A 55,899-nucleotide genomic window follows, 5' to 3' on the forward strand; every position below is an offset into this window, starting at 1 on the left:
CCGAGGCCCGCGTCCAGGGCGCGACGTGTCGCGCCGCCCGAGGCCCGCGCCCGGGCGGGACGACGTGTCGCGCCGCCCGAGGCCCGCGTCCAGGGGCGCGACGTGTCGCGCCGCCCGAGGGTGGCCGGCCGACCCTGGTCCGCGCGTGGGTGGGACGTCTAGCGGCGCGCCGGGCGAGCGGCGCGTGAGGTGAGCGGCGCTCAAGGCGAACGCGTGCAAGGCGAGCGGCACGCCAGGCGAGCGGCGCTCGAGGCCGGCGTGGGCTGCCTCGGCGGCACATTTGCTTGGGTCTGCTCGCTTGGGCTGAGCGAACGCGTGCAAGGCGAGCGGCGCGTGAGGTGAGCGGCGCTCAAGGCGAACGCTTGCAAGGCGAGCGGCGCGTGAGGCGAGCGGCGCGTGAGGTGAGCGGCGCGTGAGGTGAGCGGCGCTCAAGGCGAACGCGTGCAGGACGAGCGGCGCGCCAGGCGAGCGGCGCGCCAGGCGAGCGGCCGACCCTGGTCCGCGTCGATGATCTCGTGCTCGCGCTCGGTCAGCGCGCCGCCCCGCATCCGCGCGGAGACGTCTCGCACCGCTCTGAGCGGGCGGCCGACCCAAGTCCGCGCCCGGGCGGGACTCCTCGCGTCACCCAAAGTGGTCGCGGCCCCACCAGCGCGGCGTGCGCGTCCGGGCGAGAGGCCTCGCGCTGCCCAAGGCGGGCGGCCGGCCCTACTCCGCGTCGATGACCTTGTGCTCGCGCTCGGTCAGCGCGTGGTCCGGGTCCGGGTGGGACGTCGGCTTGCGGCGCTTGAAGCGGTTCCGGAGCCGGTTCTCGGGCCGCACCGGCGCGTCGTTGGCCAGCAGTACCGCGATCATCGGCAGGAGGACCGCGCCGGCGATGCAGAGCGACAGCCACAGCCACAGCAGCGGCGGGCGGGTCGCCACCAGGATGGCGGCGACCACCACGCACGCGGCGCGCAGGAGCATCATGGACACATAGCGCACCTCACGGGCGTGAAGCTCCTGCTCGGGGCTCCGCGCCGCGTCGGTGATCAGCTGTGGGCGATCCCTACGGGCCATTGGTTCGAGTCTGCCACGCGCACGGGGTGCGTGGTGGGTCACGTGTCCGTGGGCCTGATCGGCCCGCCCGGGTTCGTGCCGCCGGCCGGGCCCCGGTCGCGGTCGGTGGTGCCGGTGGACAGCAGGTCACGGATCTCGGTGAGCAGCCGGATCTCGTCGCTGGGCGCGGCCGGCTCGGGCTCCAGGCCCCGCTTGCGGCGCTCGGCGAGCTTGTTCATGGGCAGCACGACGAGGAAGTACACGGTGGCGGCGGTCAGCAGGAACGTGATGAGCGCGTTCGCGAAGCTGGGCCACGCGAGCACCTGCTTGCCGATGTGGAGGCCCTGCTTGTCGTCGACCCCGATGCCACCGGTCAGGCTGATCAGCGGCTTGAGGAAGCCATCGGTGAACGCGTTGACGACGTTGGTGAAGGCGGCGCCGATGACGACCGCGACGGCGAGCTCGATGACGTTGCCACGGGAGATGAAATCCCGGAATCCCTTCAGCACGCATGCACCTTACGGCCGGTTGGCCCCATCCGCATCCGTTGCCGCGCCACTTGTCGGCGTGCCACAGTCTGGCGTGGACGGGTTACCGGAGGCGGTGGCGGCGCGGCACGGGGTGCCGCCCGAGAAGGTACAGGCCGGACCCGAGGGCGGGGCGAACCACGTTCACCTGCTCGGGGACGACCTGGTCCTGCGCGTCCCGCGCACCCGCCCCGACGCCGCGCGGCTGTTCACCGAGGCGGCGATCATCCCCGCGGCGCGCCGCGGCGGGGTGCTCACGCCGGCCGTGGTCGAGTTCGACGCCACGGTGCCCTACCTGCTCACCGAGCGGGTTCGCGGGGCGGATGCGGAGGCTCAGCGGGTACCGACGCCGAAGCTTTTCGAGCAGGTGGGCCGGGAACTGGCGAAGCTGCACCGCGTCGCGCCCCCGCCCGGGCTGCCCGTCGCCGCGCCGTCCCCGGACCCGTGGGCGCTGGTGTCGGATCTGCGTGCCGAGGGCCGCCTCGACCAGGAGGGCGCGGAGTGGCTCGCCGGCTGGTTCGACCGGCTCGCCCCGCGGATACCGATCGCGCCGCTGCCCGTGCCCGTGCACGGCGACGTCGCCCCGCAGAACATCATGACCGCGGGCGGCACCCTGACCGGGCTGATCGACTGGGGCGACGCGACGCTGGCCGACCCGGCCACCGAGTTCGCGAAGCTGCCGCTGACCGTCGTGCCGTGGGCGCTGCGCGGGTACGGCGGCATCAACATGGAGCCGCGGGTCCTCTGGCACCACCTGGTCTGGGCCCTGGCCCGCCTGCGCGACCCCACCCCGTCGCACGCGCGCCACTGGACCGCGCCTCCGGCGAGCCGGCTGCTGGGCCTGGTGCGCTTCTTCGCCACGTCCGAGCAGTGGCGCCACCTCGCTTAGCCCTTCGCGGCCGCCTTCATCTGCTTCTTGTACTCCCGCACCTTCGCCAGCGACGGCCCGTCCACGATGTCGGCGACCGAGCGGTGCGAGCCCTCCTCGCCGTACCCGCCCGCGGCCGCGCGCCACCCGTCGGGCTGCACGCCGTACTGCTTGCCGAGCAGCGCCACGAAGATCTGCGCCTTCTGCTTGCCGAAGCCGGGCAGCCCCTGCACCCGGCGCAGCAGCTCGCCGCCGTCGGCCACCCCGTCCCACAGGCCGGCCGGGTCGCCGTCGTACCGCTCGGTCAGCACCCGGCAGACCTCCTGCACCCGCCCGGCCATGGCCTTCGGGAAGCGGTGCAGCGCCGGCGGGGTCGCGAAGATCGCGATCAGCGCCTCGGGGTCGAACTCGGCCAGCTCGGGCGCGGCCGGCTCGTGCCCGAGGCGCTGCGCCAGCACGTACGGGGAGGAGAACGCCTTCTCGAGCGGAATCTGCTGGTCGAGCGTCATCCCGATGAGCAGCGCCAGGGGGCTGCGGGTGAGGTACTCGTTCGCCACATCATCGATCGGCAGCGTGATGGCCATGCCGACCATCCTGCCTCACCGCGGGGTCGGCGGGCGCGTGAAGCGGGCCCGGGCCCACAGGTATCCGCCCAGGGCCATCGCCACCGACCACCCCACGGCCCACCACAGGTGCGCACCGATCGGGGTCCCGTTCAGCGCGCCCCTCAGAGTCTCGATGATCGGGGTGTACGGCTGGTGCTCGGTGAACGCCCGCACGCCCGGCGACATGCGGCCCGTGGGCGAGAACGCGCTGCTCAGAATCGGCAGCAGGGTCACCGGCAGGGCCGCGTAGCTCGCGGCCACGACCGTGCGCACGGACAGGCCCATCGCCGTGGTCAGCCAGGCCGCGGCGAACGCGGCGAGGGCCACGATCCCGGTCACGACGAGCCAGCCGGTCACGCCGGCGTGGGGGCGGTACCCCATGAGCACGGTCAGGCCCAGGATGATCGCCACGCACAGCAGCGTGCGCAGGACGGTGCCGAGCACGCGGCCCGTCAGCACCGCCGCGCGGGAGATGCCCATGGTGCGGAACCGGTTGATGATGCCCTCGTTCATGTCCGTCGCCACGGCCACGGCGGTCTGCCCGACGCTGTAGCCGATGCAAAGCACCAGGATGCCCGGCACCACGTAGCCGAGGTAGTCCTCGCCGAGGTCCGTGGCGGCCCCGAAGATGTAGACGAACATGAGCAGCATCAGCACCGGGGCGATCAGGGCGCCGAACATCGTCGACGGGTTGCGGCGGTTGTGCCGAAGGTCGCGCCGCAGCATGGTCAGGGCGTCGCTCATCGCACGGTCTCCGTTTCGGAAGAGGCGGCGGCGGAGGCGACGGCGTGCCCGGTCAGGGCGAAGAACACGTCGTCCAGGTCGGGTGTGTGCACGGTCAGGGTGTCGGGCTCGACCTCGCCGGTCTGCAGGCGGTCGAGCAATTCCCGCAGATCCGCGGCGGTACCGTCGCCCGGCACCCGCAGCTCGAACGCCCCCTCGCCGAGGATCACGGTCGCGGCGGGCAGGAGCGCGGCCGCGGCGTTGAGCGCCTCCGGGCCGGCGAACCCGAGCCGGACGTGCGCGCCGGGAACGCGGCGCTTGAGCTCGCCGGGGCGGCCCTCGGCGACGATCCGGCCGCGGTCGAGCACGGCGACGCGCCCGGCGAGCTGGTCGGCCTCGTCGAGGTACTGCGTGGTCAGGAAGATCGTCACCCCGTCCGCGGCGAGTCCCCGGACGATCTCCCACACGGTGCGGCGGCTGCGCGGGTCGAGGCCGGTCGTCGGCTCGTCCAGGAAGATCACGCGCGGGTCGCCGACCAGGGTCATGGCCAGGTCGAGGCGGCGTCGCAGGCCGCCGGAGTACGTCGCCGGGGTCCGCCGGGCCGCGTCGGTGAGCTCGAAGCGCTCCAGCAGCTCGGCCGCGCGGCGCCGGCCCGCGCGCCGGGGCAGGTGCAGGAGGTCGGCGATGAGCAGCAGGTTCTCCTCGCCGGTGAGGAGGTTGTCCACGGCCGAGAACTGGCCGGTGACGCCAATGGCGCCACGGACCTTCCCGGCCTCGGTGGCCAGGTCGTGCCCGGCCACTGTGGCGCCACCCGCGTCCGGCGGGATCAGCGTGGCCAGGATGTGCACCATCGTGGTCTTGCCGGCGCCGTTGGGGCCGAGCAGCGCGAAGATGGTCCCGGCCGGGACGTCGAGATCGATGCCGTCGAGGACGACCTGGTTGCCGTACGACTTGCGCAGCCCGGTGACCGTGATGCCCGAGTCAGTCATGACATCACTATGGCGCCATCATGGCGCCAAATCAAGCCAGCGTGGCGTGGTACGCCTCCATCCACTCCCGCTGGCGCCGGACGAGCTCGCTCTCCTCCTGCAGGACGTGCGCGAACATGTCCCCGAGCACCGGGTCCGGCAGGGCCAGGCAGGCGGCGCGGGTCTCGGCGGCGACGGTGCCGGACTCGGCGGCCAGGGCCGCGAACCAGTCGTCGTCGGCCCAGCCGCGCTCCCGCACGAGCCGCTCGAGGCGGGCGATCGGGTCGCGCTGGCGCCACGCCTCCACCTCGGCGTCGGAGCGGTACCGGCGCGGGTCGTCCGAGGTGCTGTGGCCCGCCATGCGGTACGTCATCGCCTCGATCAGCACCGGCGGCCCGCCGCTGCGCACCGACGCCGCGGCCCGGGCCGTGACCGCGTGCACGGCGAGCGCGTCGTTGCCGTCGACGTGGTACGACTCCAGCCCGAAGCCGACGGCGCGCCGATGCAGCGGCGCGGCCATCTGCCGGCTGGTCGAGGTGGAGATCGCCCACTGGTTGTTCTGGCAGAAGAACACGATCGGGGCACCGGCGACCGCGGCCCAGTTGAGCGCCTCGTTCACGTCGCCCTGGCTGCTCGCGCCATCGCCGAAGTACGTGAGCACCACCTCGTCGGAGCCGTCCAGGCGTACCCCGACCGCGTACCCGGTCGCGTGCAGCGCTTGCGTGCCGAGCACGAGGCTGTAGATGTGGAACTGGTACCGCCGCGGGTCCCAGCCCGAGTGGGTGATCCCGCGCCACTGGGCCAGCAGCTCGGCCGGGGTGATGCCGCGGCAGCGGGCGGCGGCCTGCTCGCGGTAGCTGGGGAACACGTAGTCGCCGGGCTCGAGCGCCCGCATCGAGCCGACCTGGGCCGCCTCCTGCCCGAGCGCCATCAGCCACAGGCCGAGCTCGCCCTGGCGCTGCAGGGCGTGCGCCTCCTCGTCGAACCGGCGCGCGAGCACCATGTCGCGCAGCAGGTCACGGCACAGCTGAGGGGTCACCTCGAGCGGTGCGTCCGCGTCCGACCGCAGGGTCCCGTCGGGTGCGAGCAACTGGATCATCGAGCATCTCCCCGTGTGTCGCCTGGGTGCATCACCCATCCTGCCGTGCGCGGACCCGTCCATGGCGCCGGTGGCGCCATGGAATTCGCCATAGTTGCGCGATACTGGCGGCATGGACCTGACCCGCTACGTCGACGGCCTGCGCGCCGAGCTGCTCGCGGCCGCGGGTCCCGAGGAGACCGCGCTGGCCGAGCGCCTCGCCGCGGCGGTGGCCTCGGCGACCCGGCTGGCCATGTTCGACGTGCTGTCGGACGCGGCCGACGAGATCACCCGCGACCTGGCGCCCGGCTCCGTCGAGGTCCGCGTGCGCGACCGCAACCCGTACTTCGTCGTCACCACCGCCGACGGCGAGCCCACGGCGGCGCCGTCGCCCGTGAGCGCGCCCGAGCCGTCGCCCGAGGGCCCCGTGGGCCGCATCAACTTCCGCCCGCCCGAGCAGCTCAAGCAGCGCATCGAGGAGGCGGCCGCGCGCGAGGGCCTGTCGGTGAACGCGTGGCTGACCCGCACCCTGTCCGCCGTGGTCGCGAGCGAGACGTCCCCGGCCCCGGCGCCCCGCGCCGCCAAGGGCGCGTTCGTGGGCTGGATCGGCTAGCCGGGCGGTCAGGTCGTCCGGAACATGACGTCGGTCTCGAGGACCGTCTTCAGGCCGCTCGCCACCCGGGCCCACGCCTCGTCGCGCTCGGGGTCGGGCCGCGCGTCGAGGTCGTCGCAGCTCAGCGCGACGCGGGTCAGGCCCGGCTCGACCGCCGCGACGTCCCAGGTGAGCCAGCACTGCGCCGCGTGCAGGCTGTGTATCAGCTCCTCCCCGGGTATCACGTGGAGGATCTCGCCGTAGAGGGCCTCGGCGACCGGGCCCCGATCGGTGCGGAACACGATCGGGGCGCCGGGCCGCCAGGTGGAGTCGACGGCGAGGCCGAGGTAGTACCGCCGGGTGAGCTCCGGCTCGGTGAGCGCCCGCCAGACCAGCTCGGGCGTGGCGGCGATGTACAGCGTGAAGGTCCGTGTCCTCATGCTGCAGAATTCTGCGGGCCGGACTTGCCGGTGACTTGAGAGCGGCTTGGGAGCATGTGGTGATGGACGATCTGATCAAGGAGCTGGAGGCCCAGGAGGCCCGGCTGCTGTTCGACCGGTTCGACAACGACGACGCCTGGGCGCTCGGCTGCCTGCTGGTGGAGACGGCCCAGGAGCGCTCCCTCGCCATCACGGTCGACATCCGCCGGGGCGGCCAGCAGCTCTTCCACGCCGCCCGGCCCGGCACCGCCCCCGACAACGACCGCTGGATCGAGCGCAAGATCCGGGTGGTGGAGCGGCTGCACGCCTCCTCCTACCTCGTGGGCCGGCGGCTGGCGGCCCGGGACAAGGTCTTCGACGCCGCGTACGGGGTCGACCCCGCGGAGTACGCCACCCACGGCGGCGCCTTCCCCATCCGTGTCCGCGATGTGGGCGTCGTCGGGGTCGTGACGGTGTCGGGTCTGCCCCAGGCGGACGATCACGCGCTGGTCGTCGAGGTGCTGGAGCGCTTCCTCGCCCGGGTGTCGTGAAGCCGACTCGACCGCGGGGCGGCCAGGCCCCACCATGCCGCGTGTGAAGATTCGATTCGCTCTTGCGGGTTTGTCGCTCGCCGCGGCGGCGCTGGCCGGCTGCTCCGATGACCCCGCGGCTCCCGCCGCCTCGAACGCCGCGGCGCCGCCGCCGGCCACCAGTGCCGCGGCGGCGGCGCCCAGCAGCCCGGCGGCCCCAAGCCCGGTGACGGCCCCGAGCAGCTGCCCGGTCACCGCCGCCACGCTGGAGAAGGCGTTCAAGGCCAACGCCCAGATCGCCGACGCCATCGTGCTCGGCAAGGGCTTCAAGGACGTCAGCTGCTACGCGGGCTGGGCCACCGCCTCCGCGCAGCCGACCAACCTCGAGGCGGCGGTCGTGCTGTTCAAGTACGACGCCGCGAAGAAGACCTGGGCCGCGGTCTCCGGCGGCACCGACGGCGTCTGCCGGGACAAGGTGCCGGCGGACATCGCGACACACCTCAAGGGTTGCCAGAACTAACCCGATCGAGTGTCGTAAATTGCCGGGGTGAGATACACACTCCTCGCTGTCTTCGCTGGGGCGGCCGCCACCCTCGCGGCCTGCTCCGGCGGGACACCCCAGGCCCAGTCCACCCCCAACCTCCCCACGCCGGACCAGACCTCCCTGCTGCCGCAGACCGGCCCCGCGCCGCTCAAGCCCGGCGTAAGCGCGGCGAGCGGCTGCCCGGTCGACGCGCCCGCGCTGGAGAAGGCGCTCGTCACCGATCCCCAGCTCGCCGCGGCCGTGCAGCTCGGCAAGGGCCTCACCGACGTCAGCTGCGTGCTGCAGTACGCCACCGCCCGCACCGAGGGCGACCGCGCGACCGTGCTGTTCCATTTCGACGACGCCAAGGCCATGTGGGTCGCGGTCGGCACGGGCTCGTGCGACAAGGCCCCCGCCGACGTGCGCAAGCAGCTCAAGAACTGCAGTTAGGAACCTGGTCAAATCCCGTGCTTTGTGGTCATATTGCTCATGGAGCGTGAAGCACTGCTCCGGCTCCTCGCCGAGGAGCCGGGGGCGGCTTTCCAGGCGTGCCGCGCCGCGATCCGCGCGGGCGCGGAATACGTGGTCTGGGACCACACCCTGCCCGCCGACCAGCTCGCGCGCAGCTACACCCGCCGGGCCCAGCACATGGAACGCATCGGCAACCCGATGCTCGGCAGCGCCGAGGCGATCGACGTGCTGGCGACCTCGGGCGACCGGCCGCTGCGCGTCGGCGAGGCGAAGATCGAGAACCCGCCCACCCACTTCCAGCTGTTCCTCACCGCCGACGCGTCCCGGGTCGTGGCCTGCATAGGCATCGACCAACGCTGACGTACCAGGATGGCAGGGTGGACGCACTGCTGGACAACACCGCCCTGGCTCAGCTGCGCGAGGCGCTCGGCTCGGCCGGGTACACCTCCGAAGGTATCCGGAAACATCTCGGCGAGGACGCCGCGGCCGCGGCCGCGCGCAACGACTTCCGCGCCGCGCTGCGCATCACCGAGGCCGGGGGCCGGCTCGACACGCTGATCCGGCTGTTCATCTGCGGCCAGACCGAGCCGCTCGACCGGGTCGCGGCCGCGCTCGCCCCGCTGCCCCTCGAGTCGGCGACCCCGCTGCTGGAGGCCGCCGCGGAGGGTGTCCGCGCGGCGCTGGAGCTGGAGCCGTACGGCGACTGGTGGGTCGTCGCCGACCTCTCCGCCGGCATGCGCCCGGGCCGCCCGCTGCCCGGCGACCACGTCCTGGGCATCGGCGGCGCGTCGAGCACCCTCGCCGCCGCCACCCTGCGCCGCCCGGTCGGCACCGCGCTCGACCTCGGCACCGGCTGCGGCGTGCAGGCCCTGCACCTGTCCACCCACGCGCAGCGGGTGACCGCCACCGACGTACTGCCGCGGGCCCTGCGCTTCGCCGCCACCACCGCCGCGCTCAACGGCCTCGACTGGGAGCTGCTCGAGGGCGACCTCACGAGCCCGGTCGCGGGCCGCCGCTTCGACCTCGTGGTCAGCAACCCGCCGTTCGTCGCCGGCCCCGGCAGCACCGCGCACACGTACCGCGACTCCGGCCGCCCCGGCGACGCCGTCTGCGCCGAGCTCGTCGCGGCCGCGCCCGGCCTGCTCGCCGCCGGCGGGCACATGCAGTTCCTGGCCAACTGGCTGCACGTGGCGGGCGAGGACTGGACCGAGCGGGTAAACGACTGGCTCGCCGGCACCGGGCTCGACGCGTGGGTGATCCAGCGCGAGGTGTCGGACCCGCTCGCGTACGTCAACCTGTGGCTCGCCGACGCCTCCGAGGACCCGTCCCGCCAGCCGGCCCTGGCCGCGGCCTGGCTCGACTGGTTCGACGCGCAGCGCGTCGAGGCGGTCGGCTTCGGCCTCATCACCCTGCGCGCCGGCGGCCACGACGACCCGACGGTGCGCATCGAGGACCTCCGGCAGACCGTCGGCGGCGACCTCGGCCCGCTCATCGGCGACTGGTTCGACCGCCAGGACTTCCTGCGCCACGCCGACCTGCTGCACAGCCGCCTCGTCGCCGCGCCGGGCCTGACGCTGCGCCAGGAGGCCGCGCTCGGCGCCGAGGGCTGGGAGGTCGGGCAGCAGCTGCTCGTCCTGCCCGACGGGCTGCGGTGGGTCGAGGAGGTGGACCCGGTCGCGCTGACGCTCGTGGGAGCGTGCGACGGGTCGGTGACCCTGCAGGATCAGGTCGACGTGCTGGCGGCCGCCCATGGTGTACCGCCGGAGGTTCTCGCCGACGTCGCGGTCCCCCTCGTGTCCCATCTGGTCGAGCGGGGCGTGCTCCTGTGCGCGCCCTAGTCCAGACCGTTTCGCGCGCGCACGTGACCGTGGACGGCGTCGTCGTCGGATCGATCACCGACGGGCTGCTCGTTTTGGTGGGGGTCACGCATTCCGACAATGCGGATACTTCCGAAGCACTCGCCCGCAAGGTGCACGAACTACGGATCCTCGACGACGAGAAATCCGCCGCCGACACCGGCGCGCCACTCCTCGTTGTCTCGCAGTTCACCTTGTACGGCGACGCGCGCAAGGGCCGGCGCCCGACGTGGATCGCCGCCGCCCGCCCCGAGGCCGCCGAGCCGCTCATCGAGCAGTTCTGCACCGCCCTGCGAGACCGGGGCGCAATCGTAGAAACCGGTCGATTCCGCACCCACATGCTCGTCGAAAGCGTGAACGTGGGACCGCGGACCGTACTACTCGAGGTCTGAGACTCACGGTTTCGTGCCACGGCTACGCCGCCTCACCGCCACTTCACGCCCGCTCAGCGAAGCTACTTCTCGCAGGAGTGATCGCGCCACTTGTCAATCCACACGGGAGGCGAGCGAAGTGGCCCAGCCGCTGAGTGAGACCACGGATTTCAACGCCGTCGACGTTGAGGCCGACGAACAGCACGAGCAGGAGCACGCGCTCGACAACACGGGCGTCTCAGCGGATCTGGTTCGCGCGTACCTCAACACGATCGGCCGCACCAAGCTGCTCACCGCCGAGCAGGAGGTCGACCTCTCCAAGAAGATCGAGGCCGGCCTGTACGCCGAGGAGAAGCTCGCCACCGGCATGGTGCACCCGGCCTGGATGAAGACCTACGACGTCGTGGTCCGCGAGGGGCGCGCCGCCAAGGCCCACCTCCTCGAGGCCAACCTGCGCCTCGTGGTCAGCATCGCCAAGCGGTACACCGGACGTGGCATGGCCTTCCTCGACCTCATCCAGGAAGGCAACCTCGGCCTCATCCGCGCCGTCGAGAAGTTCGACTACACCAAGGGCTACAAGTTCTCCACCTACGCCACCTGGTGGATCCGCCAGGCCATCACCCGCGCCATGGCCGACCAGGCCCGCACCATCCGCATCCCGGTGCACATGGTCGAGCAGGTCAACCGCATGGTCCGCGTCCGCCGCGACCTCGCCGCGAGCCTCGGCCGCGAGCCCGTGGTCGCCGAGATCGCCGCGGCCCTGGGCGTCGAGGAGTACCAGGTCATCGAGCTGATCTCCTACGACCGCGAGCCGGTCAGCCTGGACCAGGCCGTGGGCGAGGACGGCGAGAGCGCCCTGGGCGACTTCGTGGCCCGCATCGACCCGCGCGAGGAGCCGGCCGACAGCGTGTCGCAGGGCATGCTCCGCTCCGAGGTCGAGATCGTCCTGTCGACGCTGTCGCAGCGCGAGCAGGCGGTCATCCGGCTGCGCTTCGGCCTGGACGACGGCCGCCAGCGCACCCTGGACGAGGTGGGCCGCGAGTTCGGCCTGTCGCGGGAGCGCATCCGCCAGATCGAGAAGGTAACCCTGCTGAAGCTGCGCCACCCCTCCCGGGCGAAGCGCCTCGAGGCCTACGCGTCCTGAACTTCCCTGGGGCCCGAGCCCCAGACCCCACGATCGATGGCTGGGCTCCGCGGTGGTGATCCGCCGCGGAGCCGCCTCGATGCGTATCACCGCTTCGCGAAGGGCCGCCCCTCCCGGGGGCGGCCCTTCTGCACTTTTCTCGGGGCCCGAGCGCCAGGCTCGTTCAACTTGGTTCATCGGGGCCGGCAGATTCCGCGCCGTCCACGGCAGTTCGCAGCTCTTCGGGTCCGGCGCGTTGTCGAGGTCGCGCACCATGGCCGGTCACAGGCGTCGGGGGCCGCTGTCCGGTCTTGGTAGGTGCGGGGCGAACTCGGCGCTCGCGTGCAGTACCGTCAGGCCCGACGGGCGGGCCAGGACCGGGTTCAGGGTCAGCGACGACAGCGTCGTCTGCTCGTCCACCAGGCGCCCCACGCGCAGCAGCAGGTCGGCCAGGGCGTCGAGGTCCACCGGGTCGGCGCCGCGGTACCCGGTCAGCAGCGGCGCCGCCCGCGGGGCCAGGACGAGCGCCGCGGCGTCGCGGTCGGTCAGCGGGACCGGGCGCCACGCGCGGTCGCCCAGCAGGTCGGCCGCCTCGCCGCCGAGGCCGAAGCCCACTACCGGGCCGAACGACGGGTCGTCGACGACCTCCACGACGCACGCGACGCCCGGCGCGACCATGGGCTGCACGACCACCTCGACGCCGCGGCCGAAGAGGCGCTCGAGCTCCTCGTAGGCCTCGGCGACGGCCGCGGGCGTGGTCAGGTTCAGCCGTACCGCGCCGAGGTCGAGCCGGTGCCGCCACGGCTTCTTCGCCACCTTCAGGGCGACCGGCAGGCCCATCCGCGCGGCCAGGTCGACGATGTGGTCGCCCGAGGCCCACTGGCTGGGTACGACCGGGATGCCATAGGCGGCGAGCAGCGCATCGGCCTGCCCGCGATCGCCGACGCCCGGCGTCGCAAAGCCGGTGCCCGCCACGGCGAGCGGCGTCGCAGGACCGGTGTCCGCCACCGCGGGCGGCGTCGCAGGACCGGTGTCCGCCACCGCGGGCGGCGTCGCAGGACCGGTGTCCGCCACCGCGAGCGGCGTTGTCGGACCGATGTCCGAAGCCGGCACCGCCAGCGGCGTCGCGATTCCGGCCCCCGCCACCGCCAGCCGCCGCGCGATCTCGGTTCCTCCGGCGGTGTCCACGCCGGGCAGGTCGGGCAGGGCGCCGATCGGCTCGCGGCGCCACGCGGCGTAGCGGGCGACACGGCCCAGGGCCCGCACCGCCTCCTCGATCGCCGGGTACATCGGCAGCGCGGCCGGGTCCTCGTCGCCGTACGCGGGGGCGACCGTGAACGACGGGTCGGCCGGCATCACCACGGCGAGCGGGCGCGGGGCGCCCGCCGTCGACACGCGCAGGAGCTCGGCCACGCCGAGCTGGTCGCCCTCGGCCAGCGCCGGGGCGTACGCGGCCACGACGGCGTCCGCGCGCTCGTCGTCGAGGGCGGCGTGCACGGCGCGTACGAACTCGACGTCGGTCACGGCGGGGCCGAGGTCGAGCGGGTACCCCTCGGCGATGCGCAGCCCCGCGGCCGGCGCCTTCGCCACGGTGAGCACGCCCAGCGCGGCCGCGTTGGTGACCACGGCGACCCGGTCGCCGGTCGGCAGCGGGCGGCCGGCGATGAGCAGGCCCACGTCGAAGAGCTCGGCGACGGTGTCGACGCGGATGACGCCGGAGCTGGCGAAGAGCGCCGCCACCCCGCGGGCGTCCGGGCCGACGGTCACCGCGTCGAGGGCCGGCGGGCGCACCGGGCTCGCCACCGCGGCGACGGGCTTGCGGCGGGCCAGCTCACGGGCGATGCGGGCGAACTTGCGCGGGTTGCCGAAGGTCTCCAGATAGAGCAGTACCGCGTCGGTGTGCGGGTCCTCGCGCCAGTACTGCAGCGCGTCGTTGCCCGACACGTCGGCCCGGTTGCCGGCCGAGATGAACGTCGACAGCCCCAGGCCGCGCCGGTCGGCCTCGGCCAGCAGGGCCGTGCCCAGCGCCGCGGACTGGCTGAAGAAGCCGACCCGCCCGGCGCGCGGGAGCAGCGGGGCGAGGGTGGCGTTGAGCCGTACCGCCGCGTGGGTGTTGGCCACGCCGAGGCAGTTGGGCCCGACCAGGCGCATCCCGTGCTCGCGCACCGCGCGGAGCAGGGCGGCCTGGGCCTGCGCGCCGGCCGGGCCCGACTCGGCGAAGCCGGCCGAGACGATGACCAGCCCGTGCACGCCGGCCGCGGCGCAGTCGGCGACGACGGCCGGGACGGATTCGGCGGGGACCGCGATCACGGCGAGGTCGGCTCCCGCGGTACCGCCGAGGCTTGAAACGGCTGGCAGGCCGCCGACCATCGGGGCGGTCGGGTGCACCGGGACCAGTTCTCCGGCGAAGCCGGCGCCCTTCAGGTGCGACAGCAGCGCCGCGCCGATGCCCGAGCCGCCCGCGCGGGCGCCGTAGACGGCCACGACGCGCGGGGTGAGCAGCCGGGCGATCGAGCGGGCCTCGGCGCGCTGCTCGCGGTCCTGCTGCACGCGCAGGGAGTCGGGGGTCGCCTTGATCGGGAACCACAGGTGCACGACGCCGTCGGCGAACTGGCGCTCGATGTGGAAGCCGGCGGCCATGAACACGCGCAGCATGGCCTGGTTCACCGGCAGCACGTCGGCCTCGAACTCGGTGATGCCCTCGGTGTCCGCCGCGGCGACGAGGTGCTCGATGAGCACCGAGCCGATGCCGCGGCCCTGGTGCGCGTCCTCGACCACGAAGGCGACCTCGGCCTGGTGCGAGCCGGCGCCGAGCCGTTCGTAGCGGCCGACGGCGATCAGCTCGCCGGCGTGCTCGACCACGAACGCCTCACGGTCGTGGTGGTCGACGTTCACGAACCGGTCGAGGTCGCGCTGCGGGATTCGGGGGTACGCCGAGAAGTACCGCAGGTACCGCGTCCGCTCCGAGAACCGCGAGTGCAGCGCGACGATCCGGTCCGCGTCGTCGGGCCGGATCGGTCGCAAGTGGACGGTGGTCCCGTCCGAGAGCAGCACATCGGCGGCCCGTTCGACCGAAACGTCGTTCACCCGCATAGTCTCCACCCGTCTGGGTTACCGTGTCTGCCATGATGCTGACCCCGGCGGATGTGCAGGCGCTGCGGTTCGCCAAGGCGCCGTTCGGCAAGCGTGGGTACGACGAGGACGAGGTCGACCAGTTCCTCGACGTCGTCGCCCAGACGCTCATCGCGCTGCAGGACGAGCTCGCCAACCTGCGGGCGAGCGCCGCACCGCACGCGTCCTACGGCACCTCGGCCGCGGCCGAGACGGCGATGCTCGCCGAGCTGGACCACATCAAGCAGCGCCTGACGCGCCTCGAGGCCGCGGTCCGGCACTAGTCCCGCGGGTCGTGCGGGTCGAGGCCGAAGAAGGGGTACACCTCACGCCGGGTCGCCATGATCGCGCGGTCCACGGCGTCCGGGGAGTCGCCCGGCACCCACGGCGTGAAGCGCGTGTCGCCGCCGTCGCCCATGGTCGCCGGCAGCGGCTGGCCCGGGACGCGGCGCGCGGCCAGCTCGCGCCACCCGGCCGGCAGCTCCAGCGCCGGGTCGAGCGCCTCGCCGGTCAGCACCGCGAGGAGGTGGGTCCAGGCCCGGGGCACGCACTCGACGAGCGCGTAGCCGCCGCCCCCGCTCGCGACCCATTTGCCCCCGGCGACCTCGGCGGCGAGGTCGCGCAGCGCCAGGTACGCCGCGCGCTGGCCGTCCACGGTCAACCGGAGGTTGGCGAGGGGGTCGTGGCGATACGTGTCCGCGCCGCACTGCGTGAACAGCAGCTGCGGCCGGAACGCGCGCAGCACTCCGGGGACCACCGCGTGAAAGGCCCGAAGCCAAGAGCCGTCGTCGGTACCGGGCGGCAGCGCGACGTTCACCGCGGAGCCGGGCGCGTTCGGGCCGCCGGTCTCGTCCGGGAACCCGGTGCCGGGGAACAGCGTGCGCGGCGACTCGTGCAGGCTGACGGTGAGCACGCGGGGGTCGTCGTAGAACACCTCCTGCACGCCGTCGCCGTGATGGACGTCGATGTCGACGTACGCGACGCGCTCCGCCCCGAGCTCCAGGACGCGCTTGATCGCCACGGCCGGGTCGTTGTACACGCAGAAGCCCGACGCCCGGCCCGGCATCGCGTGGTGCAGGCCGCCGGAGATGCTGACCGCCCGCTCGGTGGCGCCGGTCCACACGGCCTCGGCCGCGCGCCGGGTCGCGCCCGTGATGAGCGCGCTGGCGTCGTGCATGCCGGGGAAGGTGGGGTTGTCGCTGGTACCGAGGCCCATGAGGCTGATACGCCGGCCCGTCGAGGCCGCCTTCACCACCGCGATGTAGTCGGGGTCGTGGACGGTCGCGAGCATGTCGTCGGTGGCCGGCTCCGCCCGCTCCAGCACGACGCCGGGGCGGGCGAGGACGCCGAGGCGGCGGGCGAGGTCCATGGTCAGCTCGACGCGGACCGGGTCGAGGGGATGATCGCCCATGTCGTACCGCAGCAGCCGCTCGTCCCACACGACAAGCGCGCTCATGCGATCGCCCGCTTCGGGTCGGTGATCCAGTGGCTCCACGACCCCACGTAGAGCGCCGCGTCCTGGCCCTGTTCGTAGAGCGCCAGGACCAGCTGCGCCGCCGTGACCCCGGAGCCGCAGTAGGCGCCGGCCGGTTCTGTCGCCTCGATTCTTTTCAGGAGCCCATTCTCGTCGACCGTCTCCGCGGCCGGCAGGTTGATCGCGCCCGGGATGTGGCCGGCGACCGCGTCCACCGGCTCGATCTCGCCGCGGAACCGTTTTGCTACGCGCGCGTCGAGCAAAGTGTTACGCGAATCGCTCGCCTCGACCTCGGTCCACACCGGCATCCCGCCGGGCGTCACCTTTACGTCGCCTTCGTCCGGTTCGGGGATCTCGGTCGTCACGGGGAGTCCATCCCGCGTCCACGCCGCGTAACCGCCGTCGAGCACCCGGACGTCCCGCAAGCCCGCCCAGCGCAGCGTCCACCAGGCGCGCGCCGCCGCCCCGGTAGGATTGCTCCCGCCTGCGTCGTACACCACCACCGGGTGCTCGGCGCGGACCCCAAGTCTCCGCAGCGCGGCCTCCAGCGCGGCGGGATCGGGCAGCGGATGGCGCCCACCGGCGCCCGGCGGCCCACAGAGGTCCTCGTCGAGATCGGCGAAGACCGCGCCAGGCAGGTGACCGGCCGCATACGCGACCCGGCCGTCTTTCGCGAGGGTCCAGCGCACATCGAGAAGAGTCGGCGGTTGGGCGGACCGCACCAGCTCGGCGAGAGCGGCGACGTTCAAGATCGCCCGGTTGGCTGTCACGCTCCAATCTTGTCGTACGCAGCGAGTACCATCGCGTACCGGGAGGGCAACGGCAGTGAACGACCTAGTCGACACCACCGAGATGTATTTGAAGACGATCCTCGAGCTCGAAGAAGAGGGTGTCGTCCCCAAGCGTGCTCGGATCGCGGAACGCCTGCACCAGAGCGGCCCCACCGTCAGCCAGACCGTCGCCCGCATGGAGCGCGACGGCCTGCTCATCGTCGAGGGCGACCGCCACCTGGCACTCACCGACCAGGGCCGCGAGCACGCGGTCGCGGTGATGCGCAAGCACCGCCTCGCCGAGCTGCTGCTCGTCAACGTGATCGGCCTGCCCTACGAGGAGGCCCACGAGGAGGCCTGCCGCTGGGAGCACGTCATGAGCGACGCCGTCGAGCAGCGGGTCTACGAGCTGCTGGGGCGCCCGACGCGCTCGCCGTACGGCAACCCGATCCCCGGCCTCGACACGCTGCAGGGCGACGCCCAGAACGAGGCCGGCGACCCGGAGCGCAACCTCGCCTTCCCGGGCCTGGCCGGCGCCGTCGTCGTGAGCCGCATCTGCGAGTCGGTCCAGACCGACGCCGACGTCCTGCGCCAGCTCCACACCGCGGGCATCGACCCGGGCGCGACCGTGACGGTCGCCCAGGAGCGCGACGGCGTCTCGATCGACCGCGAGGGCGAGCGCATCCGCCTCCCGCGCGAGGTGGCGTCGCGAGTCTTCGTGGCCGCGGCGTAGCCCCGCCCGCGCGCCCGTGCCTCCCTCGAGCCCCGACGACGGCGCCTGCGACCCCTGCTCGGTGGAAGAGGTCCTCGACCGGATCGGGTCGAAGTGGAGCGTCTGCATTCTGGTCGCCGCTTCGGGAGCCCCGATCCGGTTCTCGGCCCTGGAGCGCGCGATCCCGGGCATCAGCCGCCGGATGCTGACCTTGACGCTGCGCAACCTGGAGCGGGACGGCCTCCTGCTGCGGACGAGCTACCCCACCGTGCCACCGCGCGTCGAGTACTCGTTGACGCCGATGGCCTTGGAACTGCAGGCGGCGTTGACGGCCCTGACCGGTTGGGCCGAGCGGCACAGATCGGATGTGGCGGCGTCGCGGTCGCGCTACGACGAGCGTCCCGCCTAGCGAACGGCGCGCCCGGCGCCGGTGGGCGCTTTGAGGCCACGGACGCTTTGAGGCCGCGGGCGCATGGGTGCATGGCGCTTTCGCGCGTGGGCGCTTGGCGCCGCGGACGCTGCGCATCTTTCAGCGCCGCGCCGACCAGGGACCTGAGCGTGCCGTCGTCCACCTTGGGCGCCGCGGACGCTTCGGCGCCGCGGACGCCGTGGGCGCTTCGGCGCCGTGGGTGTTTCGGCGCGTGGGAACTTGGACGCTTCGGAGCCGTGGGCGCTCGGCGGCGTGGCCGCTTTAGCGCTTGGGCGCCGCGGGCACTTGGGAGCCGTGGGCGTTTGGCGCCGTGGGCGCTTCAGCGCTTTGGCGCCGTGGGCGCTTTGGCGCCGTGGGCGCTTCAGCGCTTTGGCGCCGTGGGCGCTTTGGCGCCGTGGGCGCTTTGGCGCCGTGGGCGCTTTGGCGCCGTGGGCGCTTTGGCGCCGTGGGCGCTTTGGCGCCGTGGGCGCTTCAGCGCTTTGGCGCCGTGGGCGCTTTGGCGCCGTGGGCGCCTTGGGGGCTGTGGGCACTTGGGCGCCCCGTGCGCTTTGGGGCTGTGGGCACTTGGGCGCCGTGGCGCCCCGGTAGGGCAAAGCGGGTGACATGCCGACGCAAGCCCAAACATCAGAAATTTCGCGACTTAGCCTGAGTTGGTGGTATTTGACCGCGCTTTCTCCGACGAAACCCTCGAAAAAGCTCTCTCGGCCCTCGCCGACGACGCCGACCCGACCGCCGCCCTGGAATTGATCGTCACCACCGAGGACACCGCGACCCGCGAGCACGCCGTGGCGATCCTCGGCGCGGCGGGCGTGACGCGAATCGAGAGACTGCGCGAGCTCACGGCCCAGCAGCCCTATCTCCCCGAGCGCTGGCTCCTCCTGGGCGCCGCCCTCTCCGCCGCGGCCTGGGCCGTACGCGAGAACAACCACGCCAAGCCGGTCGTGACCGAGCGCCTGGTGCAGGAGCAGCAGGTCCTGGTCGCCGGGGCGCGGTCAGCGCTGCGCCAGGCCGCCGCGCTCTCGCGGGACGACCCGGTGCCGTGGAGCGAGCTCGCCGGCGCCGTCGTCTGCGCGCCGCTGCACCGGACCGAGGTCGCGGACGTGTTCAAGCGGGCGTGCGTGCTTGACTCGGACCTGTACGCGGCGCACACCCGGCACCTGACCGGCCTCACGCACCGCTGGTACGGCAACCAGGACAAGGTTATCGCCTTCGCCCTCGTCCGCACCGCCGAGCGGCCCGACGGTCACCCGCTGCACGCCCTCGTGGCGCTCGCGCACATCGAGGGCTACGTCGACGGCCTCCTGCACGGGACCGTCGTCGGGCGGTTCTGGCGCGCCTGGCGGTACTTCGCCGACTCCAAGATCCGCCGCGAGACCGACACCGCCGCCGACCGCCTCCTCGCCGGCCACGCCGAGTTCGCGACGCACCCGTGGACGATGCACGCGCACCAGGCCTTCGCCGCGCTCTACCACCAGGCGAACGAACCCGGCCGCGCGCGCACGCACCTCGAGCTCGGCGGCGACCGGGCGGCGATCTGGCCGTGGCGGTACTTCGGCGACCCGGAGCGGCAACTCGCGACGGCCCGCAAGGCGGCCGGCCTGGACACCTGACGCGGCCACTGCCACGCGCGGGGGCGCCCCCGGGTTGAACGGGCACCTGACCCGGCGATTTTGGCTACAGGCTGCTCAGGTCGATGAGCTTGGCCAGCTCGACCATCTTCGGCAGCGCCGCCTGGGCCTGGTCGTCGCCGGCGCCCGGGGCCAGCCGCAGCGACAGCTTGATGATGCGCTTGTTGCCGGCCAGCCAGCCGACCTCCACGCCCGGGCCGGCCTTGTCCGCGGCCGGCGTCGGCATCTGGTACCCGACCAGGCCCAGCCCCGTCACCGCCTGCGCGTCCTTGGGCTGGACGTCGGAGCCGAACACGTCCGCGCCGATGGTCGTCGTGCTCACGGAGAGCACGAGGTCCGGATAGCTGCCCGCGGCCGACTGCAGCACGCAGCTGAACGAGTTGTCCATGGACGCGCCCGCGGCGACGCTCAGATTGAGGCCCAGCTTCGCATTCACCATGCGGAAGTCGAGCAGCTGGCACGCGCCGCCCGCGGCCGCCGCGGGGGCGGTCGAGGTCTGGGCGGCCGGGCTCGCGCCGGCGTCGTCGCACCCGGCGACGAGCGTGGCGGACAGGGCAACGACGGCGAGCAGCACCCTTCGCACAGCGGGCACCCTATACCGGTAGGCGCGCGGTGATGTACTTGGCGATCTCCAGCGAGCTCGTCGCCGCCGGGGACGGGGCGTTGAGCACGTGTACCTGCCGGCCCTCGGTCACGATCATGAAGTCGTCGACCAGGTCGCCGGCCGGCGTGATCGCCTGCGCACGCACCCCCGCCTCAGCCGGTACCAAATCCGCAGCAGTCACCGCGGGGACGAGCCGGGCCAGGCTCTCGGCGAAGCGGCGTTTGGACAGGGAACGGCGGACCTCCGTGAGGCCGTACCGCAGATGCTTGCGCCCCAGCGCCCACAACCCCCTGTAGGAGGCGGCGTCGACGACGTCCCGGGGCCGGATCCGCGCCCACGAGTAGCCTTCCCGCGCCATGGCCAGCACCGCATTCGGCCCCGCGTGCACGCTCCCGTCGATCATTTTCGTCAGGTGTACCCCGAGAAAGGGAAACTGCGGATCCGGTACCGGGTAGATGAGCCCGTTGACCAGGTGACGGCGCTCGGGGCGCAGCTCGTAGTACTCCCCGCGGAACGGGATGATGCGCGCCGGCGGGCTGATGCCGGCCATCCGGGCCACCCGGTCGGCGTGCAGGCCCGCGCAGTTGACGAGCACGTCGGCGGTGATGTCGCCGGTCGTCGTGCGCACCACGACCTCGCGCCCGCTCGCCCGGATGCCGAGCACGGCGGTGTTGAGCCGCAGCGTCGCGCCCGCCTCCCCGGCGAGCTCGGCGAGCTTCACGCAGACGGCCTTGTAGTCGGCGATCCCGGTCGAGGCCACGTGGATGCCCTCGACACAGGCGACCTCCGGCTCGTACTCCCGCGCCTCCGCCGGACTCACCAGGCGCACGGGCAGCCCGTTGGCCTGCGCCCGCTCGAACAGCGCCCGCAGCCGCGGCCGCTCGTCGTCCCCGGTCGCGACGATGAGCTTGCCGGTGACCTTGTGGGCGATCCCGTGCTCGGCGCAGAAATCGACCATCGAGGCGCTGCCGGCCTTACAGAGCGTGGCCTTGAGGCTACCCGGCTTGTAGTACACGCCGGCGTGGATGACCCCGGAGTTGTGCCCGGTCTGGTGGGCGCCCCACCCCGGCTCCTTCTCCACGACGGTGACCCGGGCGTCCGGGCGGTCCTGGACGAGCCGATGGGCGGTCGCCAGCCCGACGATGCCACCACCGATGACGATGTACCGCACGCGCCGACTCCTTCACCTCGGATCGCGCCATCTTAGGGGTCTCAGATGGCGTGCTAGCGTGACCGACCGTGAGTGGGGTGGCGATGGACGACGGCACGGTGGCCCCCGCGGCTACCCTGAAACCGGCCCGCCCGTGGCGCGCCCGCCTGGTCCAGGCGGTCCGCATCCTAGCGGCGCTCGCGATCGCGTACTTCATCGTCGCCACCACCGTCCAGCAGTGGTCCTCGGTCTCGGAGACGTTCCGCGGCCTGTCGTGGCCGTCGCTGGGCGCGTCCCTGGCCTGCGCCGTGGCGTGCCTGTGGGCCACGATGATGGCCTGGCGCGCAATGGTCGGCAGCCTCGACCACCCGCTGCGCATCCGCGACGCCGCGCCCATCCAGCTCATCGGCGCCTTGGGCAAGTACCTGCCGGGCACGGTGTGGGCGTACGTGGTCCAGATGGAGCTCGGCCGCCGCGTCGGCGTCTCGCGCGCGAAGGTCTTCATCGGCTCGGCCGTCGTCACCGGCCTGGGCGTGACGGTCGGTCTGATCCTGACCGCCCCCGGCTTCGGCGTCGCCTTCGACGGCGCGGACGCGACGAGCCACCAGACCTTCGCCGCGATCGCCGTCTGGTGCGCGGTGATCCTGCTCCCGTTCGGCCTGGCGTGCTGCTACCCCCCGCTGCTGACCTGGCTCGTGGGCCGCGCGATGCGCATCCTGCGCCGCCCGGCCCTGGACCGCCCCATCACCTGGCGCCCGGTACTCGTGAGCAGCGCCTGGTGCGCCGTGGGCTACCTGGCCGCGGGCCTGCACATCTGGTTCCTGGTCCGCGCCCACCTGCCCGGCGTGCACGGCCTGGTCGGCTCCATCTTCGCGATGGCCCTGGCCATGAGCATCAGCACCTTCGTGATCGTCGCCCCGTCGGGCCTGGGCGCCCGCGAGTTCCTGATGGCGATCGCGCTGGCGGGCCTGGGCGTACCGTGGCCGACGGCCTGGGCCCTGACGCTCGTCTCGCGCCTGCTCTTCACCCTGGCCGACGTGGCGGCCGCGGGGGCCTCGGCCGCGGTGGGTCTGCGCCGGATTCGCCACACGCCGCCGCCGACTCCGGCGCCGGAGTCCTAGCACCGCGCTCGCGTCCACGCGCGGGGCACGCCGCCGCGCCCCGCCGCGCAGCGCACACGCCCCGCCGCGCACGCTCCCGCGCCCCGCCCCGCCGCGCACGCGCACGCGCACGCGCACGCGCACGCTCCCGCGCCCCGCCCCGCCCCGCCGCGCCCCGCCCCGCCGCGCCGCGCCCGCCCCGCCGCGCCGCGCCGCGCACGCTCCCGCGCCCCGCCGAGCGCGCCTCACGCCACGCCGCGCGCACCCACGCCCCGCCGAGCGCGCCTCACGCCACGCCGCGCGCACCCACGCCCCGCGCGCACGCCTCCGCGCGTCCCAGCCGCGATGGCCGCTCCACGCTTCCGCGCGCGTCTCGGCCGACGGCCATTCCACGCTTCCGCGCGCGTCTCGGCCGACGGCCATTCCACGCTTCCGCGCCCCCGCGTCCCAGCCGCGACGGGCCCCACGCCCCCCAACGCCTCCGCGCGCGTCTCGGCCGCGACGGCCGGCGCCCTCTAACCCGCGCGCCGCCGCTCCAGATACTGCTCCCAGGTCACCGTCCCCAGCGCCCGGTCCGGAGCGAGGTGCCCACCCGAGCGGTACCCGGCAAACGTCTTCCCCGGCAGTCGGAGCGGCACGAGGAGGCGGCGCTTGCCGTACACCTGGAGGAAGCTCCGGAAGAGATCCCGCGCCGGCCGCACCTCGGGCCCGGCGAAGTCCTCCTCCACGGGCGCGGCCCCCGACCCGAGCGCGGCCACGACCGCCCCGAGCCGCCGCGCCACGTCGCGCGTGTCGACGGGCTGGAAGTCGAACGCGGGATAGGGCACCACGGGCGACCGAGCGAGGCCCCCGCGCGATCATGAAGATCAGGTCGTGAAACTGCGTAGCGCGGAAGATCGACCCGCCCCGGTCCCGCACGAGACCCTCGACCGCGAGCTTCTGGCGGTAGTACGGCAGGGGCACGCGATCGACCCCGACGATCGAGACGTACAGCAGCCGCTGATCGGCCCCGAGCGCACTCAAGAGCTGCCGCGCCGCCACCACGTCGCGCCGCCCGTCCGTCGCCGCGTGAACGACGAGCCCCACCCCACCGAGCGCGGCCGCGAGCCCTTCCCCGCTGACGAGATCGGCCCGCACCATCCCGGGCGCCGAGCGGCTCATCCCCCGGGCGGCCAGTCCCCGCTCCCGGAGCTCCTCCATCAGTACGCGCCCGAGTTTCCCGGTCGCCCCGGTCACGAGAATGCCCGCCGCCGCCATACGCCCGGACGCCTCCTTAGGGCCGTCTATATCGCGCAGGGTAGCGAAATTCCCGTCGGCGTGGGCCCTGCCGTGGTCCTCGCCCCGGACGTGGCGGTGCGGTCGCCTCACGCCCAGCTCTACTGATCACGCACGCCTCTAGCCGATTGCCGGACGGCGCCGCAGGAGCACCAACGATCCGACATCCTGCGGATGTCGGATTTATCGCTGACGGCCGTCTAATTCGGGTGTGCCGCCGCAAAGGATGCCCAACCACTTGACGGCGCCGCAACGTGCCTCGAGTCCCATCCGCGCCCGGGCTGACGCCACACCGTGAGGTCCGGGCGGCGCCACGCGTCCCGAGCCCACCCCGAGCGATCCGCGCCCGGACGCGCGGGAACGCTGACCGCCGCACCGTCAGGCGCCCGGACGCGCGGGACGCTGACCGCCGCACCGTCAGGCGCTCGGACGCGCGGAGCGCTGACCGCCGCACCGTCAGGCGCTCGGACGCGCGGAGCGCTGACCGCCGCACCGTCAGGCGCTCGGACGCGCGGGACGCTGACCGCCGCACCGTCAGGCGCTCGGACGCGCGGGACGCTGACCGCCGCACCGTCAGGCGCTCGGACGCGCGGCCTCGGTGACCTCCTCACGCAGAGTGCCCAGGAAGGCCTCGACGACGGGTGGCACCGTGCGCCCGGCCAGCGTCGCCGCCACCACGGTGCGGGGCGGCACCTCGGCGGGGTCGAGCGGCAGCAGTACGACGTCGGCGGGGGCGGTACGCGCGGCGAGGCCCGGCACCAGGGTCACGCCGAGCCCGGCCGCCACGAACCCGAACTTCGCCGTCCACTCCCGCACCACGAACTCGATCCGCGGCCGGAACCCCAGCCGCACGCTCGCCCCGAGCAGCGTCTCCTCCGCACGGGCCGACCCGGCGACCCACGCCTCGCCGGCCAGGTCACGCAGCCGCACGACGCGCCCGCCCGCACCCGGCCGGGAATCAGCCACACTTCGTCGCCCTATTTCGCCATCTATCGACGACATATCCGACATCCACCAGGATGTCGGATCGGGTACCACTCCTTCGGCACCGTGAACCAGCGCACCAGACGTCGGACTGGGCTCAGCAAAATCGGCACCGTCCGCCAATGCCGGGGATATCCGATCGGGACCCGCCCCTTCGGCACCGCTCGCCGGTGCATCGGCACGTGGACCCAGTCCCCCATCGCCGGCGTCGCGAGGCAATGAACGGGAAGCCGGACGCGCCAGGGCGTGGGAGGCGCTCACGGCCAGCAGCATCGGCTCGTCCACCAGGTGATGCAGCCGGAAGCGTTCGTCCGTGAACGGGCGGTCCGCGCTCGCGTTCACCAGTACCACGTCCGCGTCGCCCACCAGCAGGGCCGACAGCAGACGCGTGGTCAGGCCCTCCACCAACGAGATCTCCACGTGCGGGTGGGACGCGCGGAAGCGGGCGAGCGCGCGTGGTACGACCGCGGCGTCCGCGGTTGCGAAGGCGCCCACGCGCAGGCGGCCGGTCTCGGCGTCGCGCACGGCCTGTACGTCGCGGCGCGCGGACGCGAGGCGGTCCAGCACCGCCGAGGCGTGCTCCAGCAGGCAGTGCCCCTCCGCGGTCAGGGCCACGCCGCGCGGCAGGCGGTCGAAGAGGCGAGCGCCGAACTCGGCCTCCAGGGCGGCCATCTGCCGGGATACGGCCGATTGGGTGTACCGCAGCGTCGCCGCCGCGCCCGTGATGGACCGCTGCCGCGCCACCTCGCGGAACACCTCGAGCATCTCCGTCTGCACGACTTCGACATTCGCACGGCGCATGGCCACCATGCCAGACATTCGCTGGTGGCATGCGAGAAAGATCCATAGCGTCGTCGGCATGGACCACATCGCAGTACTCGGGCTCGGGCGGATGGGGGCCGCGATCGCCGTACGGCTCGCGGAAGCCGGCTGGGCGGTCACCGGCTGGAACCGGACGCCGCGCGGCCCGCTCCCGGGCGTCACTGTGACGACCGATCTCGCCGCCGTCGAAGCCCGCGTCGGAGCCGGCAACGAAGCGGGCGTCGGAGCCGCCGTCAAAACCGGCAACGAAGCCGGCGTCGAAGCGGGCGTAGAGGCGGGCGTCGGGGCCGGCAACGAAACGCGTGGCGGAGCCGGCGTCGAAGCGGGCGTAGAGGCGGGCGTCGGGGCCGGCAACGAAACGCGTGGCGGAGCCGCCGTCGAGACCGGCAACGAAGCCGGCGTCGGAGCCGGCAACGAAGCCGGCGTCGGAGCCGGCAACGAAGCCGGCGTCGGAGCCGGCAACGAAGCCGGCGTCGGAGCCGGCAACGAAGCCGGCGTCGAAGCGGGCAACCAAGCCGGCGTCGTGATCACCATGCTCACCGACGGGGCCGCGGTCCGGGACGTGCTTGGTCGCGCCCGGCTGCGGGCCGGAACCGTTGTCGTGGAGATGTCGACGATCGGGCCGGATGCGGTACGCGCGGTCGCGGCCGGTCTCCCCGACGGCGTCGCGCTCGTGGATGCGCCGGTCGGGGGCAGTGTGGGGGCGGCGGCCGCCGGGACGTTGCGCATCTTCGCGGGCGGGGACGCGGCCGACGTGGCGCGGGTGCGGCCCGTGCTGGACGCGCTCGGCGACGTGCGGCACTGCGGGCCACTCGGCTCGGGCGCGGCGGCCAAGGTGGTGCTCAACGCGGCCATGATCTCGGCGGTCGCGGCGCTCGCCGACGTGCTCGTGGTCGCCGAGGCGGTGGGGTTGCCGCGCGCGGGCGCCGTCGAGCTCATGCGGGCCGGGCCGCTCGGCACCGCGGCCGAACGGACGGTCGGTGCCGGAGGGCCCGCGGCGCACTTCACGAACGCGCTGGCGGCCAAGGATCTCGACCTCGCGATCGCCGCCGTGGAAGGGAAGACCGCGCGCGGCGGCGGGCTGCCGGTCGTGGCGGCGGCGCGGGCCGTGGTGGCTCGGGCGGTACCGGATGCGGATATTGCCGTTCTTGTGAGAGAGGCGTGAACATGGTCATGAGGCTCGACAACCCCGCGGGGGTGACGGCCCCCGCCGGGCCTTATTCGCACGTTGCCCGGGTCGATGCCGACGGCGCGACGTTGTTGTTCCTCGCCGGTCAGATCGCGGTCGGCGACGACGGGGCGATCGTCGGGGAGGGCGACATGGCGGCCCAGGCGCGGCACATCTTCGGCGTCGTGCGCGGCATTCTCGCGGCCCACGGTGCGGGCTTCGCCGACGTCGCGCACATCCGTACGTTTGTCACCGATCTGGGGCTGTTGCCGGAGTACGGCACCGTGCGCCGCGAGCTGTTCCCCGGGCCGCCGCCGGCCAGCACGACCGTCGAGGTGTCGCGGCTCTTCCGCGCAGGAGCGCTGCTGGAGGTCGAGGTGACCGCGGCCGTGCGGCGTTGACACAACCCTTACGTCGGGCCGCGGGTCGCGCTTACCCGCGGCCCGCACCATGGGCGCCATGAGACGAACGCTCGCCATCGCGCTGGCCGCGGCGCTGCTGTTCCTGGGCGGCTGCGGCAAGGACCGCGGACAGCGGCCCGCCGCACCAACCCCGCCGGCGACGACCGTGACCACGGCCCCGGCCGCCACGACCGGCGGCGCGGCCGCCGACCAGGGCGGCGCGGACGTGGACCAGCTGCTCGACCAGGTCGGGCAGCAGCTCAGCAAGGACGCCCAGGCCCCTGAGGACGAGGACTGACGAGAATGAACCGGATCGCACGTACCCTGCTCGCCGCGACCGTCGTCGTCGGCGCCACGCTCGCCGTCGGCGCCCCCGCGAGCGCGGCCCCCACCCTCGACCAGGCCAAGCAGGCGGTCGCCGCGCGCATCGACAAGCGGCTCGACGCGCTCAAGCAGTTCGACGCCACGATCGGCGGCGCCAAGCAGCTCACCGCGGCGCACAAGGACACGCTCACCAAGCTCGTCGCCGACCAGCGCGGCGGCCTGACCGCGCTCAAGACCAAGGTCCAGGGCGAGACGACGGCGGCGGCGCTCAAGGCCGACGCGCAGAGCATGGTGAACGACTACCGCGTCTTCATGCTCACCGGCCCGAAGGTGCGCCTCACGGCCGCCATCGACACCGAGCTCGTGGTCGCCCACAAGATGGCGGGCACGGACGCGATTCAGAAGTCGCTGGAGGGGAAGGCCGACGCGCTGCTGGCGGTCAAGCCCGGCCCCGACGCCGACGCTATCAAGGCCGCGGTGAGCCCGATCCGCGACGCCGCCAAGGCCGCGCACAAGAGCCTGAAGGCGCTACGCAAGTGAGACGAGCCCGGCCGGCGTCGGGCTGAAGCCGCAGGACTCCAGGTAGAACTTCGTGAGGTGGGGTTCGAAGTCCACGTGGAGCCAGCGGCAACCGGTGGCCCTGGCCCCCTCGGCGGCCAGGGCCACCAGCCGTGTCCCGGCGCCCGTGCGGCGGTACGGCTCGGCGACCATCGTGTCCAGGACGAACGCGTGCTCGCCGCCGTCCCAGGCGACGTTCACGAAGCCGGCGAGGGCCGCTCCGTCGCGGGCGACGACCCAGCCGAGACTGTGCGCGTTGACCCGGGCCCACCAGTCGATCGGGCCGGCGGAGTCACCGCCCCCGAAGCTGGCAACGTGCAGGCGGCGCAGCTCGGGCGAGGTGAACGGGGCGCGCCAGGCGAAGGTGAGCGTCACCGCGCCAAGGTTAGGTGCCGCTCGACGAGGCTGCCGGCGAGCACCAGCCCGGCGGCCAGCGCGATCGGCCACTTCAGGTAGACGCAGCCGGCGTACAGCTGCGCGCTCGCCCCGAGCAGGAACAGGAACCCGAGGTAGCAGGCGAGCTGCAGATCCACGTAGCCCCACACCGCTCGCTGCCGGCCGCGGTGCCAGCCCTCGTGGCGATCGTCGCGCTCACCGGGGCCGGGCGCGGCGACACGCCGTACCAGCCGCAGCCCGGCGGGTCCTGGGGAGCCGCGTGGCTGGCCGGCCCGGACGCGACGCGCACGGCCCAGGCGAGCCCGCTGCTGCGGGCGTACTCGCGGCTGCCCGGCGACGCCCCCGCGCTCGTGGTCGGCGACGACACGGGCTACGAGTCGTACCGCCTGACCCTGTTCCTCTCCACGATGCAGCGCACGTCCGGCGCGACCGCGGGCGCCATCTACAACCACCTGCCGGCGACCGCGACCGGGCGCCTGGACGCCGGGCCCGGTGCGGCTGCTGGCCCTCTCCGACGCGGCGCAGCGGCGCGCCGAGGAGGTCCGCGCCCGCCATCCGCAGTGCCGGGTCGAGGTCGTGCGGGTATAGCTTTTCCGGCATGTCAGTGAAGGCTTCCCTGTTCGGTCTCGCGTTCGGCGACGCGCTCGGCAAACCGACGGAGTTCCGCTCGTACGACGCGATCGTGGCCACGTTCGGCCCGCGCGGCCCCCGCGACCTGCCGCCGGGCGCCCTGGTCACCGACGACACCCAGATGGCCCTGGCCGTCGCCGACGCCCTCATCAGCGCACAGGAAGCGCCCCCGCTGACCCCGGATCGACTGGAGCCCCGCCTGCGCGGCCGGTTCCTTCATTGGTGGGCCAGCCCCGAGAACGATCGCGCCCCCGGCAACACGTGTCTGGCCGCCTGCCAAGCGATGTCACGGGGACTGCCGTGGTGGGAGGCGACGGTGGCCGGCTCGAAGGGCTGCGGCGCCAACATGCGCGTGACCCCGATGGGCCTGGTCCCGGGCCTGACCGAGGACGAGCGCGCGGGCGCGGCCCAGCTGCAGGCCGCCCTCACCCACGGCCACCCGACCGGCCTGGCCGCCTCCGAGCTGACCGCCCTCGCCGTGCGCTGGCTGCTCGACGGCCTGCCCGTGGCCGAGCTCCCGGCGGCCCTGCGCGAGCGCTGTTCGACTCAGCGGGAGGTGTACCGCGGGGACTGGCTCGGCGACCAGCTCTGGCGGCGCTCGCCGGCCGGCTCCCCGGAGCGGTTCATCGCCACCGGCTGGGACGAGTGCGCGGACGCGCTCGCCGGCCTGGAGGACAAGGTCCGCTGGATCGGCCCGGACGCCGACCCGTGCCTGGCCGGCGGCGCGGGCTGGGTCGCCGAGGAGGCCCTCGCCACGGCCGTGTACTGCGTGCTGCTCTTCCCCGACTCGCCGGTCGACGCCATCGCGCGCGGCGCCGCCTCGTCGGGCGACTCGGACTCGATCGCCTGCCTGGCGGGCGCGTTCGCGGGCGCGGTCCACGGCGAGCCGGGCTGGCCCACGCCGTGGTTCGGGCTGATCGAGTACCGCGACGAGCTCTCCCGCATCGCGGCCGCCTGGTCCTGAACGCGACGATGCCCGGGTCCGGACGGACCCGGGCATCGCGGTGTCAGGTCAGCTGCAGCCGCTGGTGGAGCCGCAGCCCTCGCAGACGTAGCAGCTGCCCGCGGGGCGCATCTTCGTCCCGCAGGTGAAGCACAGCGGCGCGTCGGCCGCCTTGCCCTGCACCAGCTCGAGCAGCTCGGTCGAGGAGCCGATCCGCCGCGGCGGCTCGATCTCGGCGGGCTTCGCGGCCGGCTTGTCCTTCTCGGCGGCCGGCTTCTCCACCGGGGCCGAGTTGCGCATCTCGGTGAGGTCGACCTCGGAGTCGCCGCCGTTGCCCGCGGCCTCGGCGCGCAGCTGGGCCGCGCGCTCCGCCGAGGTGAGGATGCCCAGCTCCGAGCGGGTGTCGAAGTCCAGGAAGTCCAGCGCCAGGCGACGGAAGATGTAGTCCATCACCGACGAGGCGAGGCGGATGTCCGGGTCGTCGGTCATGCCGGCCGGCTCGAAGCGCATGTTCACGAACTTCGAGACGTACGTCTCCAGCGGCACCCCGTACTGCAGGCCGATCGAGATGGCCACCGAGAACGCGTCCATGACGCCGGCGAGGGTCGAGCCCTGCTTCGACATCTTGAGGAAGACCTCGCCGAGGCCGTCGTCGGGGTAGGACGAGGCGGTCAGGTAGCCCTCGGCGCCGGCGACGGAGAACGACACCGTCGAGCTCGGCCGCTTCTTCGGCAGCCGCTTGCGCACCGGGCGGTACTCGATCACCTTCTCGGTCTTCACGACCTCCTGCGCGACGGGCGCCGGCTCCTCCTTCTTGGAGGAGCTGACCGCCGACAGTGGCTGGCCGACCTTGCAGTTGTCGCGGTAGATCGCGAGCGCCTTGAGGCCGAGCTTCCAGCCCTGGTAGTAGATCTCCTCGACGTCCTCGACGGTCGCCGACTCCGGCATGTTGACCGTCTTGGAGATGGCGCCGGAGATGAACGGCTGGATCGCCGCCATCATCCGCACGTGGCCCATCGGCGCGATGGTCCGCTCGCCCATGGCGCAGTCGAAGACGCTGTAGTGCTCGGGGCGCAGCCCGGGCGCGTCCACGACGTGGCCGTGCGCCGAGATGTGCTCGACGATCGCCTCGACCTGCTCCTCCTGGTACCCGAGGGTGCGCAGGGCGCGCGGCACGGTCTGGTTGACGATCTGCATCGAGCCGCCGCCGACGAGCTTCTTGAACTTGACCAGGGCCAGGTCGGGCTCGACGCCGGTGGTGTCGCAGTCCATCATCAGGCCGATGGTGCCGGTCGGGGCCAGGACGCTGGCCTGCGAGTTGCGCCAGCCGTTCTTGGCGCCGATCTCGTTGCCGAGCGCCCACTGGGCCGTGGCCGCGTCCTTGATGGCGGTGTCGACGGCGCCGACGGTACCGATGACGGCATTTGCTTCTGCGTGCTTGTGCATGACGCGGGCGTGCGCGGTCGCGTTGCGGGCGAAGCCGTCGTAGGCGCCGACCACTCCGGCCAGTTCGGCCGAGCGCCGGTACGCGGTGCCCGTCATCAGGCTGCTGATCGTGGCCGCGACGGCCCGGCCGCCCTCGGAGTCGTACGCGAGGCCGCTGGCCATGAGCAGCGCGCCCAGGTTCGCGTAGCCGATGCCGAGCTGGCGGTACGCGCGGCTGGTCTCGCCGATCTTCTCCGTCGGGAAGTCGGCGAAGGAGATCGAGATGTCCATCGCGGTGATGACCAGCTCGACCGACTTCACGAACTTCTCGACGGCGAAGGTGCCGTCGGCGTTGAGGTACTTGAGCAGGTTCAGCGAGGCCAGGTTGCAGCTGGAGTTGTCCAGGTGCATGTACTCGCTGCACGGGTTCGACCCGGTGATCCGCCCGGTCTCGGGGCAGGTGTGCCAGTCGTTGATCGTGTCGTCGTACTGGATGCCGGGGTCGGCGCACGCCCACGCGGCCTGGGCGAGCTTGTTGAACAGCTCCTTGCCCTTGACCGTCGAGATGATGCTGTTGTCCAGCCGCGAGCGCAGGCCGAACTCGGTGTCGTCCTCGACGGCGCGCATGAAGTCGGCCGAGACGCGGACGGAGTTGTTGGCGTTCTGGTACTGAACGCTGACGATGTCCTTGCCGCCGAGGTCCATGTCGAAGCCGGCGTCGCGCAGGGCCCGGACCTTGTCCTCTTCGCGGGCCTTGGTCTCGATGAACTCCTCCACGTCGGGGTGGTCGACGTCGAGAATGACCATCTTGGCCGCCCGGCGGGTGGCGCCGCCGCTCTTGATCGTCCCGGCCGACGCGTCCGCGCCGCGCATGAACGACACCGGGCCGCTGGCCGTGCCGCCGCTGGTCAGCAGCTCCTTGGAGGAGCGGATCCGCGACAGGTTGACGCCGGAGCCGGAGCCGCCCTTGAAGATCAGCCCCTCCTCCTTGTACCAGTCGAGGATCGAGTCCATCGAGTCGTCGACGGACAGGATGAAACAGGCGCTGACCTGCTGCGGTGACGACGTGCCGACGTTGAACCAGACCGGCGAGTTGAAGCTGAACACCTGGTGCAGCAGCATCCAGGTCAGCTCGTGGCCGAAGATCTCGGTGTCCTGCTCGGTCGCGAAGTAGCCGTGCTGACGGCCGGCCGCGACGTAGGTCGACACGACGCGGTCGATCAGCTGGCGCAGCGACTGCTCACGCTGCGGCGTGCCGACGGCGCCGCGGAAGTACTTGGTGGTGACGATGTTGGCGGCGTTGACGCTCCACGTCGCCGGGAACTCGACCCCCCGCTGCTCGAAGTTGATCGAGCCGTCCCGCCAGTTCGTCATGACGACGTCGCGACGCTCCCACGTCACCTCGTCGTAGGGGTGCACCCCCTCGGTCGTCCAGACGCGCTCGACCCGCAGCCCCTCCCGCTGGTCCTTGCGTGCCGACGTCTTCGTCTTCGTCTCCCCCGCCATCCGCGGCCCCCTCATCAGCGTGGTCATCATTCGGTACCGCATGTGCGTACCGGAATTCGTTCTGTGCGCTTTTCGTGCTTTGGTCAGCCGACACGCGCGGTCGGCACGGTGGAGCCGTCCCCCGACGACTCGCTTTCCTTCACCGGCGCCTCGGCCCCGGCCCGCAGCGCCGCGATCTCCCGCTCGAAGTCGCCGAGCGAGTCGAACGATCGGTAGACGCTGGCGAACCGCAGGTACGCCACCTCGTCGAGGTCCCGCAGCGGCGCGAGGATGGCCAGCCCGACCTCGTGGCTGGGCAGCTCGGCCGCGCCCCGGGCCCGGACCGTCTCCTCGACCTTCTGCGCGAGGAGCGCGATGGAGTCCTCGTCGACGGGCCGGCCCTGGCAGGCCTTCCGCACCCCGGCGATGATCTTCAACCGGCTGAACGGCTCGGTCACCCCGCTGCGCTTGACCACGGCGAGCACCGCCTCCTCGACGGTGGTGAAGCGCCGCCCGCACTCCGGGCAGGACCGGCGCCGCCGGATGATCTGCCCATCCTCGGCCTCGCGAGAGTCGACCACCCTCGAGTCGGCGTGCCGACAGTACGGGCACCGCATGTCGATGGTCCCCTCTCCAGGGTAGGCACGCCAAACCCGACGAGCGCCCTCGTGAGGCCTGCCCGCCGGAAAATTACAGTCAGTGAACAGCGGCTGCCGAATCCACAATCTGTGGACGACTTACACCCCTGTAACTACTACATCTAGGGGTAGACGCTATGCCGATGCCTACGCTGACGCAAGTCAAACGAGGATCCCGACCCTTTTGTGTCGCGACTCTCATTGGTAGTTCTCTGCCATGTGGACTTTTGCGGCAAGTCAGACGCCGCTTGCCCGGACTTGTCAGATTTATGCCCTGAAAGACGATATTTAAGAGTCAGCGGCGGCGGGGCAGGACCAGCCGTTGCCCGGCGTCGATGTCGTAGCCGTCGAGGTTGTTGAGCCGGCGGATCTCCTCCACGGTCGCGTCGCGCCCTTCGCGCCCCTTGGTGCGCGTCGCGATGTCCCAGAGCGTGTCGCCCGGCTGCACGATGACCGTCGGCGCCGGACCCGGCGGGTCGGCCGCCTGGCCGGGCGCCGCGACGAGCGCGAAGAGCCCTCCGGCGACGGCCAGCAGGAAACAGAACACCACGATCCGCCCGCGCCGCGTGAGGCGAATCGGCCCGCTTTCGTGCCCGTTTTCGACCTGCCGTCCCATGTCGGCCCCCTTTTACGTACGCCTGTTCGATAGAACAGTCGTACGATGGTGTACCAGAGCGGGAAGACCCATGTCGAGCAGACTCGCCGAAAAATCGGCGCGCCACGTAGTACAGATGTTTGAAACTGGCGTACCCCGGCGTTACGGTGATCCACACACGATCAGCTTTCGATCGGGATTACCGGACCTATGCGACAACTGGGACCCGCACCCGCGCGGGGCCCGGGTGACGAGCCACCCCACGGCCCGTCAGCAGGCGCGGCGAACGCCCCGCGACTGCCAACACGAGGGAGGACGACGTGTCAGCCGACGACCGCACCGACGCACCCGCGAGCGAGCCGGACGAGCTCATCGACGGCCCCGGCGCCGAGGTCACCGCCATCGGCGGCCGCGCCGGCGCCAAGCGCGCCACCCGCCGCCGCGGCGGCGAGCCGGAGATGCGCGCGGTCACCGCCGTGGTCAGCGCCTTCCCCGACCTCTTCGCGGCCGACCTGACCGTCCGCCAGCGCCGCATCCTCGAGTTCATCCGCGCCGCGGTGGAGCGCAACGGCTATCCGCCGAGCGTGCGCGAGATCGGCGAGGCCGTGGGCCTGGTCTCCCCTTCGAGCGTGGCGTACCAGCTCAAGGAGCTCGAGCGCAAGGGCTACCTGCGCCGCGACCCCAACCGCCCCCGGGCCGTCGACGTCCGCCCGCCGAGCGAGCTCGTGACGGTCGACGAGGAGGCGGCCCGCGCGGCCCGCCCGGCCCCCGCGTACGTGCCCGTCCTGGGCCGCATCGCCGCCGGTGGCCCGATCCTGGCCGAGCAGGCGGTGGAGGACGTCTTCCCCCTCCCCCGCGAGCTCGTCGGCGAGGGCACGCTCTTCATGCTCCAGGTCAAGGGCGACTCGATGCTGGACGCGGCGATCTGCGACGGCGACTGGGTGGTCGTGCGCCAGCAGCCCAACGCCAACAACGGCGAAATCGTGGCCGCCATGCTCGACGGCGAGGCCACCGTGAAGACCTACCGCAACCGCGACGGCCACGTGTGGCTGATGCCGCAGAACGCGGCCTTCGACCCCATCCAGGGCGACCTGGCCACGATCCTGGGCCGCGTCGTCACGGTCGTCCGCCGCATCTGACCCACGGACGTTCTGGTGGCCGGCTGAGCCAGTGAGCCGCCGGCCACAACCCTTGCCGCGGCGCTGCTCAGCGGTGGGGCGCGTAGCCGCGGTCGTAGCCGCCGGGGTCGCCGGGGCCGTAGCCGCCGCGGCCCTCCCGTGGAGGGGGGCCCTGGGCGAAGCCGTGCTGATCGCCGCCGTAGCCGCCGCGCTGGTCGCCCGGGCCGCCGCCGTAGACGTTGCCGCCGCCGTCGCGCGGGGAACCGCCACCACCGCCGTACACGCCGCCGCCCTGGCGGTTCCCGGGGCGGTCGCCACCGCCGCCGTAGACGTTGTTGCCGCCGTCGCGGCCGCCACCACCGCCACCGCCGCCCGCGCCGTAGACGTTGCCGCCGCCGGCCGGGCCGGCGCCGTACACGTTGCCGCCGGGGCCGCCGCGGCCGCCCGGCCCGGAGCCACCGCCGGGGCCGCCGGGGCCGCCCGGACCGTTGGGGCCGCCGCCGTAGACGCCCGGGCCGCCGCCGCCCACCGTGGACGGCATCGCGAAGTCGCCGTCGGGGGCGTCGCCGCGCACGTTGCCGGTGTTCGAACCCGCGGCGCGGCGGGCGGCGCGGGAGCGGCGGATGCCGATCACGCCCGCGATGACGAAAGCGAGGCCGAGGACGCCGATGAAGGCCACCGCGTACGTGATGTCCTGGAGGGTCAGCGACTGCAGGAACGACTGGTCCTTCGCCTTCGGCGAGGGCACGTTCGCCCCGTTGCCCCCCGACGCGACCGAGATGTCGGTCGGCGTGTACTTCAGCAGCGGCGCCTTCTTCGTGGCGTCCACGTCGGAGGCGGTCACGTAGTTCTTGCCGTCCGGCGTGTAGGTGATCGCCTCGCCCTGCGCCTCGTTCGGCAGCGGCGTGATGCGCGGCTTGCCGGTCGTCAGGGCCTTGACGATGTCGCCCCCGGCCACGTCGAACTCGTAGGCGTCGGACAGCGTGCGCACGACGACCTTGGAGCCGTCGGGCGCGGCCGCGGCGCCGGTGATGAGCTTCCAGCCGAGCAGGTTCAGCGGGTTGGGGGTCTTGGTGTCCTGGAGGGACTTGAAGTCGCCGGCCTTCCTCAGCTTGACGCCGTTGGCCGTGTTCGGCACGAGCGCGGACTCGGCGATGTAGACCTCGTTCGGCGCCGCCTTGGTGATGATGATCGGCAGGCCGTCGCCGTTGATGAGGAGGGCCTCGGCGTCGTGCTTCTTGCCGTCCGGGTAGGTCAGGCGGTTGATCACGGGGTTGGTCGAGCCGGGGGCCAGGGTCCAGATCGCCACGGTCTTGCGCGGGTTCTTCGAGCCCCCCGCCGCCTCGTCGTTGTCGCCGATGTCACCGATGTAGAGCGTGCCGTCCTTGCCCAGGGCCGCGTCCTCGGGGTCGATCGGCCGGGTCTGGTAGTTGATCGTCTTCAGCAGCTTGCAGCTGTCGTCGAGGACCCAGATCTTGGACTTGGCCGGCTCGACCTGGCTGTCCTGGATGGCGTAGTACCCGCCGTCGGGCTTGGCCACGAGGCCCGAGACCTCGTTGACGTCCTTCGGGGTCGGCGAGCACACGGTGGCGCCCGCGCCCGCTGCGGCGGCGGCCGTCGGCGACGGTGCATACGCCGCGGCCGGCGCCGACACCCCAGCCGACAGACAGATCACCGCAGCCGAACAGAGCACCACCCGTCGTCGCATCCCGCAAGTCTGGCAGAGCCGGACCGGCTTTGGGGTTGCCCGGTCCGGCTGTCACTCCAAGTGATTGTTGGGCGCGACGGAGAGTAACCGTCGGTGGATCAGGACGAAACGGCGTACGGGGCGAGATCGGCCGCCAGGCCCTCCGTGACCCGGGCCCGGACGCGGGTGCCCTCGGCCAGGTGGGAGGTCTCGAGGACCTCGCCGATCGAGTGGACGCGCGCCACGAGGTCGCCGCGCTCGTACGGCACGATGGCCGTCAGCTCGATGGCCGGCCACGGCAGCCCCTGCTCGATCGCCGCGCGCACGTCGTCGAGGCCGGCGCCGGTGCGGGCGGAGGCGAACACGGCCGTCGGCCACAGGCCCTTCAGCCGCAGCTGGGTCTCCTCGTCGGCCGTGTCGACCTTGTTGATGACCAGCAGCTCGGGTACCGCATCCGCACCGACCTCGGCGAGGACCTCGCGCACGGCGCGGACCTGCGCCTCGGGGTCGGGGTGGGAGCCGTCGACCACGTGGAGTACCAGATCGGCTTCCGCCACCTCCTCCAGCGTCGACCGGAAGGCCTCGACCAGCTGGTGCGGCAGGTGCCGGACGAAACCGACGGTGTCCGAGAGCGTGTAGATCCGCCCGTCGGCGGCCCGCGTCCGGCGCGTGGTCGTGTCCAGGGTGGCGAACAGCGCGTTCTCCACCAGCACGCCCGCCCCGGTGAGGCGGTTGAGCAGGCTGGACTTGCCGGCGTTGGTGTAGCCGGCGATCGCCACGGCGGGCACGCGGTTGCGCCGGCGGGTCGCCCGCTTGGTGTCGCGGATGGTCGCCATCGCCGCGATCTCGCGCTTGAGGCGGGAGATGCGGGTCCGGATGCGGCGCCGGTCGATCTCGAGCTTGGTCTCACCGGGGCCGCGCAGGCCCACGCCGCCGTTGCCGCTGGCCGAGCCGCCGGCCTGCCGGCTGAGCGCCTCACCCCAGCCTCGCAGGCGCGGCAGGAAGTACTGCAGCTGCGCCAGCTCGACCTGGGCCTTGCCCTCCTTGCTCTTGGCGTGCTGGGCGAAGATGTCGAGGATCAGCGCCGTGCGGTCGATGACCTTGACGTTGACCCGCGACTCCAGCTGCCGCAGCTGCGACGGCGACAGCTCGCCGTCGCAGATGACGGTGTCGGCGCCGCTGCTGACGACCACGGCCCGCACCTCGTCGACCTTGCCGCGGCCGATGAAGGTGGCCGAGTCGGGGCGGCTGCGGCGCTGGATGAGGCCGTCGAGGACCTGGGAGCCGGCGGTCTCGGCGAGCGCGGCCAGCTCGGTCAGCGAGTTCTCGGCGTCGGTGACGGTGCCCTCGGTCCAGACGCCGACCAGCACGACGCGCTCGAGGCGCAGCTGGCGGTACTCGACCTCGGTGACATCCACGAGTTCGGTGGACAATCCGGCGACACGCCGCAGGGCATGCCGCTCCTCGAGTTCGAGCTCGCCGTCGTCAACGAAGTCCTCGAACTCCTCAGCGTCCGCGTCGTAGGCGTCTGCGGAAAAGCTCGTTCGTGCGCGCAATGCGATCTCTCCTGGGTAAAGGGGGGGTTCAACCTGTCAATCGTGACACTTGTCGGGGTGAGACGGCACTTGATATCCGCACCCGGTGCGGCGGCCGGGGGACGTGGAGGGTGAGAATGGGCTCGTGACACCTGCCACACACAGACTGCCCAGCGCCGGGTTCTCTCTCACCATCCGTGTCTCCGTCGTGGCCGACGCCTCCGCCATCGGCCGCCTGACCACCGCGGTCGGCGAGGCCGGCGGCATCGTCACCGCCGTCGACGTCGTCGACTCCGACAACGCCAACGTGGTCGTCGACCTCACCTGCGACACCGCCGACTCCGCCCATGCCGAGCAGGTCGTGGCGTGCCTGGAGAAGCTCGACGGGGTCGACGTGCGCAAGGTCTCCGACCGCACGTTCCTGCTGCACCTCGGCGGCAAGATCGAGGTCGCCCCCAAGGTCGCGCTGCGCAACCGCGACGAACTCTCTCGCGCCTACACCCCCGGCGTGGCCCGGGTGTGCCTGGCCATCGCCGAGAACCCCGACGACGCCCGCCGGCTCACGATCAAGCGCAACACGGTCGCCGTGGTGACCGACGGCTCGGCCGTGCTCGGTCTCGGCAACATCGGGCCCTATGCGGCGATGCCGGTCATGGAGGGCAAGGCCGCGCTGTTCAAACGCTTCGGCGGGGTCGACGCCTGGCCGGTGGTGCTCGACACCCAGGACACCGACGAGATCATCGCGATCGTGAAGGCGATCGCGCCCGCGTACGGCGGGATCAATCTCGAGGACATCGCCGCCCCGCGCTGCTTCGAGATCGAGGAGCGGCTGCGCGCGCAGCTCGACATCCCCGTGTTCCACGACGACCAGCACGGCACGGCCATCTGCGTGCTGGCCGCGCTGACGAACGCGCTGCGCGTGGTCGGCAAGCAGATCGGCCAGGTCAAGGTCGTGGTGAGCGGGGCCGGTGCCGCCGGTACCGCCATCATGAAGCTCCTGCTCCGCCAGGGCGTCGGTGACGTGATCGCCACCGACCGGCCCGGTGCGCTGCACCGCGGCATGACCGGTCTCACGCCCGCGTGGCAGTGGCTGGTCAACCACACCAACAAGGACAACTACGCCGGCGACCTGCGCGGGGCGCTGCGCGGGGCCGACGTGTTCATCGGGGTGAGCGCGCCCAACCTGCTCACCGGCGACGACATCGCCACGATGGCGCCGCAGTCGATCGTGTTCGCGCTGGCCAACCCCGACCCGGAGGTCGACCCGCGGGAGGCCCGCGAGCACGCCGCGATCGTCGCCACCGGCCGCTCCGACCAGCCGAACCAGATCAACAACGTGCTCGCGTTCCCGGGCGTGTTCCGGGGCATGCTCGACGCCCAGGCGCGCGAGTTCACCGAGGCGATGGCGCTCGCGGCCGCGCAGGCGATCGCGGACACGGTCGGCGAGGACAAGCTCAACCCGTCGGTCATCGTGCCGAGCGTGTTCGACGCGCGGGTCGCCCCCGCGGTCGCCGCGGCCGTGCGGGCCGCGGCGAAGGGTCCCCAGCTGGACTCGACCCCGGACGGGGAGATTCCGGCTCAGGAGTAGGTGGGCGCCAGCTGCCGGATGGCCTGCGCGTCGACGTCGCCGTGCGCGACGATGACCGCAGGCCCCTGCAGCCGGCACTCCGCCGGCGACAGGGTGACGGTGAGCCGGCCGCCGAGCACGTCGACGATCACGGTGCCGGTCTCGAGGCCGGCGTGGTGCACCGCGACCGCGGCGACCGCGCACGCGCCCGAGCCGCAGGACTGGGTCTCGCCGGAGCCGCGCTCGTACACGCGCATCCGCCGGTACAGGTCGGCGCCGGCCGGGGCCGGGCCCACCGCGGCGAACTCGACGTTGACGCCGGCCGGGAAGATCAGCGGGTCGATCACGGGCGCCCGGCTCAGGTCGAGGCCCTCCAGGGTCGGCTCGTCGACCGCGCAGACGAGGTGCGGGTTGCCGACGTCGACCGCGGTACCGCCGAAGCCCGCCCCGTTGGTGACGGCCTCGCTCTGGACATAAACCCGCGGAACGGGCATTCCCGCCGAGATCTCCTCGCCCATGGTGACCGGCACGACGCCGGCCCGGGTCACCAGGTCGAACGTGCCCTCGGGGGCGACCAGGCCGGCCTCGGCGAGGTAGCGCGCGTAGACGCGGACCCCGTTGCCGCACATCTCCGACTGCGACCCGTCGGCGTTCCAGTAGTCCATGAACCACTCGGCGCCCGCCGAGGACGCCTCCGCGTCCGGGTGGGCGGCGCTGCGCACGACCCGCAGGACGCCGTCGGCGCCGATGCCGCGGCGCCGGTCGCACAGGGCGGCGACGAAGGCCGGGGTCAGGGGCAGGGTGCCGTCGGGGTCGGGCAGGATGACGAAGTCGTTGCCCGTGCCGTGGCCTTTCGCGAAGCGCATGGCGTCAATCTTGCCGCACGGCGCCCAGGGCCGCCCGCGTGATGTCCGCCGCCGCGCCGTCGAGCCAGACGATCCGCTCGTCGCGGCGGAACCAGGAGCGCTGCCGCCGCACGAATCGCCGGGTGGCGCGGGCCGTCTCGGCGCGGGCTTCCCCGGCCCCGCAGAGCCCGTCGAGCAGGTTCATGATCTGGCGGTACCCCAGCGCGCCGCTCGCCGTGCGCCCGTCGCGCAGCCCGCGGCCGAGCAGGTCGCGCACCTCCTCCACGAAGCCCAGCGCCCACATCTGCTCGACGCGCGCGTCGATCCGCGCGTCAAGCAGCGCCGTGTCGACGTCGACGCCGAGCTGGAGGGCGTCGTACACCGGGCGCGGCTGCGGCAGCTGCGCGGTGAAGGCGGTGCCGGTCAGCGCGTTCACCTCGAGGGCGCGCACGATGCGCCGCCCGTTGCTGGGCAGGATGCGGCCGGCGGCGACCGGATCGGCCGCCTGCAGCCGGGCGTACAACGGCGCGGGCCCGACCTCCAGCAGCTCCCGCTCCAGCTCGGCGCGCAGTCCGGGGTCGGTGCCGGGGAAGTCGAAGTCCTCGAGCACGGCCCGCACGTAGAGGCCGGAGCCGCCGACGAGCAGCGGTACGCGTCCGCGCGCGGCGATGTCCTCGATCGCGGCGCGGGCGAGGCCCTGGTACACGGCCACGCTGGCCGGCTCGGTGACGTCCCAGATGTCCAGGACGTGGTGCGGGACGCCGGCGCGCTCGGGCGCGGTGAGCTTGGCGGTGCCGATGTCCATGCCGCGGTACAGCTGCATGGAGTCGGCGTTGACGACCTCCCCGCCCAGCTCGTCCGCGAGGCGCAGGCTCAGCGCCGACTTGCCCGCGGCCGTCGGGCCGACGATGGCGATGACGTCGTGCGTCATGCTTCCTCCGCACTCCACTTCGCCACGAAGTAGGCGACACCGTACGGAGCGGAGTCGTACAGCAGCTCTCCGTGCATGTCGCGGTCCTTGGCCCCGGCGAGCACCTGCCACGGCGCGCGGCCGGCGACGAGCAGCTCGGCCGCCTCGGCCGGGTCGATCGCGGCCAGCGCGGCGGCGTCGGCCCCGGCGAGGGCGGCGGCGACGGCGGCGTCGAAGGCCTCGGCGCGCGGGTCGAAGAAGCCGGGCGCCTTTTCGGTACGGCACGCAGAGCCGTCGCCGAGCACCAGCAGCCCGACCCGCTCGGCCTCGCCGGCCAGCTTGCGGCCGAGGCGCGCACACTCGCCGGGATCGGCGCCGGCGGCCACGCTCTGGAAGTTTCCGGCCGCCGGGGCCAGCCACGCGCCGATCAGGAGGCTGAGCGGAAGCTGCTCGCCGGACGGGTCACCGATCGGGAGATCGACGCCCCACGGGGAGAGGGTCCCCCCGAACGGGGGGTCACGGCGTACCGTCGTGCTATCAGAACCGAGGACGATGAGCGAGTCGACCGAGGCATCCGCCAGGTGCGCCACCGCGGCGCGGCAGGCCGCCCGCAGGTCGTCGAGCTCGGACGCCGCCCCGGCGGCCAGCTCCGGCACGAGCAGTGGCGGATGTGGGCAGACTGCGGCGGCGACGAGTGACACGACCTAACGTTATCGGGGACGGTCTCTGCGAAGCTCTGCGGCCTGTGAATGGCACCGGAATGGTCACGGTTCGGCCGCAGGCCCTCGACCGGCCCCGGGGCACACCTGTGAGAATGCCCTGGGGAACTTTGCTGTGCGATGGCGGCGTGACGGTGGGATACCCGATCCTACGGGCGCCGGGAGCGAGGATGGGCAGATGAGCGACCCTACGGAGTTCGGACGGATCGACACCGACGGCAATGTCTTCGTGAAGACGGCCGCCGGTGAGCGCCCAATCGGGTCCTGGCAGGCCGGGACGCCCGAGGAGGGCCTGGCCCACTTCGCGCGCCGGTTCGCCGACCTGGTGACCGAGGTCGACCTGATCGAGGCGCGGCTCGGCAGTGGCGCCGCCGACGCCGGCCAGTCGCTGTCCACCATCCGCCGTCTGCGCAGCGGCCTCGACGAGGCCCACGTCGTGGGTGACATCGACGGCCTCGCCGCCCGGCTGGACAAGCTCACGGCGATCGCCGAGGAGAAGGCCGGCGCCGCGCGGGCCGCCCGCGATGCGGCCCGGGCCGAGTCGCTCGCCCGCAAGACCACCCTGGTCGAGGAGGCCGAGCTCATCGCGTCCGAGGCGACCGGCTGGAAGACGGCCGGCGACCGCCTCAAGGAGATCCTCGACGAGTGGAAGGCGATCCACGGCGTCGAGAAGAAGGCCGAGAGCGAGCTCTGGAAGCGCTACGCCGCCGCCCGCGACGCCTTCACCCGCCGCCGCGGCGCCCACTTCGCCACCCTGGACTCCACCCGCAAGCAGGCCCAGGGCCGCAAGGAAGAGCTCGTCATCGAGGCCGAGGGCCTGTCGGAGTCCACCGAGTGGAACGCGACGGCCGCCCGCCTCAAGGAGCTCATGAACGAGTGGAAGACGGCCCCGCGCGCCGCGAAGGACACCGAGCAGAAGCTCTGGGAACGCTTCCGGGCCGCTCAGGATGCCTTCTTCAAGCGGCGCAGCGAGGTATTCTCAGCCCGGGATGCCGAGTTCAAGGGCAACCTCGAACGCAAGCAGGAGCTCCTGGCCCAGGCCGAGGCCCTCGACATCGACGGCGACCCGAAGGGCGCGCAGAACAAGCTGCGCGAGATCCAGGGCACCTGGCACGAGGTGGGCCGCGTTCCCCGCGAGTCGCAGGCAACCCTGGACCGCCGCCTCCGCAACGTCGAGGACAAGGTCAAGTCCGCGATGGACGCGGCGTGGCGCCGCACCCCGCCCGAGGCCAGCCCGCTGCTCGCCCAGATGCGTGAGCAGGTGGCCCGGGCCGAGCAGCAACTGGCGAGCGCCCAGGCCGCCGGCGACCAGCGGCGCATCAAGGAGGCCGAGAAGGCCCTGGAGTCGAAGCGCAAGTTCCTGGCCATGGCGGAGCACACCGCCTGACGGACTTCTCCGGTGACGGGCAGCGTCCCGTCCGACATAGAAAGTTGACCACTACACGCCGCGTGCGTGTAGTGGTCAACGCTTTTCAGGCCCTTTGCGAACCGCGACGAGCCGCAGGCTTTCCGCGCCACAGGCGCCCCGGCCCCGGACCGCGACGAGCCGCAAGCTTTCCCCGCGCCACAGGCGTCACGATCCGGACGGGTTCTACTCTCGCCGCAGAGCCCCCGGACCGCCCCGGCGGTCGCCGGTCAGCAGTGGGTCGCGGCCGGCTGCGGGGGCGGCGCGCCGATCGACGGCATGCCCAGCGAGACCCCCGGCGTCCGCGTCACCCGCCCGGCCTCCCACGCGTCGCCCGCCCGGGTGCGGCGGTGCGACACGAGCGGCCCGTCGGCGTTGAGGTGGTGCGGCGCCGCGTACGTCACCGTGGTGTGCACGATGTCCCCCGGCCGGATGCCCGCGTCCGCGTCCGCCGCGAAGTGCACCAGCCGCCCGTCCCGGGCCCGCCCCGAGAGCCGCCCCGTCGCCGTGTCCTTGCGCCCCTCACCCACGGCCGCGAGCACCTCGAGCGTCGTACCGACCAAGCGCTTGTTCTCCGCCCAGCTGATCTCCTCGAGCACGGCGATCAACCGGTCGTACCGCTCCTGGACCACGGCCTTCGGCACCTGCAGGTCCATCGAGGCCGCCGGGGTGCCGGGGCGCTTCGAGTACTGGAAGGTGAACGCGCTGGAGTAGCGGGCCGCGCGCACCACGTCGAGCGTCCGCTCGAAGTCGGCGTCGGTCTCGCCCGGGAAGCCCACGATGATGTCGGTGGTGATCGCGGCGTCCGGCATGGCCGCGCGGACCTTCTCGATGATCCCCAGGTACTTCTCCGCGCGGTACGAGCGGCGCATCGCCCGCAGCACGTCGTCCGAGCCCGACTGCAGCGGCATGTGCAGCGAGTGGCACACGTTCGGCGTCTCGGCCATGGCCGCGATCACGTCGTCGGTGAAGTCCTTCGGGTGTGGGCTGGTGAAGCGCACGCGCTCCAGGCCGTCGACCGAGCCGCAGGCGCGCAGGAGCTTGCCGAACGCGTACCGGTCGCCGAACTCGACCCCGTAGGAGTTCACGTTCTGGCCGAGCAGCGTCACCTCGAGCACGCCCTCGGCCGCCAGCGCCCGGACCTCGGCCAGCACGTCGCCCGGCCGGCGGTCCTTCTCGCGGCCGCGCAGCGCCGGCACGATGCAGAACGTGCACGTGTTGTTGCAGCCGACCGAGATGGAGACCCAGCCGGCGTAGGTGGACTCGCGGCGGGTCGGCAGCGTCGACGGGAAGACCTCGAGCGACTCGAGGATCTCGACCTCGGCGGCGGCGTTGTGCCGGGCGCGCTCCAGCAGCACCGGCAGCGAGCCGATGTTGTGGGTGCCGAAGACGACGTCGACCCAGGGCGCCTTCTTCACGATGTCGCCGCGGTCCTTCTGGGCCAGGCAGCCGCCGACGGCGATCTGCATGCCCGGGTGCGCGAGCTTCGTGGGGCGCAGGTGGCCGAGGTTGCCGTAGAGCCGGTTGTCCGCGTTCTCCCGCACCGCGCACGTGTTGAACACGACCACGTCGGGCTCGCCGTCGCCGGCCGCCGGCACGTAGCCGGCCTCCTCCAGCAGCCCGGAGATGCGCTCGGAGTCGTGCGCGTTCATCTGGCAGCCGTAGGTGATCACGCGGAAGGTACGAGTGTCAGTCATAGCGAAGCAAAGCTTAGCCCCCGATGTGTTCGCCGGCCGTATCCACGAGCCCCGGCAGCTCCACGTCCGCCGCCTCGCCGGGCGGGAACAGGGGCGTGACCGCGACGTACCCGTCACGCAGCCACCCGTCGTCGCTGCCCGGCTCGGGGACCTCCCCCACCTGCTCCAGGGACATGCTCACGAAGCCCTCGCCGCGCTCGCGCAGCGTCATCTGCACGATGCCGAACTCGGCCAGGTGGGCCCGGCGGATGCCGCGCAGCGCGCCGGCCTCGACGTCGGGCACGTTGATGTTGAGCGCGAACGGGCCAAAGCCGCCGCCGGCCGGCCCGGTCTCCGCCGACCAGGCCGGTGTCGATTGATTGAGCAGCGGCAACAGGTCGACCGCGACCTCCGCGGCGGCGTCCCAGTTGGCCTCGACGGCGTCCGGGGGCACGTCGAGGGAGACCGCGAGCGCCGGGCAGCCGTTGGCCACGGCGGTCAGGGCGGCCCCGACGGTGCCGGAGTGCAGCACCGCGGCGCCGGTGTTGGCGCCCCGGTTGATGCCGGACACGACCGCGTCCGGCGGCGGCCCGAACGCACCCCGGGTGGCCAGCAGCACGATGAAGGCCGGCGTTGCCGAAACTGCAAAAGCGGCGGCGGTACCGTCGATGCCTCGCTCTTCCATCTGGATGCGCCCGCCGTCGTCGACCGCCAGCAGGGCGGCGCTCGAGCCCGAGGACTCCTCCACGGGCGCGGCGACCACCGTCTCGTGCCCGGCGCGCATCACCCACTCGGCGAGCGCGAGCAGGCCGGGGCTGCCGATGCCGTCGTCATTGGTCACGAGGATCCGCATGGCCATCAGCATCGCCGGGTTGCTCGTTGTGATCAAACGGAGGCTGTAGGGAACCTGTCAGGGACACGTCACGCAATTCGGGCGTCGTTATCGGCCCGTGACCACTGTGTCGCGGATCAGCAGCCTTTGCCCGGCTAACGTCATTCGCACTGGGCAGGCGACGCGGCGTCGCGACATAGTGGGGCGGGACATGACGGCAGAGCCTTTGATCGTGCTCAACAGCGTGAACAAGTGGTTCGGCGAGCTGCACGTGTTGAAGGACATCAACCTGTCGATCGGCCGCGGCGAGGTCGTCGTGGTGGTCGGCCCCTCGGGGTCGGGCAAGTCGACGCTCTGCCGGGCGATCAACCGGCTCGAGCCCATCAACAACGGCGAGATCGTTTTCGACGGCACGCAGCTGCCGGCGGAGGGCAAGCCCCTCGCCCGGCTGCGCAGCGAGGTCGGCATGGTCTTCCAGTCGTTCAACCTCTTCGCGCACAAGACGATCCTCGAGAACGTCATGCTCGGGCCGGTCAAGGTGCGCAAGGAGAAGCCGGCCGTGGTCCGCGAGCGCGCGGCGGCCCTGCTCCAGCGGGTCGGCATCGCGCAGCAGGCGGAGAAGTACCCGGCCCAGCTCTCCGGCGGCCAGCAGCAGCGCGCGGCGATCGCGCGCGCCCTGGCGATGCAGCCCAAGGCGATGCTGTTCGACGAGCCGACGAGCGCGCTCGACCCGGAGATGGTCGGCGAGGTGCTCGACGTCATGACCGGCCTGGCCAAGGAGGGCATGACGATGGTCGTCGTCACCCACGAGATGGGCTTCGCCCGGCACGCGGCCAACCGCGTCGTGTTCATGGCCGACGGCCAGCTGGTCGAGGAGGCGGCGCCGGCGGAGTTCTTCGCCAACCCGCGCACCGACCGGGCCAAGGACTTCCTCTCGAAGATCTTGACTCACTAGAGCGGCTTCGCCGCACACGCCACTGACATAGATCACACCCTCGGCACACGAGAGGCGCACCACCCCGGTTGCGCCAACGGCCGCCCGGCTCGCCCGGGATCGGCTCTGAGGTAATGGAAGGAGCACACCAGAACATGCGAATCATGCGCATCGCGGCCATCGCCGCCGTCGCCACGCTTTCACTCGGCCTTGCCGCCTGCGGCAAGGAGGGCACGCCCACGCCGGAGACCCCGGCGGGCTCCGGCGCGCCCCAGGCGGCGAGCGACGCCTGCACGTCGTCCGGCGTGGCGCTGACGCCCGCCTCGGGCGTCGACATCGCGGGCAGCCCGACGTTCGCGAAGATCAAGGCGGCCGGCAAGGTCGTCGTCGGCGTCAAGTTCGACCAGCCGAACCTCGGCTACAAGGACGCCTCGGGCAAGCGCTGCGGCTTCGACATCGAGATCGCCCAGCTGGTCGCCTCGAAGCTCGGCATCGACCCGGCGAAGATCGAGTACAAGGAGGTCGCGTCCGCGAACCGCGAGACGTCGATCAAGGGTGGCGAGGTCGACTACTACGTCGGCACCTACTCGATCACCGACAAGCGCAAGGCCGACGTCTCCTTCGCCGGGCCGTACTTCATCGCCGCGCAGGACCTGCTGGTGCGCAAGGACGACACGTCCATCACCGGCTCGGCGTCGCTGAAGGGCAAGAAGGTCTGCTCCGCCACCGGCTCGACGCCGATCCAGCGGGTGCGTGACCAGAAGCTCACCGAGGACAGCAACATCGTGGAGTTCAAGACCTACTCCGAGTGCGTCTCGCAGCTGATCGACAAGAAGGTCGACGCGGTCACCACCGACGACGCGATCCTCAAGGGCTACGCCGCGCAGAACCCGAGCCTGCTGAAGGTCGTCGGCAAGCCGTTCACCGACCCGGCGACCGGCAAGCCGTACCCGGAGAAGTACGGCATCGGCCTGGCCCACGACGACAAGGCGCTGCGCGACTTCGTCAACGCCTCGCTGGAGAAGGCCGAGCAGGACGGCACCTGGCAGAAGATCTACGACGGCACCCTGGGCAAGTCCGGCTCCACCGCGACGATCCCGCCGCTCGAGAAGTACTGATCCTGACCACGGGACGCCGCCCCCATTGCGGGGCGGCGTCTCGCCCTTATTCCCCTCCGATGGGCAGCGGATGAACGAGTTTCTTCACGTCCTCACGGACAACTGGGATGTGATCGGGTCCCATTTCTGGACCACGATCCAGTTGTTCCTGATCGCCGCGGTCGGCTCGCTGGTTTTCGGGATCCTGCTGACCGCGATGCGCGTGTCTCCGGTGCCCGCCCTGCGCGGCTTCGGCACCACCTATGTGCTGCTGCTGCGCAACTGCCCGCTCACGCTGGTCTTCGCGCTGCTCGTGTTCGCGGTGCCGAAGCTGGACGTCAACATCGACTACTTCCCCAGTGCCTGCATCGCGCTCACCGCCTACACCAGCGCGTTCGTGTGCGAGGCGCTGCGCTCCGGCATCAACACGGTGCCGGTCGGGCAGGCCGAGGCCGCCCGCGCGCTGGGCATGACCTTCGGCCAGGTGCTCGGCCTCGTCGTGCTGCCCCAGGCCTTCCGCACCGTGGTACCGCCGATGGTCAGCGTCCTCAACGCCATGCTCAAGAACACCACGATCGCCGCCGGCTTCTCGGTCGCCGAGGCGGGCCAGATCCAGGCGTACCTCTCCGAGCGCGGCGAGAACCAGATCTACACCATCCTGTGGATCGCGATCGGCTTCCTGATCCTCGTGATCCCGCTGGTCGTGCTGCAGCGCACACTCGAGCGCCGCTGGGGGGTCGCCCGATGAGCAACATTCTCTACGACCTGCCCGGTCCCAAGGCCCGGGTGCGCAACCGGCTGCTCGGCGTCGTGAGCCTCATCGGGATCGTGGCGCTGCTGACGTACATCGTGCTGCGCTTCTACGACACGGGTCAGTTCGACCCGATCAAGTGGCAGCAGTTCGAGTACGCCTCGATCCAGCAGCAGATCCTCGACGGCTACCTGACCACGATGCGCACCGCCGGCGTTGCGGCCGTGCTCGCGCTGGCGTTCGGCGCCCTGCTGGCGGCCGGGCGGCTCAGCGACCACCTGTACTTCCGGGCCCCGACCTCGTCCGTCGTCGAGCTGTTCCGGGCCATCCCGCTGCTGGTGCTCATCTTCTTCGCGTACTACGGCCCGATCCAGCTCGGCTACAAGGTCGGCCCGTTCTGGCCGCTGGTGATCGGGCTCACGCTGTACAACGGCGCCGTGCTGGCCGAGATCTTCCGGGCCGGCGTGCTCGCCGTGCCCCGGGGCCAGTCCGAGGCCGCGTACGCGCTGGGTATGCGCAAGACCCAGGTGATGGTGTCGATCCTGCTGCCGCAGGCGGTCCGGGCCATGCTGCCGGCCATCGTCAGCCAGGTCGTGGTGCTGCTCAAGGACACCGCGCTGGGCTTCATCATCCAGCTGCCGGAGCTGTTGTACGTCGGCAAGCAGATCGGCGGCCGGCTGCCGTTCGGCCTGCCGTACGTGCCCGCGTACCTGGTCGTCGCCACGATGTACATCGGCACCTGCGGCCTGCTGTCCTGGTTCGCCTTCTGGCTGCAGAGGCGGCTCACCGGCGGCAAGCGCGTCAAGACCGCGGCCAAGCCGATCCCGCTGTCGGTCGACACCGGGGCCGGCGGCGGAGCCGTGCTTTGAGTTGATTGGCAAGGTTGCGTCCGGTGCGTACGCTGCGCGAGTGGCGGACACTGGCTTCCGGTTGGGCATCGACTTCGGAACCTCGAACACGGTCGCGGTCCTGCGCTGGCCGGACGGGCGCACCAAGCCCCTCCTCTTCGACGGCTCGCCCCTGCTGCCGTCGGCGGTGTACGCCAACGCCGACGGCAGCATCCTGACCGGACGTGACGCGGTGCACTCGGCGCGGCTCCAGCCGCACCGCTTCGAGCCCTACCCGAAGCGCCGCGTCGAGGAGGGCACCGTCTGGCTCGGCGAGCGTGAGGTCCCCGTCGCCGAGCTCGTCACCACCGTCCTGCGCCGGGTCGCGGCCGAGGCCGAGCGGGTCGCCGGGGCCAAGCCCGCGCACGTGATGATCACGCACCCCGCGACCTGGCCGCCCCAGCGCCGCCAGACGCTCTCCCAGGCCGCCGTGGCCGCGGGCCTCCCGGCGCCGCTGCTGTCCGCCGAGCCGATCGCGGCGGCGTCGTACTTCGTGGGCACGGTCGGCACCCACGTGCCCGTCGGCGGGATCGCGGTGGTGTACGACTTCGGCGCCGGCACGTTCGACGCCAGCGTGGTGCGCCGCAACGCGGGCGGGGGCTTCGACGTCCTCGCGAGCGAGGGCCTGCCGGACGCGGGCGGCCTCGACGTCGACGCGGCCGTGGTGGCGTACCTCGGGCGCAACTTCGCCGGGCGCGAGGGCGACCAGTGGCGGCGCCTGACCAACCCGGAGACCGAGGCCGACCGCCGCGCCGCGTGGCAGCTGTGGGAGGACGCCCGCCTGGCCAAGGAGATGCTGAGCCGGGCCGCGACCACGTACGTCCACGTGCCCCTGTTCGACGAGAGCGTCCCGATCGGCCGGGAGCAGCTCGAACAGCTGGCCCGCCCGATCCTGGACCGCACGGTCACCGCCACCCAGATCGCGGTCACCTCGGCGGCCCTGGGCGACCGGCCCGTCTCCGCGGTGTTCCTCGTCGGCGGCTCGAGCCGCATCCCGCTCGCCGCGACCCTGCTGCACCGCGCGTTCGGCCTGGCCCCGACCGCGATCGAGCAGCCCGAGCTCGTCGTCGCCGAGGGCGCCCTGCACCTGGCCCCGCCCACGGGCCGCGCGCCCGTCTCGGGCGCGGCCGGCGGCGCGACGTCGCCGATCTCCGGCGGCCCGGTCGCGACCTCGGGCGGCCCGACGTCGGGCGCCGGGGGCCACGAGCTCAGCGGCGACGTCGCGGCGGCCCCGGTGTCGGCCGCGCCGGTGTCGGGGCAGCCGGTGTCGCCCGGGTTCAGCATGCCGTCGAACACGCCGCACCTGCCGCCGCTGATCCAGACGAGCGCGATGCCGGTCGTGGCGCCTCAGCCGGTACACCCGCAGCCGCAAAGGCCCGTCTCGCCTCCGCCGCCGCAGCGTCCGACGGTGGCCTTCCCGGTCCCGCGGCAGCCGGTGATGCCGCAGCAGCCGGTGCGTCCGGTGCCGGTGACCGCCATGCCGGCCAGCCCCGCGCCCACGTGGCAGGGCGGCTATCCACCGGTACCACCGCCGAAGAAACGACGCGGAGGGCTGGTCGCGGCCATCGGCGGCGGCACCCTCGCGCTGCTGCTGATCGTCGGCGGGATCGTCTGGGCGGTCAACCGCGGCGGCCCCGACAACGGCGGCGGCGGGGACGGCCCCTCGGACCAGGCGCTGCCGGCGGTGTCCCCGGCGTGCGGCCACAAGATCGCGTACCTGGGGATGTCCAGCGGCGACAACTCCGACGACGGCGTGATGATGCGCAACAGCGTCCGGCTCGCCATCGACGACTTCAACGCGGCCCACTCGAACTGCAAGGTCGAGTTCAAGGAGTTCGACACCACCGGCACCGACGACGGCAGCAAGGCCAAGGCCCAGCTCGCCGTCGACGACAAGGAGGTGATCGGCGTGGTCGGCCCCGTGTACGACAACGAGATCCTCGCCGCCGGCCCGATCCTCGAGAAGGCCAACCTGCCGATGATCACGCCGTTCGCGCCGGACGAGAAGCTCGCGAAGCAGGGCTGGGCCACGTTCCACCGCGCGATCGGCTCCGACGTGGACCAGGCCCGCGCGGGCGGGGCGTACATCAAGAACACGCTGAAGGCCAAGAAGACCGCGATCGTGTACGACGACTCGGACTTCGGCACGATCGGCCGCACCGAGGTGTCGAACGTGCTCGGCAGCGCGACGGGCGTGTCCGTCTCGATCCACCAGACCGACACCGACTTCGCCTCGGCGGTCAAGCAGGTCACCGACTCCGGCCCGGACGCGGTGTACTTCGCGGGCGTCTCGGCGGACGGAATCAACTTCGTGAAGGCGCTGCGCGCGGCCAAGGCGGATCTGCCGATCGTCGGCTCGGACAAGCTGTTCACGCAGAGCTTCGTGACCAAGACCGAGGGCAAGGCCGAGGGCGTGATCGTCACCTGCCCGTGCGTGCCGTCGAAGGATGCCGGGGCGGACTTCGCCTCGAAGTACCAGGGCACGTTCGGCGCGCAGGCCAGCTACTACGGCCCGGAGGCGTACGACGCGACGGGGGTGTTCCTGGCGGGCTTCGCGGCGGGCAAGGGCACCCGCGAGAACATGCTGTCGTACATGTCAACGTACAAGGGCAAGGGCGCCGCAACGGGCCGCGAGATCAAGTTCGACGCCCGGGGCAACCTGGACACGGCGGACAAGCTGATCTGGGCGTACAAGGTCAAGAGCACGTACATGGTGGGCGACAGCTTGATCGCCCCAGCCTGACGGGCGCGGTCACAGCACGGCTGCGGCACGGCGACTCCGTCACGGCCGCGGCTGCACGTCGGCGCAGCATACGGCCACACAGGTCGGCACGGCTTACGGCCGCACGGCTTACGGCAACGGCTTACGGCCGCACGGCTTACGGCAACGGCTTACGTCGGCACGGCTTACGGCAACGGCTGCACGTCGGCACGGCTTACGTCGGCACGGCTTACGGCTACGGCTGCACGTCGACTCGGGTCGGCTCAGGCACGGCACGGCACGCTTGCGGCGGCGGCTGCGGCTGATGCACGGCTTCGCCTCGCTCGGCTGGGTCGCGGCACGGCTGCGGCTGCCGCACGGCTTCGCCTCGACCCGGCCCGATTTATCCGGCGCTCCGCACCGGATAAATCGCCTTTATCAATCATTTTTCCGGGCCACCGATCGCGAGCTGCAGCAACGCGCTTCCCGGCTACGGCCCCGCCTCAGCGAGCGATCTCGGTGACCCGCGACTCGCGCACGACCGTCACGCGGATCTGACCCGGATAGGTCAGCTCCTCCTCGATCTGCTTGGCCACGTCGCGAGCCAGCACCGCCGCCCCGATGTCGTCGACGTCGTCGGGCCGCACCATGACCCGGATCTCGCGCCCGGCCTGCATCGCGAAGACCTTCTCGACCCCCGACTTGCCGCCGGCGATCTCCTCGATGCGTTCGAGGCGCTTGACGTACGCCTCCAGGCTCTCCCGCCGCGCCCCCGGGCGCCCGCCGGAGCACGCGTCCGAGGCCTGGGTGAGCACCGCCTCGATGGTCTGCGGCAGCACCTCGTTGTGGTGTGCCTCGATGGCGTGGACGACGTCCTCGTGCTCGCCGTACTTGCGCGCGACATCGGCCCCGATCAGCGCGTGGCTGCCCTCGACCTCGTGGGTGAGCGCCTTGCCGATGTCGTGCAGGAACGCCGACCGCTTGATGAGCGCCGCGTCCAGGCGCAGCTCGGCCGCCATGATGCCGGCGATGTGCGCGGTCTCCACGAGGTGCTTGAGCACGTTCTGGCCGTACGACGTGCGGTACCGCAGCCGCCCCAGCAGCGTCATGAGCTCGGGGTGCAGGTCGGTGATGCCCACCTCGACCAGCGCGTCCTCGGCCGCGCGGTGGCACAGCCGCTCCACCTCGTGCTTGGCCTGGTCGAAGACCTCCTCGATGCGGTGCGGATGGATCCGCCCGTCGAGCACCAGCTTCTCGAGGGTGAGGCGGCCGATCTCCCGGCGTACCGGATCGAAGCACGACAGCAGCACGGCCTCGGGCGTGTCGTCGATGATCAGGTTCACCCCGGTCGTCGACTCGAACGCGCGGATGTTGCGCCCCTCGCGGCCGATGATCCGGCCCTTCATCTCGTCGCTGGGCAGGTGCAGCACGCTGACCACGCTCTCGGCGGTCTGCTCGCTGGCCACCCGCTGGATCGCGTCGACCACGATGTGCCGCGCCCGCTGCTCGGCCGTGTTGCGCGCGTCGTTCTCGATGTCCCGCACGAGCAGCGCCGCCTCGCGCTTGGCCTGCGCCTCGATCGTCTCGACGACCTCGACCCGGGCCGCGTCGGAGGTCAGCCCGGCGATGCGCTCCAGCTCCTCGCGGTGGCGCTCCTCGCCCTCGGCAAGCTCCGAGTCCCTCCGGGCAAAAGACGCTTCGCGTTCCAAAAGATCCGCTTCGGTACTGCTGATGCGCCGATCCCGCTCCGCCAGCCGCTCGGCCTCCTCGGCCAGCAGCCGCTCCCGCTCGTCGAGCCGGCGCTGGCGCCGCTCCGCGTCCTGCGACTGCTCCTTCGCGACCGCGGTGAGCTGGTTGACCTCGCGCTCGCCGGCCCGCCGCGCGGTCGCCCGGGCCTGCTCCGCGTCGGTCTCGGCCTGCCGGTGCGCCCGCTCGAGCAGCGAGTCGGCCTCGGCCCGCGCCGCGTCGAGAATCCGCCGCGCCTCCGACCGGGCCGAACTGGCCTCGGCCTTCGCGGCCGCCGCCTCGGTGCGCGCGGCCGCGGCCGCCGCCCGCGCCTCATCCACCGCGGCCGTGGCATCCTCCGCCGCCGTACGCAACGAGGCGAGCGAATGCTCCTGCCGATCCTTCTCGGCCAGGAACGCGGGATCATCCCCGGCCGGCACCGCCACGGTGACGTTCCCGCCGAGCCGGCGCACGGTCTTGAGCGCCACGAGGAGCACCGCCACGACGACGACCACGAGAACGGCCATCGCCACCGTCAGTGCAATCTGTACCCCGGTCACGCCGCCACCTGCCGCACCGAACCCACGCCCGCCGCCCGGCTCCGGACGACCCGCGCCTCGGGACTGTTCCGGGAACCCAGCTCATTCCGGCTTCGGAAGGCCGGCTCATTCCGCAGTGCCGGTTCGTTCTCGTTCTGGAGGACCAGCTCGCCCCGGCTGCGGGGAGCCCGCTCGTTCCGAAGGGCCGGCTCGTTCCGGTAGGACGCTTTCCGCAGGTCGCTCGCGCTCCGCCGCCGCTGTTCCTCGGAGGTCTGCGCGCCACGACCGAGGCACGGGCCGGCCGGGGGCCGCACCGCTCGTGCCCGGTTCGCGCCCGACGCTCTACTCACACGCACCGCCCTGTCCGCATGGGCGGTCCCGCCCCCGATAGCCACCCTACTTGGGCCGGCCGCCCGGGTTCGCCGCTCAAGCCCGAAGTGCGTGGTTCGCCCCGGGACATCACCATGCCCGACGGTCTGACCCACCGTCGGCCCGTCCTGTACTCCGGGGATGCGTCCGTCGCTCTCGTCGCCGTCGGTATCAAGAGCCGAGGCCGATCGCGCGCCGTCGCGGGGTCGTCCCGCGCTCGCCCCGGGGGCCGTCAGGCTGCCGGGGCTTTCGGGGTCGCAGAGGATGACACGGGCGCACTCCGTCACGAC

Annotated in this window: 56 protein-coding genes; 29 read left to right on the plus strand and 27 right to left on the minus strand. The window is 72.5% G+C overall.

What is annotated here, in order from left to right; genetic code table 11:
- Positions 1-705: 705 nt before the first annotated feature.
- Both AB0B76_RS46415 and mscL read right to left on the minus strand, forming a co-directional pair.
- The gene (locus AB0B76_RS46415) at positions 706-1,056 is read right to left on the minus strand and encodes a DUF3099 domain-containing protein (protein WP_360388618.1); all 351 of its coding nucleotides are present in this window, start codon (positions 1,054-1,056) and stop codon (positions 706-708) included.
- A 38-nt stretch (positions 1,057-1,094) separates the two neighbouring features.
- Entirely contained in the window at positions 1,095-1,544 is a 450-nt protein-coding gene (gene mscL / locus AB0B76_RS46420) for a large conductance mechanosensitive channel protein MscL (protein ID WP_360388621.1), read from the minus strand.
- Positions 1,545-1,617: 73 nt separating this feature from the next.
- Between mscL and AB0B76_RS46425 the strand changes: the two genes are divergently transcribed.
- Positions 1,618-2,451, plus strand: coding sequence for an aminoglycoside phosphotransferase family protein (locus AB0B76_RS46425; protein ID WP_360388624.1), 834 nt, complete (start codon positions 1,618-1,620; stop codon positions 2,449-2,451).
- Here AB0B76_RS46425 and AB0B76_RS46430 read toward each other — a convergent pair.
- Genes AB0B76_RS46430 through AB0B76_RS46445 form a run of 4 tightly spaced genes read right to left on the minus strand, consistent with a single transcriptional unit; the run spans position 2,448 to position 5,825 of the window.
- Entirely contained in the window at positions 2,448-3,014 is a 567-nt protein-coding gene (locus tag AB0B76_RS46430) for an HhH-GPD-type base excision DNA repair protein (protein ID WP_360388627.1), read from the minus strand. The two genes, AB0B76_RS46425 and AB0B76_RS46430, sit on opposite strands and share 4 nt — an antisense overlap.
- Before the next feature lie 15 nt (positions 3,015-3,029).
- On the minus strand, positions 3,030-3,779 hold the full coding sequence (locus tag AB0B76_RS46435; protein WP_360388630.1) for an ABC transporter permease: 750 nt from the start codon (positions 3,777-3,779) through the stop codon (positions 3,030-3,032).
- On the minus strand, positions 3,776-4,747 hold the full coding sequence (locus AB0B76_RS46440) for an ATP-binding cassette domain-containing protein (RefSeq protein WP_360388633.1): 972 nt from the start codon (positions 4,745-4,747) through the stop codon (positions 3,776-3,778). The genes AB0B76_RS46435 and AB0B76_RS46440 overlap by 4 nt, the downstream gene beginning before the upstream one ends.
- Positions 4,748-4,778: 31 nt before the next feature.
- Entirely contained in the window at positions 4,779-5,825 is a 1,047-nt protein-coding gene (locus tag AB0B76_RS46445; RefSeq protein ID WP_360388636.1) for a thiamine pyrophosphate-dependent dehydrogenase E1 component subunit alpha, read from the minus strand.
- Between the two features lie 112 nt (positions 5,826-5,937).
- Here AB0B76_RS46445 and AB0B76_RS46450 point away from each other — a divergent pair, with 112 nt between their 5' ends.
- Complete coding sequence (locus AB0B76_RS46450) at positions 5,938-6,417, plus strand: toxin-antitoxin system HicB family antitoxin (RefSeq protein WP_360388638.1); 480 nt, start codon at positions 5,938-5,940, stop codon at positions 6,415-6,417.
- An 8-nt stretch (positions 6,418-6,425) separates the two neighbouring features.
- Here the strand turns inward: AB0B76_RS46450 and AB0B76_RS46455 are convergent, their stop codons facing one another.
- The gene (locus AB0B76_RS46455; protein ID WP_360388641.1) at positions 6,426-6,836 is read right to left on the minus strand and encodes an SRPBCC domain-containing protein; all 411 of its coding nucleotides are present in this window, start codon (positions 6,834-6,836) and stop codon (positions 6,426-6,428) included.
- A 62-nt stretch (positions 6,837-6,898) separates the two neighbouring features.
- Here AB0B76_RS46455 and AB0B76_RS46460 point away from each other — a divergent pair, with 62 nt between their 5' ends.
- The 7 genes from AB0B76_RS46460 to sigB all read left to right on the plus strand — a co-directional run bounded on the left by AB0B76_RS46460 (position 6,899) and on the right by sigB (position 11,710).
- Positions 6,899-7,366 (plus strand): heme-degrading domain-containing protein, encoded by a 468-nt coding sequence (locus AB0B76_RS46460; protein WP_360388644.1) that lies wholly within the window; start codon positions 6,899-6,901, stop codon positions 7,364-7,366.
- A 43-nt stretch (positions 7,367-7,409) separates the two neighbouring features.
- Entirely contained in the window at positions 7,410-7,865 is a 456-nt protein-coding gene (locus tag AB0B76_RS46465) for a hypothetical protein (protein ID WP_360388647.1), read from the plus strand.
- Between the two features lie 27 nt (positions 7,866-7,892).
- Positions 7,893-8,318: a hypothetical protein gene (locus tag AB0B76_RS46470; RefSeq protein WP_360388650.1), complete on the plus strand. Its 426-nt coding sequence runs from the start codon at positions 7,893-7,895 to the stop codon at positions 8,316-8,318.
- A 39-nt stretch (positions 8,319-8,357) separates the two neighbouring features.
- Complete coding sequence (locus tag AB0B76_RS46475; protein ID WP_360388652.1) at positions 8,358-8,699, plus strand: hypothetical protein; 342 nt, start codon at positions 8,358-8,360, stop codon at positions 8,697-8,699.
- 17 nt (positions 8,700-8,716) lie between these two features.
- Positions 8,717-10,177: a methyltransferase gene (locus AB0B76_RS46480; RefSeq protein WP_360388654.1), complete on the plus strand. Its 1,461-nt coding sequence runs from the start codon at positions 8,717-8,719 to the stop codon at positions 10,175-10,177.
- On the plus strand, positions 10,165-10,587 hold the full coding sequence (gene dtd, locus AB0B76_RS46485; RefSeq protein WP_360388656.1) for a D-aminoacyl-tRNA deacylase: 423 nt from the start codon (positions 10,165-10,167) through the stop codon (positions 10,585-10,587). The genes AB0B76_RS46480 and dtd overlap by 13 nt, the downstream gene beginning before the upstream one ends.
- A gap of 118 nt (positions 10,588-10,705) precedes the next feature.
- Entirely contained in the window at positions 10,706-11,710 is a 1,005-nt protein-coding gene (sigB, locus tag AB0B76_RS46490; protein WP_360388659.1) for an RNA polymerase sigma factor SigB, read from the plus strand.
- A 261-nt stretch (positions 11,711-11,971) separates the two neighbouring features.
- On the opposite strand, the gene AB0B76_RS46495 is transcribed toward sigB, so the two are convergent.
- Positions 11,972-14,776, minus strand: coding sequence for a GNAT family N-acetyltransferase (locus AB0B76_RS46495; RefSeq protein WP_360388662.1), 2,805 nt, complete (start codon positions 14,774-14,776; stop codon positions 11,972-11,974).
- A gap of 38 nt (positions 14,777-14,814) precedes the next feature.
- Here AB0B76_RS46495 and AB0B76_RS46500 point away from each other — a divergent pair, with 38 nt between their 5' ends.
- On the plus strand, positions 14,815-15,084 hold the full coding sequence (locus AB0B76_RS46500; protein ID WP_360388664.1) for a DivIVA domain-containing protein: 270 nt from the start codon (positions 14,815-14,817) through the stop codon (positions 15,082-15,084).
- Here the strand turns inward: AB0B76_RS46500 and AB0B76_RS46505 are convergent.
- Positions 15,081-16,256 carry an acetoin utilization protein AcuC gene (locus tag AB0B76_RS46505; protein WP_360388667.1) on the minus strand — a complete coding sequence of 392 codons (1,176 nt, stop codon included), beginning with the start codon at positions 16,254-16,256 and terminating at the stop codon, positions 15,081-15,083. The two genes, AB0B76_RS46500 and AB0B76_RS46505, sit on opposite strands and share 4 nt — an antisense overlap.
- On the minus strand, positions 16,253-17,026 hold the full coding sequence (locus AB0B76_RS46510) for a sulfurtransferase (RefSeq protein WP_360388842.1): 774 nt from the start codon (positions 17,024-17,026) through the stop codon (positions 16,253-16,255). Before AB0B76_RS46510 ends, AB0B76_RS46505 begins: the two co-directional genes overlap by 4 nt.
- Before the next feature lie 73 nt (positions 17,027-17,099).
- Between AB0B76_RS46510 and AB0B76_RS46515 the strand changes: the two genes are divergently transcribed.
- The 3 genes from AB0B76_RS46515 to AB0B76_RS46525 all read left to right on the plus strand — a co-directional run bounded on the left by AB0B76_RS46515 (position 17,100) and on the right by AB0B76_RS46525 (position 19,796).
- Positions 17,100-17,777 carry a metal-dependent transcriptional regulator gene (locus tag AB0B76_RS46515; RefSeq protein WP_360388670.1) on the plus strand — a complete coding sequence of 226 codons (678 nt, stop codon included), beginning with the start codon at positions 17,100-17,102 and terminating at the stop codon, positions 17,775-17,777.
- A 16-nt stretch (positions 17,778-17,793) separates the two neighbouring features.
- Positions 17,794-18,165 (plus strand): helix-turn-helix domain-containing protein, encoded by a 372-nt coding sequence (locus tag AB0B76_RS46520; RefSeq protein WP_360388672.1) that lies wholly within the window; start codon positions 17,794-17,796, stop codon positions 18,163-18,165.
- A gap of 674 nt (positions 18,166-18,839) precedes the next feature.
- Positions 18,840-19,796, plus strand: coding sequence for a hypothetical protein (locus tag AB0B76_RS46525; protein WP_360388675.1), 957 nt, complete (start codon positions 18,840-18,842; stop codon positions 19,794-19,796).
- Between the two features lie 64 nt (positions 19,797-19,860).
- Here the strand turns inward: AB0B76_RS46525 and AB0B76_RS46530 are convergent, their stop codons facing one another.
- Positions 19,861-20,397: a hypothetical protein gene (locus AB0B76_RS46530; protein WP_360388678.1), complete on the minus strand. Its 537-nt coding sequence runs from the start codon at positions 20,395-20,397 to the stop codon at positions 19,861-19,863.
- A 10-nt stretch (positions 20,398-20,407) separates the two neighbouring features.
- Positions 20,408-21,589, minus strand: coding sequence for an L-2-hydroxyglutarate oxidase (gene lhgO / locus AB0B76_RS46535; protein WP_360388681.1), 1,182 nt, complete (start codon positions 21,587-21,589; stop codon positions 20,408-20,410).
- Positions 21,590-21,657: 68 nt separating this feature from the next.
- Here lhgO and AB0B76_RS46540 point away from each other — a divergent pair, with 68 nt between their 5' ends.
- Positions 21,658-22,689 (plus strand): lysylphosphatidylglycerol synthase transmembrane domain-containing protein, encoded by a 1,032-nt coding sequence (locus AB0B76_RS46540; RefSeq protein ID WP_360388683.1) that lies wholly within the window; start codon positions 21,658-21,660, stop codon positions 22,687-22,689.
- 494 nt (positions 22,690-23,183) lie between these two features.
- Here AB0B76_RS46540 and AB0B76_RS46545 read toward each other — a convergent pair whose 3' ends face one another.
- Complete coding sequence (locus tag AB0B76_RS46545) at positions 23,184-23,498, minus strand: hypothetical protein (RefSeq protein ID WP_360388686.1); 315 nt, start codon at positions 23,496-23,498, stop codon at positions 23,184-23,186.
- Positions 23,499-23,541: 43 nt separating this feature from the next.
- On the opposite strand from AB0B76_RS46545, the gene AB0B76_RS46550 reads away from it, so the two are divergent.
- Positions 23,542-24,051, plus strand: a complete 510-nt coding sequence (locus AB0B76_RS46550; protein WP_360388689.1) for a hypothetical protein — start codon at positions 23,542-23,544, stop codon at positions 24,049-24,051.
- Positions 24,052-24,516: 465 nt separating this feature from the next.
- Here AB0B76_RS46550 and AB0B76_RS46555 read toward each other — a convergent pair whose 3' ends face one another.
- A complete protein-coding gene (locus tag AB0B76_RS46555; protein WP_360388692.1) occupies positions 24,517-25,797 on the minus strand; it encodes a LysR substrate-binding domain-containing protein in 1,281 nt (426 codons plus the stop codon).
- Here AB0B76_RS46555 and AB0B76_RS46560 point away from each other — a divergent pair.
- The 4 genes from AB0B76_RS46560 to AB0B76_RS46575 are packed head-to-tail and all read left to right on the plus strand — an operon-like array spanning position 25,787 to position 28,182.
- The gene (locus tag AB0B76_RS46560) at positions 25,787-26,914 is read left to right on the plus strand and encodes an NAD(P)-binding domain-containing protein (protein WP_360388695.1); all 1,128 of its coding nucleotides are present in this window, start codon (positions 25,787-25,789) and stop codon (positions 26,912-26,914) included. The two genes, AB0B76_RS46555 and AB0B76_RS46560, sit on opposite strands and share 11 nt — an antisense overlap.
- Positions 26,915-26,916: 2 nt before the next feature.
- Entirely contained in the window at positions 26,917-27,318 is a 402-nt protein-coding gene (locus AB0B76_RS46565; protein WP_360388698.1) for a RidA family protein, read from the plus strand.
- 58 nt (positions 27,319-27,376) lie between these two features.
- Positions 27,377-27,616 carry a hypothetical protein gene (locus AB0B76_RS46570; protein WP_360388701.1) on the plus strand — a complete coding sequence of 80 codons (240 nt, stop codon included), beginning with the start codon at positions 27,377-27,379 and terminating at the stop codon, positions 27,614-27,616.
- A 5-nt stretch (positions 27,617-27,621) separates the two neighbouring features.
- Positions 27,622-28,182: a hypothetical protein gene (locus tag AB0B76_RS46575; RefSeq protein WP_360388704.1), complete on the plus strand. Its 561-nt coding sequence runs from the start codon at positions 27,622-27,624 to the stop codon at positions 28,180-28,182.
- Here AB0B76_RS46575 and AB0B76_RS46580 read toward each other — a convergent pair.
- Together AB0B76_RS46580 and AB0B76_RS46585 are read right to left on the minus strand one after the other, a co-directional pair.
- Positions 28,171-28,575 carry a GNAT family N-acetyltransferase gene (locus AB0B76_RS46580; RefSeq protein WP_360388707.1) on the minus strand — a complete coding sequence of 135 codons (405 nt, stop codon included), beginning with the start codon at positions 28,573-28,575 and terminating at the stop codon, positions 28,171-28,173. The genes AB0B76_RS46575 and AB0B76_RS46580 overlap by 12 nt on opposite strands.
- A complete protein-coding gene (locus AB0B76_RS46585; protein WP_360388710.1) occupies positions 28,572-28,733 on the minus strand; it encodes a hypothetical protein in 162 nt (53 codons plus the stop codon). The genes AB0B76_RS46580 and AB0B76_RS46585 overlap by 4 nt, the downstream gene beginning before the upstream one ends.
- 42 nt (positions 28,734-28,775) lie before the next feature.
- On the opposite strand from AB0B76_RS46585, the gene AB0B76_RS46590 reads away from it, so the two are divergent.
- Positions 28,776-29,204, plus strand: coding sequence for a hypothetical protein (locus tag AB0B76_RS46590; RefSeq protein WP_360388713.1), 429 nt, complete (start codon positions 28,776-28,778; stop codon positions 29,202-29,204).
- Positions 29,195-30,190, plus strand: coding sequence for an ADP-ribosylglycohydrolase family protein (locus tag AB0B76_RS46595; protein ID WP_360388716.1), 996 nt, complete (start codon positions 29,195-29,197; stop codon positions 30,188-30,190). Before AB0B76_RS46590 ends, AB0B76_RS46595 begins: the two co-directional genes overlap by 10 nt.
- Positions 30,191-30,238: 48 nt before the next feature.
- Here the strand turns inward: AB0B76_RS46595 and AB0B76_RS46600 are convergent, their stop codons facing one another.
- The 3 genes from AB0B76_RS46600 to AB0B76_RS46610 form a co-directional block, all read right to left on the minus strand.
- Complete coding sequence (locus tag AB0B76_RS46600) at positions 30,239-33,100, minus strand: vitamin B12-dependent ribonucleotide reductase (protein ID WP_360388845.1); 2,862 nt, start codon at positions 33,098-33,100, stop codon at positions 30,239-30,241.
- Positions 33,101-33,183: 83 nt separating this feature from the next.
- Entirely contained in the window at positions 33,184-33,696 is a 513-nt protein-coding gene (nrdR, locus tag AB0B76_RS46605) for a transcriptional regulator NrdR (protein ID WP_360388719.1), read from the minus strand.
- 316 nt (positions 33,697-34,012) lie between these two features.
- Positions 34,013-34,333 (minus strand): LysM peptidoglycan-binding domain-containing protein, encoded by a 321-nt coding sequence (locus AB0B76_RS46610; RefSeq protein ID WP_360388722.1) that lies wholly within the window; start codon positions 34,331-34,333, stop codon positions 34,013-34,015.
- 437 nt (positions 34,334-34,770) lie between these two features.
- Between AB0B76_RS46610 and lexA the strand changes: the two genes are divergently transcribed.
- Entirely contained in the window at positions 34,771-35,451 is a 681-nt protein-coding gene (gene lexA / locus AB0B76_RS46615) for a transcriptional repressor LexA (RefSeq protein ID WP_360388848.1), read from the plus strand.
- 67 nt (positions 35,452-35,518) lie between these two features.
- Here the strand turns inward: lexA and AB0B76_RS46620 are convergent, their stop codons facing one another.
- Both AB0B76_RS46620 and hflX read right to left on the minus strand, forming a co-directional pair.
- Positions 35,519-37,138: a hypothetical protein gene (locus tag AB0B76_RS46620; RefSeq protein ID WP_360388725.1), complete on the minus strand. Its 1,620-nt coding sequence runs from the start codon at positions 37,136-37,138 to the stop codon at positions 35,519-35,521.
- A 98-nt stretch (positions 37,139-37,236) separates the two neighbouring features.
- Entirely contained in the window at positions 37,237-38,568 is a 1,332-nt protein-coding gene (hflX, locus tag AB0B76_RS46625; RefSeq protein ID WP_360388851.1) for a GTPase HflX, read from the minus strand.
- 208 nt (positions 38,569-38,776) lie between these two features.
- On the opposite strand from hflX, the gene AB0B76_RS46630 reads away from it, so the two are divergent.
- Positions 38,777-40,240: an NAD-dependent malic enzyme gene (locus tag AB0B76_RS46630; protein ID WP_360388728.1), complete on the plus strand. Its 1,464-nt coding sequence runs from the start codon at positions 38,777-38,779 to the stop codon at positions 40,238-40,240.
- Here the strand turns inward: AB0B76_RS46630 and dapF are convergent.
- The 3 genes from dapF to AB0B76_RS46645 are packed head-to-tail and all read right to left on the minus strand — an operon-like array spanning position 40,231 to position 42,675.
- On the minus strand, positions 40,231-41,085 hold the full coding sequence (gene dapF, locus AB0B76_RS46635) for a diaminopimelate epimerase (protein ID WP_360388731.1): 855 nt from the start codon (positions 41,083-41,085) through the stop codon (positions 40,231-40,233). The two genes, AB0B76_RS46630 and dapF, sit on opposite strands and share 10 nt — an antisense overlap.
- Positions 41,086-41,089: 4 nt before the next feature.
- The gene (miaA, locus tag AB0B76_RS46640) at positions 41,090-41,995 is read right to left on the minus strand and encodes a tRNA (adenosine(37)-N6)-dimethylallyltransferase MiaA (RefSeq protein ID WP_360388734.1); all 906 of its coding nucleotides are present in this window, start codon (positions 41,993-41,995) and stop codon (positions 41,090-41,092) included.
- Positions 41,992-42,675, minus strand: coding sequence for a hypothetical protein (locus AB0B76_RS46645; protein ID WP_360388737.1), 684 nt, complete (start codon positions 42,673-42,675; stop codon positions 41,992-41,994). The genes miaA and AB0B76_RS46645 overlap by 4 nt, the downstream gene beginning before the upstream one ends.
- Positions 42,676-42,871: 196 nt before the next feature.
- Between AB0B76_RS46645 and AB0B76_RS46650 the strand changes: the two genes are divergently transcribed.
- Complete coding sequence (locus AB0B76_RS46650) at positions 42,872-44,080, plus strand: DUF349 domain-containing protein (protein WP_360388740.1); 1,209 nt, start codon at positions 42,872-42,874, stop codon at positions 44,078-44,080.
- A gap of 248 nt (positions 44,081-44,328) precedes the next feature.
- On the opposite strand, the gene miaB is transcribed toward AB0B76_RS46650, so the two are convergent.
- The gene (gene miaB / locus AB0B76_RS46655; RefSeq protein ID WP_360388743.1) at positions 44,329-45,795 is read right to left on the minus strand and encodes a tRNA (N6-isopentenyl adenosine(37)-C2)-methylthiotransferase MiaB; all 1,467 of its coding nucleotides are present in this window, start codon (positions 45,793-45,795) and stop codon (positions 44,329-44,331) included.
- 13 nt (positions 45,796-45,808) lie between these two features.
- The gene (locus tag AB0B76_RS46660; protein WP_360388745.1) at positions 45,809-46,627 is read right to left on the minus strand and encodes a 5'/3'-nucleotidase SurE; all 819 of its coding nucleotides are present in this window, start codon (positions 46,625-46,627) and stop codon (positions 45,809-45,811) included.
- Between the two features lie 190 nt (positions 46,628-46,817).
- Here AB0B76_RS46660 and AB0B76_RS46665 point away from each other — a divergent pair, with 190 nt between their 5' ends.
- The 5 genes from AB0B76_RS46665 to AB0B76_RS46685 all read left to right on the plus strand — a co-directional run bounded on the left by AB0B76_RS46665 (position 46,818) and on the right by AB0B76_RS46685 (position 53,018).
- Entirely contained in the window at positions 46,818-47,561 is a 744-nt protein-coding gene (locus tag AB0B76_RS46665; protein ID WP_360388748.1) for an amino acid ABC transporter ATP-binding protein, read from the plus strand.
- A gap of 134 nt (positions 47,562-47,695) precedes the next feature.
- Positions 47,696-48,658, plus strand: a complete 963-nt coding sequence (locus AB0B76_RS46670; protein WP_360388751.1) for a glutamate ABC transporter substrate-binding protein — start codon at positions 47,696-47,698, stop codon at positions 48,656-48,658.
- 70 nt (positions 48,659-48,728) lie between these two features.
- Positions 48,729-49,385 (plus strand): amino acid ABC transporter permease, encoded by a 657-nt coding sequence (locus tag AB0B76_RS46675; protein ID WP_360388754.1) that lies wholly within the window; start codon positions 48,729-48,731, stop codon positions 49,383-49,385.
- Entirely contained in the window at positions 49,382-50,257 is an 876-nt protein-coding gene (locus AB0B76_RS46680; protein ID WP_360388757.1) for an amino acid ABC transporter permease, read from the plus strand. The genes AB0B76_RS46675 and AB0B76_RS46680 overlap by 4 nt, the downstream gene beginning before the upstream one ends.
- 40 nt (positions 50,258-50,297) lie before the next feature.
- The gene (locus AB0B76_RS46685) at positions 50,298-53,018 is read left to right on the plus strand and encodes an ABC transporter substrate-binding protein (protein WP_360388760.1); all 2,721 of its coding nucleotides are present in this window, start codon (positions 50,298-50,300) and stop codon (positions 53,016-53,018) included.
- A gap of 461 nt (positions 53,019-53,479) precedes the next feature.
- Here AB0B76_RS46685 and rny read toward each other — a convergent pair whose 3' ends face one another.
- The gene (gene rny, locus AB0B76_RS46690) at positions 53,480-55,228 is read right to left on the minus strand and encodes a ribonuclease Y (RefSeq protein WP_360388854.1); all 1,749 of its coding nucleotides are present in this window, start codon (positions 55,226-55,228) and stop codon (positions 53,480-53,482) included.
- Positions 55,229-55,899 lie beyond the last annotated feature (671 nt).

Source organism: Dactylosporangium sp. NPDC049140 (assembly GCF_040648435.1).

Excerpts from the sequence above, each read along its gene's own strand:
- lexA (WP_360388848.1), top strand. The coding sequence starts at position 34,771 with ATGCGCGCGGTCACCGCCGTGGTCAGCGCCTTCCCCGACCTCTTCGCG.
- miaA (WP_360388734.1), bottom strand. The coding sequence starts at position 41,995 with ATGACGCACGACGTCATCGCCATCGTCGGCCCGACGGCCGCGGGCAAG.
- AB0B76_RS46460 (WP_360388644.1), top strand. The coding sequence starts at position 6,899 with ATGGACGATCTGATCAAGGAGCTGGAGGCCCAGGAGGCCCGGCTGCTG.
- AB0B76_RS46455 (WP_360388641.1), bottom strand. The coding sequence starts at position 6,836 with ATGAGGACACGGACCTTCACGCTGTACATCGCCGCCACGCCCGAGCTG.
- miaB (WP_360388743.1), bottom strand. The coding sequence starts at position 45,795 with ATGACTGACACTCGTACCTTCCGCGTGATCACCTACGGCTGCCAGATG.
- AB0B76_RS46575 (WP_360388704.1), top strand. The coding sequence starts at position 27,622 with ATGAACCGGATCGCACGTACCCTGCTCGCCGCGACCGTCGTCGTCGGC.
- rny (WP_360388854.1), bottom strand. The coding sequence starts at position 55,228 with ATGGCCGTTCTCGTGGTCGTCGTCGTGGCGGTGCTCCTCGTGGCGCTC.
- AB0B76_RS46595 (WP_360388716.1), top strand. The coding sequence starts at position 29,195 with ATGTCAGTGAAGGCTTCCCTGTTCGGTCTCGCGTTCGGCGACGCGCTC.
- AB0B76_RS46660 (WP_360388745.1), bottom strand. The coding sequence starts at position 46,627 with ATGCGGATCCTCGTGACCAATGACGACGGCATCGGCAGCCCCGGCCTG.
- AB0B76_RS46680 (WP_360388757.1), top strand. The coding sequence starts at position 49,382 with ATGAGCAACATTCTCTACGACCTGCCCGGTCCCAAGGCCCGGGTGCGC.
- AB0B76_RS46620 (WP_360388725.1), bottom strand. The coding sequence starts at position 37,138 with ATGCGACGACGGGTGGTGCTCTGTTCGGCTGCGGTGATCTGTCTGTCG.
- AB0B76_RS46560 (WP_360388695.1), top strand. The coding sequence starts at position 25,787 with ATGGACCACATCGCAGTACTCGGGCTCGGGCGGATGGGGGCCGCGATC.
- dapF (WP_360388731.1), bottom strand. The coding sequence starts at position 41,085 with ATGCGCTTCGCGAAAGGCCACGGCACGGGCAACGACTTCGTCATCCTG.
- AB0B76_RS46430 (WP_360388627.1), bottom strand. The coding sequence starts at position 3,014 with ATGGCCATCACGCTGCCGATCGATGATGTGGCGAACGAGTACCTCACC.
- AB0B76_RS46435 (WP_360388630.1), bottom strand. The coding sequence starts at position 3,779 with ATGAGCGACGCCCTGACCATGCTGCGGCGCGACCTTCGGCACAACCGC.
- AB0B76_RS46505 (WP_360388667.1), bottom strand. The coding sequence starts at position 16,256 with ATGAGCGCGCTTGTCGTGTGGGACGAGCGGCTGCTGCGGTACGACATG.
- AB0B76_RS46600 (WP_360388845.1), bottom strand. The coding sequence starts at position 33,100 with ATGGCGGGGGAGACGAAGACGAAGACGTCGGCACGCAAGGACCAGCGG.
- AB0B76_RS46440 (WP_360388633.1), bottom strand. The coding sequence starts at position 4,747 with ATGACTGACTCGGGCATCACGGTCACCGGGCTGCGCAAGTCGTACGGC.
- nrdR (WP_360388719.1), bottom strand. The coding sequence starts at position 33,696 with ATGCGGTGCCCGTACTGTCGGCACGCCGACTCGAGGGTGGTCGACTCT.
- AB0B76_RS46670 (WP_360388751.1), top strand. The coding sequence starts at position 47,696 with ATGCGAATCATGCGCATCGCGGCCATCGCCGCCGTCGCCACGCTTTCA.
- AB0B76_RS46555 (WP_360388692.1), bottom strand. The coding sequence starts at position 25,797 with ATGTGGTCCATGCCGACGACGCTATGGATCTTTCTCGCATGCCACCAG.
- AB0B76_RS46565 (WP_360388698.1), top strand. The coding sequence starts at position 26,917 with ATGGTCATGAGGCTCGACAACCCCGCGGGGGTGACGGCCCCCGCCGGG.
- AB0B76_RS46475 (WP_360388652.1), top strand. The coding sequence starts at position 8,358 with ATGGAGCGTGAAGCACTGCTCCGGCTCCTCGCCGAGGAGCCGGGGGCG.
- AB0B76_RS46500 (WP_360388664.1), top strand. The coding sequence starts at position 14,815 with ATGATGCTGACCCCGGCGGATGTGCAGGCGCTGCGGTTCGCCAAGGCG.
- AB0B76_RS46450 (WP_360388638.1), top strand. The coding sequence starts at position 5,938 with ATGGACCTGACCCGCTACGTCGACGGCCTGCGCGCCGAGCTGCTCGCG.
- AB0B76_RS46650 (WP_360388740.1), top strand. The coding sequence starts at position 42,872 with ATGAGCGACCCTACGGAGTTCGGACGGATCGACACCGACGGCAATGTC.
- AB0B76_RS46415 (WP_360388618.1), bottom strand. The coding sequence starts at position 1,056 with ATGGCCCGTAGGGATCGCCCACAGCTGATCACCGACGCGGCGCGGAGC.
- AB0B76_RS46570 (WP_360388701.1), top strand. The coding sequence starts at position 27,377 with ATGAGACGAACGCTCGCCATCGCGCTGGCCGCGGCGCTGCTGTTCCTG.
- AB0B76_RS46610 (WP_360388722.1), bottom strand. The coding sequence starts at position 34,333 with ATGGGACGGCAGGTCGAAAACGGGCACGAAAGCGGGCCGATTCGCCTC.
- AB0B76_RS46675 (WP_360388754.1), top strand. The coding sequence starts at position 48,729 with ATGAACGAGTTTCTTCACGTCCTCACGGACAACTGGGATGTGATCGGG.
- AB0B76_RS46445 (WP_360388636.1), bottom strand. The coding sequence starts at position 5,825 with ATGATCCAGTTGCTCGCACCCGACGGGACCCTGCGGTCGGACGCGGAC.
- AB0B76_RS46665 (WP_360388748.1), top strand. The coding sequence starts at position 46,818 with ATGACGGCAGAGCCTTTGATCGTGCTCAACAGCGTGAACAAGTGGTTC.